We start from the raw sequence: 55,336 nt of genomic DNA on the forward strand, positions 1-55,336 counted from the left end.
ACGCCCACGCTGGCCGAGGACGAATAGGACTGGCCGTCGATGTCGAACTGTTCGGCGATGGCGGCGCGCACCTTGTCGGCCGTCGCCAGCGCCGCCACCGTCGCGTAGTCGAAGTCGTCCGACAGGCGCGGCAGCAGGATCACGAACTCGTCGCCGCCGATGCGGGCCACGGTGTCGTCCTTGCCCGCGAGCGCGGCCAGGCGCTCGGCAGCGTGGCGCAGCAGCGCGTCGCCGGTTGCGTGGCCGCGCGCATCGTTGATGTACTTGAAGCGGTCCAGGTCCACCAGCAGGATGGCGCCGAAGTGGGTGGTGGTCTGCACCGCGGCCAGCTGCGCCTCGATGCGGTCCACCAGCAGGCGCCGGTTGGGCAGGCCGGTCAGGCCGTCGTAGTACGCAAGCTGGTGGATATGGCGCTCGACCTTCTTGCGGTCGGTGACGTCGCGCCCGACCGCCACCCAGTGCGTGTTCATGCCGCCTTCGTCGGCAAACGGCACCAGCTCCAGCTCGACCCAGTACGGTTCGCCCGACTTGCTGTGGTAGAGCAGTTCGGCATCGGCTTGTTCGACCTTGGCCATCGACAGCGCGACCCGGCGCGCCTGGCGCGATTGCGGCTCGGCGCCCAGCAGCATGTCCCATTCGCGGCCGAGCAGTTCGCTGCGCTGGTAGCCCGAGCGCATTTCAAATGCGTCGTTCACGAAGATGATCGGCTGCGCGCCGCCGTGGCGGTCGGACTTGACGATGGCAACCATCTCGTTCAGCCGCGCCACTGCCGCGGCGGTCAGGCGCAGTTCATTGTTCACCGCCTGCAGCTCGTTCTTGCCTTGCTCGAGCGAGCGCGCGAACACCGCCACCCGCTCCAGCGACTTGATCAGCCCGCGCTGCAGCATGGCGCAGGTGGTGGTGATGAAGCCGCCGACAAACAGGAAGTTGAGCGCCACGATCGCGGCGGCGGCCGGCCCGGCGGCAATGGCGCTGGCGTCGAGCCGGGCGATGCCGGCGAAGCTGAGGGTGAACACCGCCAGGCTGGCGCAGGCGAGCCACCAGAGCGCAGGGCGCAGCCCGAGCAGCACGGTCGCGAGCACCGGGGCGGCCAGCAGGTACACCTGGCTGACCGGGCCGACGGTGATCATCAGCCCGACCCCGACCAGGAAGATCAGCGCAAGGAAGTTGCCGACACGGACCGCGTGGGCCGCGCCGTCGCACCACCAGATCGCCAGCAGCCAGCCGAGCGCGGCCAGGTCAACGACGACGACCGGCCACAGGTCGCGCTCCAATGCCGCCCACACGCTTGCCAGCGCGGTGAGGACGCCAAAGACCAGGACAAAATTGAGGAGTGACGAAAAGGTCCTGGCGCGCCAGTGCTCGATCGTATCGAGGGTGTCCACATTCCTTCTTTCTCAAAGAGTTGCCAGCCAAGACATGCATACATGACAATATTGCAAACGAGAAAGAGCATACCTGCGGCGCGAAGGTTTGTGGTCGTCCTTACATCACGAGTTGCAGATTCGGCACACGATTTGTCGATCTTCCCCCATGGAAGGGGTCACATCGTTTCGCGTTCCGGCGTGGCGCTGATCTTGTGGATCGACAGGTCGGCGCCATCGAACTCCTGTTCGGGGTCCAGGCGCAGGCCGAGGGTCGCCTTGATCAGGCTATACACCGCCCAACCGCCAAGCGCGGCGATGGCAATGCCGAGCAGGGTACCGGCCAGCTGCGACAGCAGCGACACGCCACCCAGGCCGCCCAGCGCGCGGCTGCCAAAGATGCCGGCGGCGATACCGCCCCACGCGCCGCACAGGCCGTGCAGCGGCCACACGCCGAGCACGTCGTCGATCTTCCACTTGTTCTGGGCCTGCGTGAACATGATGACGAAGATCGCGCCCGCGATGGCGCCCGTCACGAGCGCGCCCAGCGGGTGCATCAGGTCCGAGCCGGCGCACACCGCAACCAGCCCGGCCAGCGGGCCGTTGTAGGCGAAGCCGGGGTCGTTGCGGCCGAGGACCAGGGCGGTGAGGGTGCCGCCGACGAGCGCCATCAGCGAGTTCACGGCGACCAGGCCGTTCATCTTGTCGAGCGTCTGCGCGCTCATCACGTTAAAGCCGAACCAGCCGACGGTCAGGATCCAGGCGCCCAGCGCCAGGAACGGGATGTTCGACGGCGGGTGCGCCGCGATGCGTCCTTCCTTGGTATAGCGCCCGCGGCGCGCGCCCAGCAGCAGCACGGCGGGCAGCGCCACCCAGCCGCCGACCGCGTGCACCACCACCGAGCCGGCAAAGTCGTGGAACTCGGCGCCGAACGCCTGCTGCAGCCAGGCCTGGATGCCGAAGCGATGGTTCCACGCGATCCCTTCGAAGAACGGATACACCAGGCCGACCAGCAGCGCGGTGGCCATCAGCTGCGGGTAGAACCGGGCGCGCTCGGCGATGCCGCCCGAGATGATCGCCGGGATCGCCGCCGCAAAGGTCAGCAGGAAGAAGAACTTCACGAGCTCGTAGCCGTTTTTTGCGACCATGGTCTCGGTGCTGCCCAGGAAGTTGATGCCGTAGGCGATCGCGTAACCGACGAAGAAGTAGGCGATGGTCGAGATGGCGAAATCGGCAAGGATCTTGACCAGCGCGTTGACCTGGTTCTTCTTGCGTACGGTGCCCAGCTCGAGGAAGGCGAAGCCTGCGTGCATTGCCAGGATCATGATCCCGCCGAGCAGGATGAACAGCGCGTCTGCGCCAGTTTTGTATGCGTCCATTATTGCTGCTGCCTGATTACGGATGAGGTGCAGGAAGGGTGCAAGAAGCGTGCCATTGCGGTGCACTGCACTGGGATGAACCTGCGGCGCAGGCGGCGATGGTGCGGCTGCGTCATGCCGGTGCGTTACGCGCCCCAGTATGGTGCATCGCACGCCATCCCGGCGCACGCTGCGCGTGCATGGAAGAGACGTTGGAAGCGTGTAGGGTGGGCTCCTGAGCCCACGCGGTGCTCACGAGCCGCGTGCCAGCGGCGTGGGCTCAAGAGCCCACCCTACCTGCAACGCGGCGCCATTGCTAGCGCAGCTTGCGCAGGAAGTCGAGCAGCACCTGCCCGGCGACTTCGGCGTCGTCGGCGGTCATGGTTTCGAGCGGATTGTGGCTGATGCCGCCATTGCCGCAGCGTGTGAACAGCATGGCCACATCGGTGATCGCGGCCATCTGCATGGCGTCGTGGCCGGCGCCGGACGGCAGGTCAAAGCGCGGCAGCCCGGCGCGCTCCACTGCCACCCCCAGCTGGTCCATCAGCCGCGGTGCGCACGGCGCGGCCTCCGCTTCCAGCAGCTTGAAGACCGACAGGCCAACCTGGCGCCGCGCGCAAATGGCGCTGATCCCGGCCAGCACCTCGTCCACCGCTGCCAGCCGCACCGCGTCGTCGGCGGCGCGAATGTCGAGCGACAGCTTGCAGCGTCCCGGCACCACGTTGACCGAGCCGCCCGGCACCTCCAGCTGGCCCACCGTGCCCACCAGCGATGGCGCCTGCGCGCAGCGGCGCTCGACCAGCAGCACGATTTCGGCGGCGGCCGCGGCGGCGTCCTTGCGCATGTCCATGGGCGTGGTGCCGGCGTGGCTGGCCAGCCCGGTCAGCTCCACCAGGTAGCGCGAGCTGCCCGCAATCGCGGTCACCACGCCCAGCGGCAGGCCGCGCTCGAGCAGCACCGGGCCTTGTTCGATGTGCACCTCGACGAAGCCGAGCAGGCGCGCGGGATCGCGCGCGATGGCCGCGATCGCATCCACGTCATGGCCCGCATCGGCAAGCGCCTGGCGCATGGTGATGCCGTTGCCGTCCTGCTGGTCCAGCAGGGCGGCATTGAAGCGCCCGGCCAGCGCGCTGCTGCCCAGGAAGGTGCTCTTGAAGCGCACGCCTTCCTCCTCGGCGAAGCCCACCACCTCCAGGTGGAAGGGCAGCCGTTCGCCGCGCTCGTGCAGGTGCCGGACCACGGCGACCGGCAGCAGGATGCCAAGCCGCCCATCGTACTTGCCGGCGTTGCGCACCGTGTCGTAGTGCGAGCCGGTGATGAGCGTCTTTGCATCAGGCGTGGATGCGGCGTAGCGGCCGACCACGTTGCCGGCCGCGTCAATGTGCACCTGCATGCCGGCTTGCCGCATCCACTCGGCCAACTGGGCTGCGGTGCGGCGGTGCGCATCGGTCATGTAGGCGCAGGTGAGGGCGCCTTCGTCGTCGCTCCAGGCGCCAATGGCCTCGGCCCATTGCATCGCCTGCGGGCCGAACGCGAGCTCCACGCCGAGCAGGTCGTTCAGGCGGATCTCGGCGATCCGGTGGACCTGGCGCAGCGCCTCGGCCATCTCGTCGGCGCGCTGGTTCTGCAACCGCCGCGCGAAGGTGTCGATGATCTCGCGGCGCGTGAGCCCACGCCCGGTCGGGCCGCGCACGGCGACGATGAACGGGAAGCCGAACTTGTCGCCGTAGTCGCGGTTGAGCTGGTGCAGCGTTGCGTATTCGTCGGGACTGCACTTGTCCAGGCCCGAGCTGGCCTGCTCGCCGGTCGATTCGCGCGTGAGCGCGCCGGCGATGGCGGCCTTGCCGGCCAGTTCGGGGTGGGCGCGCAGCAGGGACAGCTGCTCGTCTTCGCTCGCATCGCGCACCACGTCCTGCAGCGCGAGCTTGAGCGCGGCCAGCGTGGTGAACGGACGCCGGGCAGCGGCGCGCTGCGCGATCCAGGGCGAGTGTTCGTAGATGCCGTGCAGCGCGTGCGCGAATTCCTCGGGGCTGCAGCTGTTCAGGTCGGGTAGCGTCGTCATGGTGGGATGATAATGCGCGACGGGGTTGTAGTTATAGCACCACCGTGATGGTCTTGTGTGGATTCGCGATATATCAAGCGGCGGTTGAACGCGTGGGCAGGGAGAGGCTGGGCAGTGCCCAGCCGAGCGCCCACCCTACGAAAGCCCTCACGCTTCCCGTAGGGTGGGCGGGTCTCCCGCCCACGCGTTCAACGCACGTTACTGGTCCCGAGCGCGCGTGCCGCCGCACTCACCTGGTCGCGCAGCCACTTGTGCTCCGCCGACTGGTGCACGCGCTCGTGCCACAGCTGGTAAAAGCGCATCGGCGGAAACTTCACCGGCACCGTGAACACCTTCAGCGGCAGCGTCTTCTCGTAAAAGCGCAGGAACTGGCGCCCGGTGGTGAGCACCAGGTCGCTCTGCGTGAGCATGTACGGGATCAGCCCGAAGTAGGGCGACTCGACCGCCACGCGGCGCTGCATGCCCTGCCGGTCGAGCCAGGAGTCGATCACGCCAAGGTACCCCGGCAGCATCTGCGACGGCGCCACATGCGGCAGGTTCAGGTAGTCTTCCAGCGTCATCGCGTCCTCGGCGGTCCTGCGCGCGTAGGGGCTGTCGGCCCGCATCGCGCACACGATCGGGTCCTCGAACAGCTTGGACATGTGCAGGTGCTGCGGCGGCTCGTCCCAGTTGGCGATCACCAGGTCCATTTCGCCGTCCGACAGCATGCGCAGGTAGTCCGTGCCCGGGCCCAGGCCGTGGATCGCAACCCGGCTGTTGGGCGCGCCGCGCCGCAGCGCCGCCACCACGCCGGGCAGGAACTGGGTGTCCAGGTAGTCGGGCGCGGCGATGTGGAAGGTGCGCTCGGCCTGCTCCGGCACGAACGGCGCCTTCTTCACGAACAGGCCCTCGGCCTCGTCCAGGATGCGCTTGGCCGGCGCACGCAGGCTTTCGCCGTGCTGCGTCGGCACCATGCCGCGCGCGCCACGCACCAGCAGCGGGTCGCCGGTCAGCTCGCGCAGCTTGCGCAGCGATGCCGAGATCGACGGCTGCGGTTGGTTCAGCTTGAGGGCGACGCGCGAGACGTTCTTCTCGACCAGCAGCAGGTACAGGATCCGGATCAGGTGCAGGTCGAGGTGCTGGGGCAGGCTGGCCATGCGAGCGTATAAGGTTTCAGATATGTCAAATATACGGCATTTCTCATGTTGTACAAATTGAAATCGGTTTATTGTCAAGCAATCCCGCAACAAGGAACCATGCATGGACGTGTTCGGATATCTCACTCCCTATGTGCTCGAGTGGCTCAACCTGCTCGTGCGCTGGCTGCACATCATCACCGGCATCGCATGGATCGGTGCGTCGTTCTATTTCGTGTGGCTGGATAACTCGATTCGCCCGCCCGCACCCGGTTCCGAGCTCGCGAACAAGGGCGTGTCCGGCGAACTGTGGGCCGTGCACGGTGGCGGCTTCTACAACCCGCAGAAGTACCTGGTCGCGCCCGCGCAGCTGCCCAAGGAGCTGCACTGGTTCAAATGGGAGGCCTACTCGACCTGGCTGTCCGGCTTTGCGCTGCTCACCATCGTGTACTACCTGAACGCGCAGGCGATGATGGTGGACCACGGCGTGGCCACACTGTCGAGTTGGCAGGCCGTCGGCATTGGCCTTGCGAGTCTGGTCGTGGGCTGGGTGGTGTACGACCTGCTGTGCAAATCGAAGCTCGGCCGGCACGACCTGGCGTTTGGCGTGGTCATGTGGCTGTTACTGGCCGGTTCGGCCTACGTGCTCACGCACCTGCTGTCCGGCCGCGCCGCGTACATCCAGGTGGGCGCGATGATCGGCACCATCATGGTCGCCAACGTGGCGATGGTGATCATTCCCGGCCAGCGCAAGATGGTGAACGCGATGATGGCGGGCCAAAAGCCCGACCCGGTGTACGGCATCCGCGGCAAGCAGCGCAGCGTCCACAACAACTACTTCACGCTGCCGGTGCTGTTCATCATGATCAGCAACCACTACGCGATGACCTACCGCAGCGAGCATGCGTGGGCGGTGCTGGCGGTGATCATGGCGGCCGGCGCGTTGATCCGCCACTTCTTCAATTTGCGCCACAAGGGCCGCATCGAATGGAAGTACCCGGCTGCGGGCGTTGCGCTGCTGCTGGCGCTGGCCGTCGTTCTGGCGCCGCGCCCGCCGGCGCCAACCAGGCCGGGCGCCGATCCGGCCGCACAGTTCGCGCAGGTGCGAACGATCCTCGACCAGCGCTGCGTCGGCTGCCACGCCGCGCACCCGACGCAGCAAGGCTTTTCGACCGCGCCCGCGGGCGTGGTGCTGGACGACCCGCATGCGATCAGCCAGAACGCGCCGCGCATCTACCAGCAAGCCGTGCAGCTGAAGGCCATGCCGCTCGGGAACCTGACCAACATGACGGATGCCGAGCGCGCGCAGGTGGCCGCTTGGTTCGAGTCGGGCGCCAAGACAGGAAACCAATGACATGGACAAGCAAGTACAAGAACAACTGGCGCGCTGGATCGACCAGCACTTCGATGAAGAGGTCGCGTTCCTGCAGCAGGTGATCCGCATCCCGACCGACACGCCGCCGGGGAACAACGCGCCGCATGCGGAGGCGGTGGCCGGCATGGTCGGGGAATACGGATGGACCGCCGAAAAGCATGCGGTGCCGCCCGAGCGCGTGCACGACTACGGCATGGAAAGCATCACCAATCTCATCATCCGGCGGCGTTACGGCGCGGGCGGGCCGACCGTGGCGCTCAATGCGCATGGCGACGTGGTGCCGCCGGGGGAGGGCTGGACCAAGCCACCCTACGGCGGCGTAATCGAGGACGGCTACATCTATGGCCGCGCAGCGGCGGTGTCCAAGTCCGACTTCGCCACCTATGTCTTTGCGGTGCGCGCGCTCGAGGCGCTGGGCGTGCCGCTCAAGGGCGCGCTCGAGCTGCACTTCACCTACGACGAGGAGTTCGGCGGCCTGCTGGGGCCGGGCTACCTGCTGGAACAGGGCCTGACCAGGCCGGATTACGTGATCGCGGCCGGCTTCAGCTACAACATCGTCACTGCCCACAACGCCTGCCTGCAGCTGGAGATCACGGTGCATGGCAAGGCCGGGCATGGCGCAATGCCGGAAACCGCCGTGGACGCGCTGCAGGCCGCCACGCGCATCCTGAACGCGATCTACGGCCAGCTGCCGGAACTCAAGAAGATCAAGTCGAAGGTGCCGGGTATCGATTCGCCGACCATGCTGGTGGGCCGCATCGACGGCGGTACCAACACCAACGTCGTGCCGGGCAAGGTGGTGCTCAAGATGGACCGCCGCATGATTCCCGATGAAGACCCGGCGCAGGTGGAGGCGCAGGTGCGCGCGTTGATCGAGGACGCGGTGCGGGACATGCCGGGCATTCGGCTGGAGATCAGGCGGCTGCTGCTGTCGCACGCGCTGCGGCCGCTGCCGGGGTCGGAAAAGCTCGTGGCCAGCCTGCAGCAGCATGGACGCGAGGTGATGGGCGAGGAGATCACCGCGCAGGGTACGCCCTTGTATGCGGACGCGCGGCTGTACGGCGAGCGCGGCATTCCGGCGGTGCTGTACGGCGCCGGCCCGCGCACGGTGCCCGAGTCGAATGCCAAGAAGGCGGATGAGAAGCTGGCGCTCGACGACCTGCGCAAGGCGACCAAGGTGGTGGCGCTGACGCTGCTCGATTTTGTGGGTGGATGACCGCTGACGTAGGGTGGGCTCTCGAGCCCACGCGGTGATACGCAGCGTGTGAACGCGTGGGCTCGAGAGCCCACCCTACCGGCGTGGCACGATGGCAAACTGTGGCGCGCTGCCGTAGTCGGGCTTGACGCTGCGCGCCATGAATTGCGCCCACGCTTTCCTTCCTGCCTCGCCGGCCACGTCCGCTGCGTAAGCGAGGGCCGGCTGCATGTTGGACGGGAAGCCCGTCGCCACCGACGAATAGCCGGCCATTTCGCCAACGCCCAGCTTGAGCGCAGCGGCCATCTCCGGTCCGCCGCAGGGCAGGGTAACGAAGTCGCTCTTGTGGCTCGCGCGGTAGGCCTGTCCAATGCTCTCGTAGATCGCGCTGCCGGCGCTGTCGCGCACTTTCATCGCGTAGATCGTGCCGTCCACCCAGCACGCGCCGGGGCCGACCATGCGGCCGATCGGGAAACGCGCCTTCCACTTCAGCAGCGGCGCGGCCTTATCGAAGCCGAGCTCCCATACATGGCCCACCGCCGCGGTGAAGAAGTCGTCCTGCCACGGCGCGAGCGCCGTCTGCTTGTCGTACACCAGCGCGTAGCCGTTGGTGATCACGCCCAGCTTGTTCGCGGATGGATTGGCTGCATAGGTTGCGTTGTACCAGTCGAGATTCGAGTCGAGAAGCTGGACGAAATGGCGCTTGAGCGGGTCGTCGTCGGGCGTGATGTAGGCCGCTTCGCCCAGCGTGCGCAAGCCCCACGCCTGGCCGCGCACCTGTTCGGGCTTGAGCAGTCCCTTCGCGTTGTCGCGGTAGCCCGGGTTGGATGCGAACACGTCGTACATCGCCCAGAACTGCAGCTCTTCCAGGTAGTAGCGATCGCCCGTGACGAGATAGGGCAGGTAGGCGAACGCGGGCTGGTGCGCAACGTCGTGCACGTACGGGCTCTTGCACGCATCCGGCGCCGCGCAGGGCGGGAAGGCCTCTTGCCGGCGTGCGGCCGGGTTGAGCGTGTCGCCCGGCTTGCCGACGATCGTCATGTACGGGTAGTCGAGCAGGCTGACGGGCCGTCCTGTGCGCTTGTCGCGGTAGTGAATCGACCAGCTCCCCGCCAGGTCGGCGGTGCCAAGCGTGACCTGTCTGGCGCGCTGGTCCATGCTCAGCAAGTACATCGCCCCCCAGGCTGGCAGAAGGCCGATATCCGGGCGGCCGCCGGTCGTGGGCATGGCCTGCGCAGCGGCGCCCACGCCCATCGGCTCCGTGCGCGGCCCGGTCCACTGCGACTGCAGCGCCGCGAGCGCCGCCTCACTGATGCTCACCGTGCGGTCGTAGTTGGGCAGGGCGCGCGTGGCGATCAGGTAGCCGGTGTCATGCCGTACGTGGACCGCCGGTGCCGCACCCCACCAGAACAGCTTGCGCCAGCGCGCGTGGTGGTAGTGGGTGAGGGCGTTCCTGGCATAGACCTCCTTGCCGCCAACCGAGACCACGGCGTCGTAGATGAAGTTGCGCGGCGACGGCTCGTAGGCCCAGTCGTTTTCAACCGTCACGTCCACCCGCGCCGCGTGCGCCGTGGGGTACCAGCGGATCGCAAAGCGTGCTGATAGATGCGGGTGGACCTGGCCGTTCGCGGTGGCCAGGGGCGCCGCCACCTCCCACTCGCTGGCGACGGGGCCGGACAGCCAGGTTGCCGGCTTTTGCGCGGCCAGCATCTTTTCAGCGGACGCGCTGTAGCGCTCACCGTCGATGACCGCGCTGACGGACGCGGTAAAGCCTTGGTCGAGCAGTTGGGCCGGGGCCGGCGGTCGGGCGGCGGCGGATGCCTGTGACGTGGCCAGCGCCATGGCGAGCGGTTCACTCGCTTCCACGCGTGGCAGCACTGCCGAGATGACCGCATGCCGCACCGAGCCGTCGGCGTGGCGTGCCTTCACGTCCACCTGCAGCCCAACCGTGCCGCCACCGGCCAGCTTGCCGGCCAGCTGCTCGCCCGGGCGCAGCGCACCGGGTGCGAAAACCTGGCCGAACGTGACGGGCACCGGTGCTTGCGTGGTGGCGCTTTCGAACGTGACGTTGGCGATGCCGCCTGCGGGTGCGGCCGCCGCCGGGCGGGCCGGAATTGATTTGGGGGAAGGGGCGGCGTAGCGCTCGGCCAGCACACGCTGGGGATTGAGCTTTGCGCCGGCAGGGAGCGTGACCTGCTGGCCCGCGCCTGCGGCATGAAGATGGACGACGGCGATTGAAATCAGGAGCAGGTGGCGCATGCTGCGGCTCATCGGTTGGCGGAGCCGTGAGCTTATCTGCTGGGCCGTTTTTGCGGCGCGCCGTTCAATCGCTTGTTGGACGCGTGGGCAGGAGGACCTGCCCACCCTACGCGTACAAAAAAGGCGCCCGCAGGCGCCTTCGTGCTTACTGCTTGAGCGTGCGCTCGAACAGTTCGAGGATGCGGCGGTACTCGTCGTACCAGCTTTCCGGCTGCACGAAGCCGTGGCGCTCCAGCGGGTAGCTGGCCAGTTCCCACTTGTCCTTCTTCAGTTCGATCAGGCGCTGCGCCATGCGCACCGAGTCCTGGTAGAACACGTTGTCGTCCACCATGCCGTGCGCGATCAGCAGGTTGCCGCGCAGGTTCTCGGCATATTCGATCGGCGACGAGACCTTGTACGCTTCGGGGTCGATGTCCGGGGTGTTGAGGATATTGGCCGTGTAGCCGTGGTTGTAGCTGGTCCAGTCGCTCACCGGGCGCAGCGCCGCGCCCGACTTGAACACCTCCGGCGCGCGCATCAGGCCCATCAGGGTCATGAAGCCACCGTAGCTGCCGCCGTAGATGCCCACGTTCTTCGCGTCGCCCTGCTGGTGGTCCACCATCCAGTGCACGCCGTCGATGTAGTCCTCCAGCTCGGGGTGGCCCATGTTGCGGTAGATCGCCGTGCGCCACTTGCTGCCGTAACCCTTGGAGCCGCGGTAGTCCATGTCCAGCACCACGTAGCCCTTTTGTACCAGCAGGTTGTGGAACATCTGCTCGCGGAAGTAGTTGGTGTAGCGACGGTCCACGTTCTGCAGGTAGCCGGCGCCGTGCACGAACATCACGATCGGGTACTTCTTGCCGGGTTCGAGCTGGGCCGGGCGGTACAGCTTGGCCCAGATCGGGTCGCCGCCGTGGGTGGACGGCACGGCCACGAACTGCGGCATGATCCACTCGCGCGCCTTGAAGTCGGCGGTGCGGGTGTCGGTCAGCTTGACCGCGGCGCCGCCGCTGGCCGGCACGGTGGCCAGCTGCGCCGGCAGGTAGGAGGAAGAGTAGCGCACCAGCAGCTTGCGCTGGTCCGGCGAGATCGCGAAGTTCTCGACACCGCCATCAAAGGCGGTCACTTCACGCGTGGCGCCGTCCTTGCCGGACACCGAGCACACCTCGTAGGTGCCGGGCTGGGCGCGGTTGCACAGGATGTACGCGGTCGAGCCGTCCGCGGACCACTTCACTTCCGAGGCTTCCCACTTGCCCTGCGTGAGCGCGCGCGCGTGGCCGTTGGCATCGCTCGTGTACAGGTGCGAATAGCCGGTTTCTTCCGACAGGTACCACAGCGTGCGGTTGTCCGGCAGCCAGCCGAATTCGCTGTTGTCATAGTTGACCCAGGCGGGATCGGTCAGGCGGTGCACCGGCTTGAGCTTCGCTTGCGCGAAATCGACGGTGGCGATCCAGCGGTCCTTGTTGTCCACCGAACGGATCATGATCGCCGCTTGTGCCCCGTCCTTGGTGAACTGGATCGGCTGCCCGAATTCGGACACCACGTGAACCGCGCGGTTGCCCTTCAGTGCCGGCTGCTTGTGCTCGGCGCGCAGCGCGGCCAGCGGGTCTTCCGCAATGCCGGGCAGGGTGTCGAACGACAGCTCCTGCACCTTGTTGGTGGTCAGGTCCACCAGCTTGATGCTTTGCGAGGCCGGCATGTTGCGGCCGACGCGGGTGCGCTCGTCCTGGAATTCCTCGTAGCCCGATTCGGTCACATAGCGCGGCAGCTTGCCGATGCGGCCCTTGTCGGCGTCTTTCGGCCCGGTCACCACCAGCAGCCAGCGGCCGCTTGGCGACAGGGCGCTGCCCTGGATCGCGATCTTGTCGCCCAGGTAGATCGGCGCCGGCGCGCGGGTGGCATCGAAGCGGCGCTCTTCCTCGGCACGCGCGCGGCTGGCGTCGCGCTCGTCCTTCTGGCGCTTCAGGGTCGCGATCAGGCGCAGCTGCATGGCGCGCAGCGCGTCGTCTTCAAGCGCATTCGGGTCCTTGGCCGCACGCGGCAGCGCCACCGGCGACACCAGGCGCTCGGCACGGTGCCAGCTGTACCAGTCGTCGCCCAGGCGGAACTGCACGCTCGTTTCGTCGCTCGAGTACTGCGGCGACGTCACCGGGGTCGCGCTCTTGACGATCTGGGTCAGCGCGCCGGTCTTCAGGTCGCGCTCGAACAGGTCGCCGTTGCGCATGATGATGGCACGGGTGTGCTCGCGGTTGAACACCATGTTCTGGCTGTCGAGCTTGGGCAGCTCGCCGTCCGCCACCACGTGCGGCTTGGGCAGCGCGGCCCAGGTGTCGCGCAGCGGCGAGCCGGCGCGCTTCTGCTTGTAGTACACCTGCTTGCCGTCCCAGCTCCACCACGCCGCTTCGGTCGGGTTGCCGATCCAGTCCGGGTTGGACATCGCCTGGTCGAGGGTGATTGGCGTGCTGGCCGCCGCGGGCAGCGCGATCAGCGCGGCGGTGATGGAAAGGAGCAGTAGTCGCATCGAGATGGTCCGAGTGAGTGAACGGGAATGCTGTCTAGAAGGAAATGCGACGAGCATTCTAGCTCAGCAACACACGGGGCGGGAGGTGGCGCAAGGCTTTTCCGCCGGGGGCGATGCGCGCATGCGTAAGTACGCGCCGCCAATGAAAAAGCCCGGCACGGGCCGGGCTCTGTCTGGAACGCTGGTTCGCGTCAGGCTTGCTTGGTCACGCTCTGCGACACGCGCGGGAAGAACAGCGCGATGCGGGCGACGGTGCCGATGACGGCGATGGCGATGGACACGTATTCGATAGCGGTCATGATTTATCCTCTCGAAGCAAAATTGCGAAGTTCGTTGGCCAGGCTGGGCGAATGCGCCTCGGCCTGGTTGGCCTGCGACAGCAGGGCGTCGCGACCCTGTTGGCGGGCGCGGGCGGCAGCCGCGTCGCGCATGGGGGCAAGCCAGCCGCCGTGGGCCGCGTACAGCTGGGCGGCGAACTCGCCAACCGTTGCCAGCAGGGCGCTGAAGTGGTGGCGCAATCCCTTGTCGTGCGCCTGGGTGATCGTTGCTGCAGACATGTGATTCTCCGATGAATTACTGCGTTATGTTGCGGTGCAGTATAGATTCCCCAGAGCTATAACGAAACTTTTGGTTTGTGATAGTCAGCATAAGCGGAACGTATACTTACGCTGCTGCAAACGGTGCCCGGCAAGGGGCGGATCAACGGAGGATTTGGCGCCCGTGGACGGGCGAAAACGGGAGGAGCGGCCGCTGTCAGCCGGCCGATTTGGTGGCCTTGAGCATGCACTGCGACAGCCGGTCGAAGTGCTGCAGCGCCGCAGGCGTGAGCTCGACCTGCTTGCGCCGGCTGTCCTCGGTGTCGGACAGCTTGATCCAGCCTTTCTCGCGCATCGACTTCAGGCGCGTGTGCACCGTGGCCGGCGCGCCCAGCTCGTGCCGGGCCATCATGTCCCGCACCGACAGGCGCTGGTGCTCCTGGCCGGCGCGCGCGACCAGCATCAGGATGCGCTCTTCGAGCGGATCGAGGTCGGGCAGCGACGGCAAGCCGCGCACCGCCTCGGCGAGCTGGAGGAAACGCAGGAAGATGTCGGCAGGACGTGTGGTTTTCATCAAGAGTAGGTTGCTGAAAGCGACTGCCTTACGTTAAGCTGCACGCCCACCGCGCACAGCCGGGGTGACATTGTAACGCAGTCATGTTTGTAAAGATGAGTCAGTTAAAATTGAACCTCTCGATGGCTGCCGCCACCGTCATCCTGTTCCTGTTGGCGCTGGCAGCGAACGAACTGCTGCTCTCGCGCCTTGAATTCGCCGTCGGCGTCAACTGGATCTACCTGCCCGCCGGCGTGCGCCTTCTGTGCACGCTGTTGTTTGCCGAAGCAGGGGCGGTTGGCCTGCTGGCCGCTTCCTGGCTGGTCTCGTTTTTCTACTTCTTCCCGCATGATCCGCTGCGTGCCTTCGTCGGCGGCATCCTCGCCACCGTGGCGCCCTACGGCGTGTACCGCATCGCCCGCCACGCCTACGGCCTGCAAGCGTCGCTCACCAACCTCACGTCGATGAACCTGCTGCAGTGCGCCCTGATGTTCTCGATCGCCAGTCCCGCACTGCACCATATGTGGTTCGCGTTCTACGAACACAAGGCCAACCTGGGCAGCAGTTTTGTCGCGATGGTCACCGGCGACCTGTCCGGCACGCTGATCGTGCTGTACGCCGCGCGCTTTGTGCTGCTGCGCGCACCGCGCGCCTAGCCGCGCCGCTGTGGCACGCCGTGCGCAGCGGCGGGCGTAGAGCGGAACTGGTCCCGCCCGTCGCCGCGCTCGCCCATACCCATCGCCAGGCACAGTCCCGCGACACAGAAGATTACGATCGCCGTGCCGTGCTCGGGCACCAGCATGGCCGGCAGGCGGCGGCGCCAGGCCAGCGCCAGCGCCAGGAGAACCAGCAACGCGCTTCCCGTGCTGGCCAGCGCATTACCGAACAGCCAGCCGCGCACCATTTCGAGGACGAACGCTCCCACCGCCGGGTTCAACACATCCTGCATCCACTGCTCCGCATATCGATATAAATTTTGTAGCAGTGTAGCGGATGGCTCGCTTCGTTGGCAACCCGGGAATCAGGCCAGTGCCGCTTTCAAGAGCATGGCCAGCGCAACGGTTCCCGCCACGACAGCGTAACCGCGCTGCATGACCGCGCCGCCCAGCTGGTGCGCAACCGCCCGCATCACGAGCATGCCAGCCAGCGCGCCGGCGCAAAAGGGCAGGGCAACCGCCCAGTTGAAGCCGCCGGACAGTGCGCTCGTGGCCACGCCGGTGGCCGACAGCAGCGCGATCACGGCAAGCGACGTCGCCACGACCGATTGCATTTCCAGCTCGGTGTAGGCACGCAGCGCCGGCACCATCACGAAGCCGCCGCCCACGCCCAGCAGCCCGGACAAGAGGCCAGCGACGGTGCCGGACAGCGCCAGCACGCGCGCGCAGGGCCGCGTCCAGATGAAGCGGCCGCTGGCAGGGTCGCGCACGCAGTGCCGCAGGCTGTGTTCAGTGCCGGGCGGCTTGCCGGCCTGGGTGAAACTGCGATAGGCAACGTAGGCAAGCACCAGTGCAAAGAGCACCGTGAGCATGCGGTTGTCGATGCGGTGGGCAAGCCACAGGCCAAGCGGCGAGAAGGCCGCGCCGGCCAGTGCGATCAGCAAAGCGGCCCGGTAGCGCACGATGCCGGCACGCAGGCCCAGCACCGCGCCGAGCGCCGCGGCCATGCCCACCGCGAGCAGGCCGATCGGCCCGGCGGTGGCCATGTCCAGGTGCGCGCCGAACACCAGCAGCGGCACCGCGAGGATGCCGCCGCCGGCGCCGGTCAGCGCAAGGATGGCGCCGGTCACCAGCCCCAGGAGCAGGTCGACCAGCATCAGCCGCCCCACAGCCGCAGCGCGGCGAGCGCGGCGCAGGCCAGGCACGCCGGGGTGGAAAACACGGCGCGCCAGGGCTGGCGCCGCGGAACGAAGCCGACACCGCGCACGAACCCGGTCGTCATGGAAGCCATGGCCAGCATGGCCGCCACATGGTCCGGGCGGCCCGCGCGCATGGCCAGCTGTGGATAGATGGTCAGCCCCAGCGCCACGATGCAGGCCAGCAGCAGCGGCAGCAGCGCCATCGGGGCGGCGGGGCGGGCCTGCGCATCACGTTCCACCGTGGCCCCCGCTGCTTGCGTCATCGTTAAAGCCGGTCCGGCGCGCCTCTTCGTGCTCGCCCCACATCGCGTTCAGGATGGCCAGCAGGACGGCAAAGCCGACCCCCAGCGCCCAGGCGAAATACCACATGACGAATCCTCCTCAATAAGCCGAATGGTCGTGCTTGCGCACATAGGCCGTCGTCACCTTGCCGGACATGACCTTGTAGGCCCAGCTGGTGTAGGCGATCACGATCGGCATGAAGATGAGCGTGGCCCAGAACATGATCCCCAGCGTCAGGTGGCTGGACGTGCTGTCCCACACCGTGAGGCTGGAGCGCGGATCGGACGACGAGGGCATCACGAACGGGAACATCGAGACGCCCGCGGTGCCGATCACGCCAGCCAGTGCCAGCGCCGAGCAGCCAAAGGCGGCCAGGGTGTAGCCGCCACGCAGCCACGCCAGCGCCGCGAGCACCGCGCAGTAGGCCATCGCCGGCACGGCCACGGTGGCCGGGTAGCGGTGGTAGTTGGCCAGCCACGCCCCGGCGGTACGGACCACTTCCTTGCCGAGCGGGTTGGGCAGGGCAGCCGGGTCCAGTGCGGAAGCGAGCACGTAGCCGGGAATGCCGCGTGCCAGCCACACGCCGGCGGCGCTGAAGGCCAGCAGCAGCACCAGGCCCGCCCAGTTGGCGGCGCGGCGCGCGCGCGCCTGGATGTGGCCTTCGGTGCGGTGCGCCAGGTACACCGCGCCGTGGAAGGTGATCATCGCCGACGACACCACGCCGCACAGCAGCGCGAACGGGTTGAGCAGGCCGAAGAAGCTGCCGGTGTAGGTCGAGCGCAGGGTATCGTCGAACTGGAAGGGCACGCCCTGCAGCAGGTTGCCGAAGGCGACGCCGAAGATCAGCGGCGGCACCGCCCCGCCGACGAACAGGCCCCAGTCCCACACCGAGCGCCAGGTGGGGTTGTCCAGTTTGCTGCGGTAGTCAAAGCCCACCGGCCGGAAGAACAGCGCCCACAGCACCGCCAGCATGGCCCAGTAAAAGCCGGAGAACGCGGTCGCGTACACCAGCGGCCAGGCAGCGAAGATGGCGCCGCCGCCGGTGATGAACCAGACCTGGTTGCCGTCCCAGTGCGGCCCCACGGTGTTGATGATGACGCGGCGCTCGACGTCGCTGCGGCCGGCGAAAGGCAGCAAGGTGCCCACGCCCATGTCGTGGCCGTCCATGATGGCGAAACCGATCAGCAGCACGCCGACCAGCACCCACCAGATCAGTTTGAGGGTCGGATAATCAAGCATGGATTTCTCCCGAGGTGGTTGCGGCGGCGTGCGCCTTCTCGCCGGCGTAGCGCCCGGTGCCCAGGCTGGCCGGGCCGATGCGGGCAAAGCGCACCATCAGGTACATTTCCACCACCAGCAGCACCGTGTAAAAGCCGACGAAGCCGGCCAGCGAGCCGTACAACGAGCCGACCGACAGCGTGGACACCGACAGGTGGGTCGGCAGCACGCCGTAGATGGTCCACGGCTGGCGGCCGTATTCGGCCACGAACCAGCCCAGTTCCGCGGCGATCCACGGCATCGGCAGCGACCACAATGCGGCCTTGAGCAGGCGCGGGCTGGCGGCGCAGCGGCCCTTGATGGTTTGCCAGGTGGCTGCCGCAAACAGCACCAGCATGGCAAAGCCGAACGCCACCATCACGCGGAAGGCCCAGAACATCGGCGCCACGCGCGGAATGGTGTCCTGCACCGCTTTCTCGATCATCTCCGGCGTGGCCTCGGCCACGTTGGCGGTGTACTTTTTCAGCAGCAGGCCAAAGCCCAGGTCGGCCTTGTGTTCTTCGAACAGCGCGGCGGCCTTTTCGTTATGCCGGTCGCGGCGCATGATCTCCAGCGCGGTCACGGCGTCGATGCCGGACACGATGCGCGCGCGGTTCTTGGCCTGGATCTCCTTGATCCCCGGGATCTCCTTGCTGATCGAGCGGGTGCCGATCAGGCCCATCACCCACGGCACCTGCAGCGCGAAGTCGTTTTTCAGTTCCGCCTGGTTGGGAAGGGCGATCACGTTGAACGGCGCCGGCGCCGGCTCGGTGTCCCACATGGCTTCGATGGCGGCCATCTTGGCCTGCTGCGCTTCGCCCACGGTGTAGCCGGATTCGTCGCCCAGCACGATCACCGAGCAGGCCGAGGCCAGGCCGAAGGCGGCGGCCACGCGGAAGCTGCGCTTGGCGAACTCCACGTCGCGTCCGCGCAGCAGGTACCACGCCGAGATCGACAGCACGAACATCGCGCCGGTCACGTAGCCGGCCGATACGGTGTGCACGAACTTGGCCTGGGCATCGGGGTTGAACAGCACGGCCCAGAAATCGACCAGCTCCATGCGCATGGTCTCCGGGCTGAACTCGGCGCCCACGGGGTTCTGCATCCAGCCGTTGGCCACCAGGATCCACAGCGCCGACAGGTTGGTGCCAACGGCCATCAGGATCGTCACCAGGAGGTGCTGGCGCCGCGAGAGCCGGTCCCAGCCAAAGAAGAACAGGCCGATGAAGGTGGACTCGAGGAAGAACGCCATCAGCCCTTCAATGGCCAGCGGCGCGCCGAAGATGTCGCCCACGTAGTGCGAGTAGTAGGCCCAGTTGGTCCCGAACTGGAATTCGAGCGTGATCCCGGTGGTCACGCCAAGGGCGAAGTTAATGCCGAACAGCTTGCCCCAGAAGCGCGTCATGTCCTTGTACACGGTCTTGCCGGTCATGACGTACACGCTTTCCATGATCACCAGCAGCCAGACCATGCCCAGGGTGAGCGGCACGAACAGGAAGTGGTACAGCGCCGTCGCCGCGAACTGCAGGCGCGACAGGTCGACCAGTTGCTCAGTTACCATGGCGCACCTCCTGCAGCACGTCGGGCTGCGTGCCCGCAGGTGCGTGCTCGTGGAAGAATGCCTGCCACAGCACGCCAAGGACGACGAGCTTGAACAGGACGGCCAGCGCCAGGTCGCGGACCAGGCGCCGGTTCAGTACAGTGGGTGAATCGTTCATCGCATTCCCCTGTTACTGCCGCGGGGCTTTGCAGGTGTTCACACCCAAGACGCTGTAGAGCGGACACCGGCCGGACAGTCCGGTGAGCAGCGGCACCAAGCCCGCCAGTGCCCACAGGCGCACATCCTCTGCCAGGACGAAGTACAACGAAAGAATGACCAGGCCGGCGCCGATGCGCAGGCCGCTGTCCAATCCGCCTACATTAACTTGCATGATGAACTCCTTGTCGATAAACGTTTCAGGTGGCTGAAGGCGTGCTCACGTCCACCAGCTCCGGGTGGACCAGCCATTCTCGTCCCTTGAGCATGCCTTCCCAGTACAGCGGGGGCAGGATGCGCTCCTTGAGCAGCCACGCCAGGCGCGACGGACGGGTGCCGTCGATCAGCCAGCTCGGGAAGCTGGGCGCGACCTTGCCGCCATAGGTGAATTCGGCCAGCACGATTTTTCCGCGCTCGACCGTGAGCGGGCACGAGCCGTAGCCGTTGTAGCGCGCCTCGCCCTTGGCCTGGCCCAGCGCGGCCAGCACGTTGTGCGCGACCACCGGCGCCTGCGTGCGCGCGGCGGCGGCGGTCTTGGCGTTGGGCGAGCTGCCGGCGTCGCCCAGCGCGTAGATGTTGGCGTAGGTCTTGTGGCGCATCGTGGCCTGGTCGATGTCGACCCAGCCGGCGGCGTCGGCCAGCGGGCTAACACGGATGAAGTCGGGCGCCTTTTGCGGCGGCACCACGTGCAGCATGTCGAACGGCTCCTTCACCAGCTGCTCCGTGCCGTCCTTCTCGACGTGCCGGAAGGTCGCCACGCGCGCCGGGCCGTCCACCGCCACCAGGTTGTGGCGGAAGTTCAGGCCGATCATGTACGAGCGCACGTACTCCATCAGGGCCGGTACGTAGTCGTTCACGCCGAACAGCACGTCACCCGCGCTGTAGAAGCGGATGTCGATCTCTTCCAGCACGCCGCTGCGGCGCCAGTGGTCGGCCGACAGGTACATGGCCTTCTGCGGCGCGCCGGCGCACTTGATCGGCATGGGCGGCTGGGTGAACAGGGCGCGGCCGCCGCGCAGCGACTGCACCAGCTGCCAGGTGTAGGGCGCCAGGTGGTACAGGTAGTTGGACGTGACGCCGTTCTGGCCCAGCGTTTCGGCCAGGCCGTCGATCGCGTGCCAGTCGAGCTTCAGGCCGGGGCAGACCACCAGCTGCTTGTACTTGACCACGCGGCAGCCGTCCAGGATGAGGGCATTGCGCTCCGGTTCGAACGCGGCCACCGCCGCCTTGATCCACTTGGCGCCTTGCGGAATGGTCGAGCCCATGGTGCGCGCGGTGCGCTCCACCTTGAACGCGCCGCCGCCCACCAGGGTCCAGCCGGGCTGGTAGTAGTGCACGTCAGCCGGGTCGATGATGGCGATGTCCAGCCCCGGGCTGCGCGCCAGCATGCTGGACGCGACGGCGATGCCTGCCGCGCCGCCGCCCACCACCACCACCTCGTGTTCGGCTTCGGCCACCTCGACCGGCGTGCGGCCGTTGTTGGCGATGCGGCGCACCACGCCTTTGAGGTCGTACCCCGCGCGCGAGGCTTTTTCGATGATCTGCGCCAGCGGCAGGGTGCCCGCCTGCGACAGCGCCCACATGGTGGTCGAGCGCATGCCGGTGCGGCAGAAGGCCAGTGCCGGCTTGGGCAGGGTGGCCAGCAGGGCGCCGAAGTCGCGGCCCTGCTGGTCGGTCACCTTGCCCGATTCGGCCGGCAGGTAGTGCGCTTCCAGCCCGGCCGCACGCGCCGCCTGCTCGATCTCGGCGAACAGTGGCTGGTCGTTGCCCTCGCCATCGGGGCGGTTGCAGATCACGGCGCGAAAGCCTTTTTGCTTGAGCGTGGCGATATCGGCCGCCTGGATCTGGGGCGCGACCGATAGCTCGGCCGTCAGGTAGTGGATGTCCATGTTGTCTCCGGTCTTGTTGGATTGTGGGTGGTGCTTACAGGGCGTTGAGCGGGATCTTCAGGTAGCGCATGCCGTTGTCTTCCGCCTCCGGCAGGTGGCCGGCGCGCATGTTCACCTGCACCGAGGGCAGGATCAGCACGGGCATGTCGAGGGTGGCGTCGCGGCGGCTGCGCATGCCCACGAACTCGTCCTCGCTGATGCCGTCGCGTACGTGGATGTTGCTGGCGCGTTCTTCCGCCACGGTGGTCACGAACTCCACCGGCCTGCCGTTGGGCTGGTAGTCGTGGCACATGTACAGCTTCGTTTCCGGCGGCAGGCTCAGCACCTTGTTGATGGAACGGAAGAGGGTGCGCGCGTCCCCGCCAGGGAAGTCGCAGCGCGCGGTGCCATAGTCGGGCATGAACAGGGTGTCGCCGACGAAGGCGGCCGTCTCCGCCCCATCCTCGACCACGTAGGTGACGCAGGCCGGCGTGTGGCCCGGCGTGTGCATCGCTTGCGCGCGCAGGGCGCCGATCGTGAAGTGCTCGCCATCCTCGAACAGGTGGTCGAACTGGCTGCCGTCACGCGCAAAGCCCGGGCCGGCGTTGAAGAGAGTACCGAATACGCCCTGCACGGTCGTGATGTGCTTGCCGATGCCGACCTTGCCGCCCAACTGCTCCTTGAGGTAGGGGGCGGCCGTCAGGTGGTCGGCGTGCACGTGGGTTTCAAGGATCCAGGTCACGTTGGCGCCCAGTTCCCTGACGCGCGCAATCACCTTGTCGGCGCTCGTGGTGGAGGTGCGGCCGGACTTGTGGTCATAGTCCAGCACGCTGTCGATGATCGCGCACTCTTTGCTCTCGCGGTCCAGAACGATGTAAGTCACGGTCCAGGTGTGCGGGTCGAAAAAGCCCTCGACCACCATTGCGTTTTGTTTTCCCATTATTGTCTCCAGTTGTGCGGCAGCCATTGCCGGTACCAGGACTTTTGCAAGCGCCATGCCAGCCCGCACTGATGTTGCGGATATTCTGCAAGTCGTTGAAATGAAAGGATTTATTTGTGGCGGGCGGGATCGGATGGGCGGCGCGCGCGGGGATTTCCGCCGGTAATGGCAGCCTGTGGCAGAAATTTGGCAGTTTATTGGCAGTTTTCTGGCAGTCGCCGGCGCTGAAGGTGCATAATGGACAGGTCATCGTTTCAGGTCGCCACCATGCCATCCGCACCGTCCGCCCCCCAGGTCCAGGCGCTCGTCTCATTCCTTGAGCACGAGTCCGAGCCAATGATTGTCCTCGACGTTGATTACAACATCCTTGCATCCAACACGGCCTACCAGCGCCAGTTCGGAATCGCCGGGCACAGCGCGGCCGGGCAGAAGTGTTACCGGGTATCGCACCACTACGACGTGCCGTGCGACCTGGCGGGCGAGCACTGCCCGATGAAGAAGGCCCAGGAAAAGCGCGGCCCCGACCGCGTGCTGCACATCCACCACACGCCGCGCGGGCCGGAACACGTGAACGTTGAATTGCGGCCGATCCTGGACGACGCGCACGAGGTCGTGGCTTATGTGGAACGGCTGGTCACGGTGCGCAATGCATCGGCGCGCACCACCAGCGATGGACTGGTCGGGCGCTCGCCCGCCTTCGTGCGCGCGCTCGAATCGCTGCAGCGGGCCGCGCCGGCCATGCTGCCGGTGCTGCTGCTGGGCGAATCGGGCAGCGGCAAGGAACTGTTCGCGCGCGCGCTGCACGAAGCCAGCGACCGCGCCGCCGGACCGTTCGTCGTGGTCGATTGTTCAGGGCTCACCGAAACGCTGTTCGAGAGCGAACTGTTTGGCTACGAAAAGGGTGCGTTCACCGGCGCGCTGGCGCGCAAGCACGGCCTGGTCGAGACGGCGCGCGGCGGCACCTTGTTCCTGGATGAGATTGGCGACGTCCCGCTGGGCATGCAGGTCAAGCTGCTGCGCCTGATCGAAAGCGGCACCTACCGTCGCGTGGGCGGGCTGGAGACGCTGCACAGCGATTTTCGCCTGGTGGCCGCGACCCACAAGCCGCTGGCGGACATGGTCGCGGACGGGCGCTTTCGGCAGGACCTGTATTACCGCATCAGCGCCTATCCGATCCACCTGCCGGCGCTGCGCGAACGCGGCGACGACATTCCGCTGCTGATCGAGTCGGTGCTGCAGCGCCTGGCCAAGATGGGGCGGCCGTACCGGGTCACGTCGGAAGCATTGGCGGCGCTGCAGTCGTATAGCTGGCCGGGCAATATCCGCGAGCTGCGCAACGTGCTCGAACGTGCGACGCTGTTTGCGGACGACCGCGTGATCGGGCTCGCGCAGTTACCGGACTTCGTGCTCCACACGCAGCCGGGCTTGCCCGCGCCGGGCGTGGCGACCCGTGCGGTGCCCACCGGCGCAAAGCTCACGGACCAGGCGCTGGCCACCTACGCGGCCGGCTTCGCGGGCACCCGCGCCGAACTCGCCCGTGCGCTCGGCATGAGCGAACGCACGCTGTACCGCCGCCTGAAAGCCTTGCAGCTGGCGTGAATGAAAAAGCCAGGCCACCTTTCGGTTGGCCTGGCTTTTATCGTGCTGGTACCCGGTAGGGTGGGCAGGTCCTCCTGCCCACGCGTTCAATTGACAGCGACGTAGCGTTGGATCATACCCTGGTTGGACGCGTGGGCGGGAAACCCGCCCACCCTACGTACGCGTTAAGCGCTGAGGTTATGCTGTTCCTTGGCTGCGATGATGACCAGCGATGCGACACGTGCAACCACGGCGGCAACGGCGATTCCGACAGTGACAAATCCAATAGCAGTCATGATTCTTCCTCTCGATTCAATGATGTCTGGTGCGGTGATTCGATGAGTTGAAGTATAGGTAGCCGCCGTGTGCGAGGTAAGTTTTCGTTCATGATGCCGGCTATCACCCTCCAAAATACTTTGCAGCCGCAAAGGTGGCCCGTTTCTTGCGTGCGTAAGCGGGCATGAAATCCGAAAGTGCTTCACCCAGGCTGCGCATCGTGGTCGTCAACCCGACCACCGCCACCGACGAGGACGGCTCCGCCGCAGCCCAGGCGCGGCGTGGCGCGGCCCTGCGCATCGGCTTGCTCGAATCGGGCTACGACATCGTCGCCTCGCTGCCTGCCGATATCTTCCTGCCCGAGCGCATCGCCCAGCTGCAGCCCGACCTCATCATCGCCGACAGCGAATCGGACGCGCGCGACGTGCTCGAACACATCGTGCTGGCCACGCGCGCGGCGCCGCGGCCGATCGTGCTGTTCACCGACGACCAGGACGAGTCCAGCGTGGAAGCGGCGATGGCCGCGGGCGTGACGGCCTACATCGTGGCCGGGCTGCAGCCCGAGCGCGTCAAGCCGGTGCTCGACGTGGCGCTGGCACGCTTCCGGCGCGAGCGCAAGCTGCTCGACGAGTTGTCCGAGACGCGCCAGAAGCTGGCCGAGCGCAAGGTGGTCGAGCGCGCCAAGGGACTGCTGATGGCGCGCCACGCTCTGTCGGAAGAGCAGGCCTACCAGAAGCTGCGCAGCATGGCGATGAACAAGAACCTGAAACTGGCCGAGATCGCCCAGCGTATCCTCGATGTCGAGGACCTGCTGGGTTGAGCGTGGCATTTAAAAGAGGAATCGTATGACTGGCCTGCAAGGCAAGGGCGCGTTCGTCGCCGGATCGGATAAACCAGAGCGCAGCACGGTGCGGGTCGGCTTCATGCCGCTGACCGATTGTGCTTCCCTCGTCATGGCGTCGGTGCTGGGCCTGGACGAAAAATACGGCATCCGGATCGTGCTCAGCCGCGAGCAGTCGTGGTCGGGCATGCGCGACCGGCTGGTGCGGGGCGAACTCGATTGCGCCCAGCTGCTGTACGCCATGGTGTATGCGGTCGAACTCGGGGTCGGCACCGCGCAGAAGAGCATGGCGCTGCTGATGAACCTGAACCAGAACGGCCAGGCGATCACCCTGTCGCGCGCGCTGGCCGCACGCGGCGCAGTGGACGGAGCAGGGCTCGCCGCGCTGATGGCGAACGAAGCGCGGCGCTTCACGTTTGCGCACACTTTCCCGACCGGGAACCATGCGATGTGGTTGTATTACTGGCTGGCGGCGGCGGGCATCGATCCCATGACCGCCTGCCACGTGGCCACCGTGCCGCCGAACCAGATGGCGGCAAACCTTGCGGCCGGCCACATGGATGGCTTCTGTGCCGGCGAGCCGTGGGGCGAGCGCGCCGTGCGCGAAGGCGTGGGCGTGACCGTCGCCACCAGCCAGCAGGTCTGGCCCGACCATCCGGGCAAGGCGCTGGCGGCGTGCGCCGACTTCGCGCAGCACCATCCCAACACCTGCCGGGCGCTGGTCTCAGCGGTGCTGGAGGCCGGCCGCTGGATCGACGCTTCGGCGGCCAACCGCGAAGCGGCATCCGAGGCCATTGCGAGCCCCGCCTTTGTGAACGTGCCACGCGAACTGATTCGCGAGCGGATGCTGGGCTGCTACAACGATGGCCTGGGCCACCGATGGCACGACCCGCACCGGCTGCGTTTCTACGGCGACGGCGCCGCCACTTTTCCCTACCTGTCCGACGCCATGTGGTTCATGACCCAGCACCGCCGCTGGGGCCTGCTCGCCTATGACCCGGACTACCGCGCCGTGGCCGAGCGCGTCAACCGGCTGGACCTGTATCGCGAGGCCGCAGCCGCCACCAACACGCCGCTGCCGTCGACCGTGACGCGCAGCTCGCGGCTCATCGACGGCCGTACCTGGAACGGGCGCGACCCAGCGCTGTACGCGGCATCGTTCGTGGCGCCCAGCCACGCCTGAGCCAGTCCCGCCGCTGGTGCGGCGTGCCGCATCATTTTCGCGCAGGCTGCACCGCCATGAAGCGCAGCCTGTCCCGCCCGGCGCCCGCTTCCCTGTACGCGTTGGCTGGCACGCCTCTTGCAACTACTGCTGTCGGATCAACGGCGATCCCTTACATTTCACAGCCGGTCCAACGGCGGACTGGCACAGGACAACGGCGTCCGCATTCCCCGGCCAATCCCTGGCCCTGGCATGCGGACGCCTTTTTGTTTTTCCGAAGGGATGACACATGGCCAGCAAAGCAAACCGCATCGCGCTCTTTTCGTTCAGTACGCCACAGATGCGTGCCTTCCACCTCTCGTGGGTTGCATTTTTCGTCTGCTTCTTTGCCTGGTTCGCCTGCGCACCGCTCATGCCGGTGATTAAAGGCGAACTCGCGCTCTCGCCCGACCAGGTGGCGAACATCAATATCGCGGCGGTCGCGATCACCATCCTGGTGCGGCTCGCGATTGGCCCGTTGTGCGACCGTTACGGCCCGCGCAAAGCCTACACCGCGCTGCTGCTGCTCGGCGCGATTCCCGTGTTCGGTGTCGCGCTGGCGCAGAGCTACGAGAGCTTCCTGCTGTTCAGGCTCGGCATCGGCGCCATCGGCGCGAGCTTCGTGATCACGCAGTACCACACCTCGGTGATGTTCGCGCCCAAGGTGGTCGGCACCGCCAACGCGGCCAGCGCGGGCTGGGGCAACAGCGGCGGCGGCACCACGCAAGCCGTGATGCCGCTGCTGTTCAGCGCACTGGTGATGCTGGGCGTGAGCGAGAGCATGGGTTGGCGCCTGGCGCTGCTGGTGCCGGGCGTGATGCTGCTGCTGACGGCCGCGGCCTACTGGCGCTTCACCCAGGATTGCCCGGACGGTAACTACGATGCGCTGCGCGCGGCCGGCGTTCCGATCGAATCCGGCGGCAAGGGCGGCTGGGCGAGCTTCAAGGCGGCCTGCGCCAACCATCGTGCGTGGCTGCTGTTCGTCACCTATGGCGCGTGCTTCGGCATTGAACTGTTCATCCACAACATCGCGGCCACGTACTACGTCGAACACTATGGCCTGTCGCTGAAATCGGCCGGCCTGGCGGTCGGCGCATTCGGCCTGCTGGCGCTGTTTGCGCGCGCCCTGGGTGGCTGGGTATCGGACAAGGCGGCCGCCAGCCGCGACCTGAACAGCCGGGTCACGGTGCTGTTCGCGCTGATGGTCGGCGAAGGGCTTGGCCTGCTGTGGTTCGCCAATGCCGGCGCGGTGGACGCAGCCGTCGCGGCGATGCTGTTCTTTGGCTTGTTCACCCACATGGCCTGCGGCGCGACTTACGCGCTGGTGCCCTTCGTCGAGCCCAAGGCGCTGGGCGGGGTGGCCGGCATCGTCGGCGCCGGCGGCAACGTCGGCGCGGTGCTGGCCGGTTTCCTGATGAAAGGGACGGGCGACCTGCACCGCACGCTGCTGGTGCTGGGTGCGCTGGTGCTGGCGTCCAGCCTGTGCGCGCTGGCCGCCCGCTTTTCCATCCGTGCCGGCGACGCCGCCGGCGCGCCTTCCACGGCAGTCTAGGAGGCCAGCCATGAAAGTCATCGTCATCGGCCACGGCATGGTTGGCCACAAATTCGTCGAAACGCTGGCATCAAGCATGCCGGCCGCGCAGCTGACCGTGCTGTGCGAGGAACCGCGTCCCGCCTACGATCGCGTGCACCTGTCGGAATATTTTGCGGGCAGGTCGGCGGACGAGCTGACGCTGGTCGCGCCGGGATTTTTCGAACGCCACAATATCGCGCTCAAGCTCAATGCACGGGCTGCAGCCATTGATCGTGTGGCCAAGACGGTGCGGCTTGCCAGCGGCGCGGTGCTCGGCTACGACAAGCTGGTGCTGGCGACCGGCTCATCGCCCTTTGTTCCGCCGATCCCGGGGCGCGAGCGTGCCGATTGCTTCGTCTACCGGACCATCGAAGACCTGGAGGCGATGCAGGAGTGCGGCGCTCGCTCGCGCTCAGGCGTGGTGGTGGGCGGCGGGCTGCTCGGGCTGGAATGCGCCAAGGCGCTGCGCGACATGGGCTTGAGCGCGCACGTGGTCGAATTTGCGCCGCGCCTGATGGCCGTGCAGGTGGACGATCCCGGCGCGAGGGTGCTGCGCGGTCGTATCGAAGAGCTGGGCGTGACTGTCCACACGCACAAGAACACGCAAGAGATCGTCGACGGCGACCAGGCGCGGCACCGGATGCGGTTCGCGGACGGCACCCACCTGGAAACGGACATGATCGTTTTCTCGGCCGGCATTCGCCCGCGCGACGAGCTGGCGCGGGCCGCCGGGCTGGCGACAGGGCCGCGGGGCGGGGTGGCAATCGACGACCGCTGCCTGACGTCCGACACGGACATCTACGCCATCGGCGAATGCGCCGCCTGGAACGGCCAGCTCTTCGGGCTGGTGGCGCCCGGCTACGACATGGCGCGCACCGCCGCGCGCCATTTGGCCGGACAGGCAGCCGCCTTCACCGGGGCGGGCCTGTCAACCAAACTCAAGCTCTTGGGCGTGGACGTGGCCAGCATCGGCGACGCGCATGGCAGCACGCCGGACAGCCGCAGCTACCAGTTCCTCGACGAGCGCAAGCAGGTGTACAAGAAGATCGTGGTGTCCGGCTGCGGCAAGCGGCTGCTGGGCGCGGTGCTGGTGGGCGACGCGGGCGAGTACGGCACGCTGCTGCAGGCCATGCTGAACCAGACCGAGCTGCCGGAGTCGCCTGAGTTCATGATCCTGCCGCAGGCGGACGGCAAGTCCCGGCCGGCGCTCGGCGTGGCGGCCCTGCCGGCGACGGCGCAGGTCTGCTCGTGCAACGATGTCTCGAAGGGGGCACTGTGCGCGGCGGTGGCGGACGGCGCGACGACGCTGGCCGCGCTCAAGGCCGCCACCTGCGCCGGCACCACTTGCGGTGGCTGCGTGCCGCTGGTGACCCAGGTGCTCAACGCCGAGCTGGAAAAGCAGGGCGTGGCCGTGTCCAATCACATCTGCGAGCACTTCCCGTACTCGCGGCAGGAACTGTTCCACCTGGTCCGTGTCGGCCGCATCCGCACCTTCGCCGAGCTGCTGTCCAGGCACGGGAATGGCCTGGGCTGCGAGATCTGCAAGCCGACTGCCGCCAACATCCTGGCCTCGACCTGGAACGACTTCGTGCTCAAGCCCGAGCACGCGAGCCTGCAGGACACGAACGACTACTTCCTTGGGAACATCCAGAAGGACGGGACGTATTCGGTGGTGCCGCGCATGCCGGGCGGCGAGGTCACGGCCGACGGACTGATCGCAGTGGGCCAGGTCGCCCGCAAGTACGGGCTGTACACCAAGATCACCGGCGGCCAGCGCATCGACCTGTTCGGCGCGCGGCTCGAGCAGTTGCCGCAGATCTGGGAAGAGCTGATCGCGGCCGGGTTCGAGTCCGGCCACGCCTATGGCAAGGCGCTGCGCACGGTGAAGTCGTGCGTGGGCTCGACCTGGTGCCGCTACGGCGTGGGCGACAGCGTGGGCTTTGCGATCGCGCTGGAGAACCGCTACAAGGGCCTGCGCACGCCGCACAAGGTGAAGTTCGGCGTGTCCGGCTGCACCCGCGAGTGCGCCGAGGCGCAAGGCAAGGACGTCGGCCTGATTGCCACCGACAAGGGCTGGAACCTGTACGTGTGCGGTAACGGCGGCATGAAGCCACGCCATGCCGAGCTGCTGGCTTCCAACCTCACCGAGGATCAGGTCGTGCAGCTGGTGGACCGCTTCCTGATGTTCTACGTGCGCACCGCCGACCGCCTGCAGCGCACCAGCACCTGGCGCGAGAACCTGGAGGGCGGGCTGGACTACCTGAAGCAGGTGGTGGTCGAGGACAAGCTGGGGATCGCGGCGGAGCTCGAAGCGGACATGCAGCACGTCGTCGATACCTATGTGTGCGAATGGAAGCACGCCGTGACCGATCCGGCCACGCGCAAGCGCTTCCGGCACTTCGTCAACAGCGATGCGGCGGACGCCAACGTGGTGTTCATGCCGGAGCGCGGGCAGGTGCGCCCGGCCACGCCGGAGGAACGCCAGCGCCGCATCATCCCTATCGCCGCACGCTCGGCCTGACTATTTTCGCAAAGGAGAACAGCAATGCATCGCGATCTTCAACTAAACCAATGGACCCCCGTCTGCCCGCTCGACGACATCGTTCCCGATACCGGCGTGTGCGCACTGCTCAATGGCGAGCAGGTCGCCGTCTTTCGTGTCGGGCGCGGCGAGCCGGGCGTTTTTGCGATCGCCAATTACGACCCGAACGCGCATGCGGCGGTGCTCTCGCGCGGGATCGTCGGCAGCCTGGGCGAGCGCGTGGTGGTGGCCTCGCCGATCTACAAGCAGCACTTCGACCTGCGCACTGGGGAATGCCTGGAGGCGCCCGAGCGCTCCGTCGCCTGCTATCCGGCACGCGTGGCGGACGGAATGGTCTGGGTAGCGGCATGAAGCCGGCGCTGGTGGTTGTCGGTAACGGCATGGCCGGCATGCGCACGGTCGAGGAACTGCTCAAGATTGCGCCGGATGCCTACGACATCACCGTGTTCGGCGCCGAGCCGCACGGGAATTACAACCGCATCCTGTTGTCGCCCGTGCTGTCCGGGGAAAAGACGGTGGACGACATCATGCTGCACCGGCGCGAGTGGTACCGCCAGCATGGCATCACCCTGTTTGCCGGCGACCCGGTGGTGCGGATCGACCGCGGCAATCGCACGGTGCACGCGGCATCGGGCCTGGTGGTGCGCTACGACAGGCTGCTGCTGGCAACCGGTTCCACGCCCTTCATCGTGCCGGTGCCCGGGCATGCGCTCGAAGGCGTCATCGGCTTTCGCGACCTGGGCGACGTGGACACGATGCTCGCTGCCGCCAGCCAGGGAGGGCAGGCGGTGGTGATCGGCGGCGGGCTGCTGGGGCTGGAGGCTGCCAGCGGACTGGCGCGGCGCGGCATGCAGGTGACCGTGCTCCACGTGACCGACAGCCTGATGAACCAGCAGCTGGACCGCCAGGCCGGCGCGCTGCTCAAGACGGCACTGGAGCGTAAGGGCATTCGCATCCTGCTCGGCGCGCAGACAGCCGCGATCGTGGGCGAGGAACGCGCGCAGGCGGTGCGCCTGGCCGACGGCAGCGAAATTGCGGCCGACCTGGTGGTCATGGCCGCCGGCGTACGGCCGAACATCGGGCTTGCGCGCGACGCCCGCCTGTACTGCGAGCGCGCGATCGTGGTGGACGACACCATGCAGACCTACGACCCGCGCATCTACGCCGTTGGCGAATGCGTGCAGCACCGGCGCGCGACCTTTGGCCTGGTGGCGCCGATCTGGGACCAGGCGCGCGTGTGCGCGGCGCACCTGGCCGGAGCGGGCCACCGCCGCTACGTGCAACAGCCGACTGCAACGCGGCTCAAGGTGACCGGCGTCGAACTGTTTTCGGCAGGCGACATCGTGGGCGGCGAAGGCAGCGAGGACCTGGTGCTGCGCGACCGCGGCGCGGGCGTGTACAAGCGCCTCGTTCTCAGCGGCGGCCGGCTTGCCGGCGCCGTGCTGTACGGCGACGTGCAGGACGGCCCGTGGTATTTCGACCTGATCCAGCAGCGCGCTGATGTTTCATCGATGCGCGACACGTTGTTGTTCGGCCGTGCGCTGTGCGCCGCCTGACGAGGAGCCCATCTTGAAGTTGTCGACCATTCCGCTGGCGGTGCGCACCACCTGTCCCTATTGTGGCGTTGGCTGCGGCGTGACCGCAACGGCGCAGCCGGACGGCTCGCTCGCCATCGCCGGCGATGAGAAGCACGAGGCCAACCGCGGCCGGCTCTGCGTGAAGGGTGCGGCGCTGGGCGAAACGCTGGGGCTGGACGGGCGCCTGCTGCAGCCTGCGCTGCGCGAACGCGGCCAGTTGCGCGATGCGAGCTGGGACGAGGCGCTGGACCGTGTGGCCGCCGGCTTTGCGCGCGCGGTCGCGCAGCACGGGCCTGATTCGGTGGCGCTGTACGTGTCGGGCCAGATGCTGACCGAGGACTACTACGTCGCCAATAAACTGATGAAGGGCTACATCGGCAGCGCCAACATCGATACCAACTCGCGCCTGTGCATGTCGTCCAGCGTGGCCGGGCACAAGCGCGCGTTCGGCGAGGACATCGTCCCCGGCTGCTACGAGGATTTCGAACTGGCCGACATGGTCGTGCTGGCCGGGTCGAACGCGGCCTGGTGCCACCCGACGCTGTTCCAGCGCCTGGTGCGTGCGCGTGAATTGCGGCCGCAGATGAAAATCGTGGTGATCGATCCGCGCCGCACCGCGACGGTCGAACTGGCCGACATGCACCTGCCGATCAAGCCCGGCAGCGACGCCTGGCTGTTCAATGGCCTGCTGTGCCACCTGGCGCGGCAGGGAAGGGCGGACCGGGACTTCATCGCCGCGCACACCGAAGGGCTGGACGAGGCGCTGGCGGCGGCCCAGGACACCTGCGGCGACCTGCACGCGGTCGCGCGCGCATGCCGCGTCGATCCTGCCCTGCTGCTTGCCTTCTACGATGCCTTTGCCGCGACGGCCAAGGTGGTCACCGCATACTCGCAGGGCATCAACCAGTCGTCTTCCGGCACCGACAAGGTCAACAGCATCATCAACTGCCACCTGCTGACTGGTCGCATCGGCAAGCCTGGCATGGGCCCGTTCTCGCTGACCGGGCAGCCGAACGCCATGGGCGGGCGCGAGGTGGGCGGCCTGGCCAACATGCTGGCGGCGCACATGGAGCTGGAGGACCCAACGCAGCGCGCGGCGGTACAGGCGTTCTGGGATTCCCCGCGCATCGCGCATCAGCCGGGGCTGAAGGCGGTGGACCTGTTCCGCGCGGTGGAAGAGGGCCGGATCAAGGCGTTATGGATCATCGCCACCAACCCGGTGGTGAGCCTGCCCGACGCCGACCAGGCCAGGCGCGCGCTGGCCAAATGCGAGCTGGTGGTTGTCTCGGACATCGTTGCCGGCACCGACACCAACGCTTATGCCGACGTGCTGCTGCCTGCGCTCGGCTGGGGCGAGAAGGACGGCACCGTCACCAATTCGGAGCGCCGCATTTCGCGCCAGCGTTCCTTCCTCCCCGCGCCCGGCGCGGCGCGCGCCGACTGGCAGGTGCTGTGCCAGGTGGCGCAGCGCATGGGCTTCGGCGGCCTCGATTACCAGTCCGTGCACGAGATCTTCGACGAGCACGCGCGGCTGTCTGCGTGGCGCAATGAAGGCGCCACTGCGCGCGTGTTCCGACTCGACGGGCTGGCTGGCATGAGCCGGCGCGACTACGACGAGCTCGAGCCGATCCAGTGGCCGGTCACGCACGGTGAAGATGGCAAGCCGCGTGGCGCCGCGCGCCTGTTCGGCGACGGCCGCTTTGCCCGACCGTCTGGCCGCGCACGCCTCGTGCCGGTGACGCCGCGTGGCCCGGCCAACCTGCCAGGCGGGGACTATCCGCTGGTGCTCAATACCGGGCGCGTGCGCGACCAGTGGCACACGATGACGCGCACCGGCAAGTCTCCGCGCCTGGCCGGCCATGTTCCGGAGCCGTTCATCGACATGCACCCACAGGACGCGCTGCTGTGCGGCGTGCGCGAAGGAGAGCTGGCGCGCGTGATGAGCGACTGGGGCGAGATGGTGGCGCGGGTCGCGCATGGCGGCGGCATCGCGCGCGGCAGCCTGTTCGTGCCGATCCACTGGAGCGGCCAGACGGCCGCGGACGCACGCGTGGGCGCAGTGGTGAATCCGGTGGTGGACCCGCTGTCGGGCGAGCCCGAGTTCAAGCACACGCCCGTGCGAGTGGAGCCGTTCGGCGTCGCATGGCACGGCTTCATCCTGAGCCGGCGCGGGCGTGCGCTCGAGCGCGCCGCCAACTGGACCCGTATCGAGGGACAGGGCCTGCGCCGCTACGAGCTGGCCGGGCGCGAGCCGATCGCGCTTGCACCCGGCTGGGCGCGCGAGCTGCTCGACGTGTGCGACGAGGATGCCGACTGGCTCGAGTACGAAGACCAGGGCGCGGGCCTGTACCGTGCCGCGCATCTGGTCGATGGGCGGATCGAGGCCTGCCTGTTCGTGTCGCGCCTGCCTGCGCTGCCGTCGCGCGCATGGCTGGCCGCCCTGTTCGAACAGGAGCGCCTGTCGGCGCAGGACCGCGCGGACCTGCTGGCGGGGCGCGCGCGCGCAGGCGGCAGCGATGCCGGCCCAACCGTGTGCTCGTGCTTCGGCGTGGGCCGGGCCACGATCTGCAACGCGATCCGCGAACACAAGCTGATGGATGTGGCTGGCGTGACCGCCTGCGTCAAGGCAGGCGGCAATTGCGGCTCGTGCGTGCCGGAGATCCGGCAGTTGCTGGCTGATGTCGAGGCTGCGGAATAGACAAGAAAAAAGCCAGATCACCTTGCGTTTGATCTGGCCTTTTAAATTCGGTGGTCGGGGTGAGAGGATTCGAACTTCACCGAATCAGTGACTTACGTCGCAGGTGGTGTTACACATGGAAAGCTGTAGTGTAACAGGCTGTAAGTCGGTTCGCTAGCTGGGGCCGCTCGATTAACAAACCGGAATTATCAGTGAGGTAATCCGGCGCATCCGACGCTGCGTAAAGGACTTTCGCGCCGGTATTCAAGAGCACGCTGATCGAGCGCCACCTTGTCCGTTTTAACTGCCATGTTAGGCATCGCCTTCCCCACCTTCAGCTTTTCGATTCGTCATGCTTTCGAGTCGACGAGCGAGCTTCTCCTTCAGGTCTCTTAAATTGGCATACTCTGGGCAGTTGTAGCCAGCGAGGTCAAAGTGGAGGCCGGTGCCTGCCTTTCGATAAAGTAGGACTCGGCGGCCCAGCGCGTGCGCGAAGCCGACCTCATAGTAGACGTTTGGGCGAGCACCCGTTAGGTCTGCGAAGAGAAACTCGCTGGTTCTGAGCTCATTAAGAACTCGCTGCGTGATCTGGCCATCGTGTTCTATGTCGTCTGCTCTTACTGCGTTGACACCGAACCGCTGGAAAGTCTCCTTTACAGCGTCGCAAATGTCGGTGAGCTCCGGGTGCGCTGGATCCATCCACATCATTACAAATGCCGTGCCTGGACGATACCGCGGAGCATCGATACTGTTGGCAGGAGCGCCGGCACCCGGAGGGGAGAGATCCTCGGAAGCCTCGACGAAAGCTAAGATTCGTAGAATGGTTGATGTGTTGTCGTGGAACACGACCTGAGCCTCCAATGGCGGCAGTGGCTCATCGTCGCTCTGCATTGCGGGGCGCACCCCCAGAATGCGATCTTCGTCGTTCAACACCTCGATTTCTTCGAATCGGTATCTACGTAGCTGAATCGAGGCGCGCATGGCCTTTGTCGCGTGCCTCAGGTCTGCTAAATCTTCTCCTCCCACCAGTGGCGCTGCTCGCATAGCTTCTGCAACTTGCGCGCTGTATCTCACCGCCCGCTGGACAATACTTCGCGCAGTTTGGAGGGAATCGTCAGATACCTGCTGCCAGTAGTGATCGGGCGACAGTCGAGGTCGCCAAGACTCACCAGGTTCTTCTTTGACGTATCTAGCGATTTCACGGAAGTAGTCGCCAGCGTCGTTTCGTAGCGTCTCGATCAGTAGCCGAAGATCGGACTTGGGTACTTCACTCATGATTCTTCTCCTTCCGGACGCATTGCGCGTGTAACTCAATCGCCACAGGATTTCCTAGATGACACCCTTGAACTGTTGAAAATAAATACCAGTCGCTATTTTTCCACTACTTGACGTTACTCGTCGGGCTACCCCCACGCCACCCGACAGGCGAGGTAGTTGCTCAAAACTATCTTTACCCAGTCACCGCAGGACTGGCCCACCGCGTACTGGTACCTGTGCTGCTGGACGACTTGCCATTGATCGTAGGCGGTCGGCTTTCCAGACAGGAAATTTATGAAGGCCCGGCTTCCTATTTCGGGATACAGACTGCCAACTTCATCTTCTAGGGAGAAGAACAACCTTAGCTGTTCCTCGGACATGCATGGAATAGGTGTTATTTCAATAGCCTCGGGCTCTTCGATGTGCTGAAGGCCAAGCTCGTATGAAATGTGGCCACGGGCAAGCTTAAGTACAACTTCTTCAACCCTTTCTGCTTCGGGAACCCAATGCATCTTGTTGTTCTCATCGGGGCGCTTGGAGCGTTCTATCCTTTGCCTGATCGATGGTCGAGCTTTAAGGGTTTCCACTACTTTTGGCCTGAAGTTGTCGTTGGAGGTAGTTGTGCCTTGAATGACGCACTCGATGAAACATGCAAGATACTCTTCTGACAAGGAGAAGCCTTTGTTGCATTGGACGCATGACTCTGCAACGGGGAGGTTGTTCGGGTAGGGTTCGTCCAAGAGAATCCGCGAAGGGACGTGGTCGCGTGAGTCTCCAATCCCGCCGCAGTAGGCACAGACACCCCTAAACCGATCATCCAAAAACAATTTCTTAGGATCCATACTCAGTTCAACGAGTTAAGCAAATCGCCCACAGAGGCGTCCAGTACGTGCCACGAGGTCTTGCATGTTGCTTGGTCGAAGTTTGCGCGGGTCATAACCGCCTGCCAGGGATGGACCACGTTGCGCGAGTCCCGTAGCGCATGGCTGAACTTGCCTCGATCAGTCTTGAGCCACCCAATGTCAGCCGCAACGTCGATGAGCGTGCTGAGGTTCCAGTCGTGGATGGCCGGACTCTTGCCCGTTTTGTCGCGTGGTGCTCTCCCTGACTGGTACGCCGTTGAGGCGGATAGTTGGGCTCTCGCGAGAAGCAATCCTTCGAGGACGCTTCCCATCATGATTACCGCTGCGGTGTACGCCTCAACGTGAATACACCTTTGTGCTTCACGCCATCGCTTCTCCAACTCATCGTTGAGACCGGGCACGGAACTCGTTAAGCGCGAGAAGTCCGGTGGCGCATGAATGATCTTCTTCGGCTTCTCAAACGCGCCAGTGTCAACAAACTTGAGGGCACTACGAATGTATCGCGCAAGGGTTTCAAGGCGGATGCGGCGGCTGTTTGCCTGAAAGTCGATGTCTTCCGCCATGCCCGATACCAAGGTCGGTGGAAGCCCGTCGAGTCCATCAAGGATCATCCGCACCTCCCGTATCTTGCCGTCTACATCCCGGAGACCACTAAACCGCTCAGTGGCGGCGGAGCCATCTGGCAGTGCTATCTCGCCGAGGGTGCCCTGTAGAAACTTCACTGCCTGTAGCTTGTCCATGAAGCCTTGCCGGTAGTTGTTATCCATTCATCAGTGTATCACCCACCTTGCTCGGCAAACACATGGCCACCCACACAAACTCTGGTGTTATCTAGGGAAGGGATGCTTGCTCCAGCGCCGGCGGTGATGTCGGTTCTGGCAAATCTAAGTAAGGGAACAGGCCGCGACCTCTTTCTGCTCCGGATTTTTGCGGGGGTACCAGCGCGGGTTTGCGCGGCCCACCGGCCCCCATGCGGCCCCGGCCCGAAACGTCCCGTGGCGGCCCTTCAGCCGGGGAGGCGCGCTCGTCCGTCGCTTGCCGTTCGGCTCGACATCATCCAGCACGCCGGCTCCCTGATCTGCGCCGACTGATCCCGGCTCGACGCCATCGGCCAGCGCCCGGCCCTCACTGGGATTTTCGTCTGTTCGCTTCGCACGGCCACCGATCCCGCACGCCAAGCTCAGGCTATCAGCTCAATAGGGCATACCACAGCGAGTCAGCCGGTTGAGCCTATTTGACTAGCTCATTAGGGTTGACTGTCATTGAGCCACCTCACAGTATTGAGCCATTGACCATTTGAGCTAGGTAAGCCATGAAGCAGCACATCGTTTACTACGGACGGATCAGCACCACGGACGGCCAGACAGCCGCCACTCAGCACGAGGAGGCCGCGAAGCTGGGCATCAAGTCGAACCTCGTGTTCATTGATGAGGGCGTGTCCGGGTATCACGTCGCACCCGAGGACCGGCCAGAATGGGTTAAGTGCTTTCTGGCTATACGCGACGGTGATGTGCTGGTGGTGCGCTGGCTGGACCGTATCTCACGCCGGTACGATGAACTGGCCCGAGTGATGCGAGCACTCATGGAGAAGGGCGTAATCGTGCGCTGCACGCTGAACGGCATGGAGTTCGACGGTAGCACCACGGACCCGCTCAAGAAGGCCACTCGGGACGCCCTGTTAGCGTTCATCCAGGCTCAAGGCGAGGTGGATTACCTGAACCGGAAAGAAATGCAGCGGCGCGGTATCGACCGGGCCATGCGTGAGGAACCCGAGAAGTACCGGGGACGGGCAAGGGCTGCGGATGCTGCGACCGTGGAGGCGTGGCGACAGGAACGGAAGGCGAGTATCGAAGCGACAGCGGCCGAGTTCGGTATCAGCCCGGCCACGGTGAAGCGGTACAGGGCCGAGGTTCAGGGCGCAGCTAGCAAGCCAACCAAGGCGGCTGAGACGGGTCGTGGCGAGGCGAACGCAGGTGCCTGAGCCGAACATCCCCGGCGATGCTTGGGCGGCTCTAAGGGCCGCTGGATCGGTCTTAGCAGTTGTCCCGGCTACGGCGATTTTGGTTCACTCTACGACACGCAAGCCGCGCTACGCTGGTAGTTCGGCATCAAATCAATTTCGGCACCCTATACGACACACGCCGCACCAGCCGTTCAAGGCGGGGGTGATTACGTCCTGCTATACGACACAACAGGCCCGGTTCATCCGGCCTCGTGCTGGCCCACGATAAAAGGCAAGTCACCACACGGGCGATGCGAGAGCATCGGGTGACAGGCTGCTCTGCCATTGATCCGAAGTCCGACCGCCGTCAGGTAATCAGGGAGGGTTCGATGTTCAGCTTCTTTCGTGCTTGCCAGATAACGTTTATCTGTTGCCAAGCCACGGGGCGGCAGATGCATTGAAACCGAGTCCTTCCTATGTCAGGTGACTGCAGTCAGCGAAGCGCAGCGGAGGACTGCCAGCGGCTGCAGTTGCGCCAACGCTCGTTGATGGGACCCCGACGCGAATGAGCTGTGGCCAAGCACCTCAATCAGTTAATCGAGCCATCGATTGCCGCCCTAAGTGATCGGCCATACAAACTGCAAGGTTAAGAGAAAAATCAATCTCGTATTAGGAAGTCACCGACTTGAACACCTGCCAGTTCTTTCGGTCGGACTTCACCCGGTCGAATGGTTTCTGTAACAGTGTTTTGTCCACCTGCACTGAGAATGCCGCCAGCTATTAACCCACTTATCCCACTTGGCCGAGACAAGACCTTTGTAATCTCTTTCGTTTCGGGCTCGCGCTCCAGTTCCACGGAACTAAGCGTAGCGATTTTTGACTGCACGTGCGTTACCTGCGCCTTACCTCTTACGATTTCAAGTTGTTCCAGTGGTTCGCCTGTGTCAGGGTCGTTTATGGTCTCACCAAGACCAACAATAAGGAATCTTTGGCCCAGCTTAACACCGGCGTCTAGCCCGACATTCACCACTATCGTGTACCGGTCTTGCACCTTTACTACTTTTCCGAAATAGCGATCACTCATTTCTACTCTCCTGGCATCAACGCTTCCAGCGCCGTTACTGGGACTACTGGGCGTACGATAATCATCTTTAACTCGTCAACTGATGTCGGCACGGAAGTGAGCACTCCCAAATTCGTGTGAACCTTGATCTGGATGACCTTGTCCTGCACCAGATGAACGACGCCCAAGAAAGCCAACTTGTCGACTTCCTCGCGTTGTAGATAACAACCGACGATAATGTTGTTCAGGAAATTATCGTTTCGTCTGATGACAAAAATGTTGTCCTCGGCAATGTATCTAAACGGATGCTCGAAGGGGGGCGGTGGTTTCGTCTCGCCCGTAACGTCATAGATGATCTTCAAGAGGATCATCATCAAAGACGTGGATACCAAAATAACGAATAGCAACCATTTGACTGATACCGAGGCCGTGACATCAATGAACATGGTAACCAGTGCAGACAAGAAGCCTGCCGCACCGATCATTACGGAGGCACCAGCGAAACTAAAAATACCGCTAACTACTCGATCTTTCATCTTTACGGACGCAGGACAGGGTCTCTAGAAAGTCGCAACGGTTGCCATAATGCATCGTTATTTCATTTTTGGCAAGCGCGAACGATTTCTCTGATTTGCGCCGTGTGCGTGCGCCCTATCTGTTTTCCTTTTACCTTCGCTACTGGTCGCCTGAGGCCTGCCTCGACGGTAGGATCGTCAACCGGATCGTTGTTCGGGATGTTCACGTCCGGTGAAATGAGGGCCGCTGCCTCGATCTGGCTGCGAAGCGGTTCAGGGATGATGCTCATGATTCCTCCAGCGGCGATGATGACGGATAGGTACTATGCGCTTACGTGCGGTTCCTCGGGCGCTCCGTCATTCCATAGCCGGGCGCGATTATACGCTGCCCGTGAAGTCAAAGCGTCAGCCCGTTGGCGGCTTCGGTGGCACAATTGTTCGTGTTGACCGGAGTCTGCCCCGATTCCAGCAGCTTATCCTTGAACTGAACCACATGGCGGCGCGTGATCTGCTCGATCTTCATGTCGCCCATGTGTTCCACGTACCTACCGATGACCTTTTTGGCCTGACCGACGGTACGCGGGATCAGGCTGCGTTCCTTGACCCACTTGTCCGCAATCTCTGCCATCGTGTGGCCGCCGATGATAGCGGGCTGTGTGGCTTTTACCGGCGAATCAAGCTGGGCTGGCTGTGCCAGTAATACGGGCTGTGCGGCCTGCGCTGGCTGCGCATGGCCAATGTGCTCAGGTAGCTCCCTTACGCTGCCATCCCCCGTCAGGAAGGAGCGCAATGCGTTTCGGTGGCCCTCGTGCTTGGAGAGCGGATGCAGCGGTTCCAGTTCGCCGCGCAACATGGCTTCAGCGTCCTCAAGGTTGAACTGCTGCCGTTCGAGGAACGCGCTCAGCGCCTCATAGCCCTGTGCAGCAGCACTGTCCCGCCGCTGTCGGAGCAGGCCGAGCGTGCGCGACGCAACCTCATCCGCGTTCACCCGAATGGACGCAGTAGCGGGTGCGGGGACGGTTGCAGGCGTGTCCTGAGCTGCAGCGGAAGCGGCAAGCGCGGCCCGAACGCTCGCGAACTCCTCATCGAGCTTGGCTCCAGCGATACGGCAAAGCTGTTCAGCTTCGCGACGGTCGCTCGTGCCGAGCGCGTTCACGACTTCAACGCGACCGTAATGGCTCTGCAAGTCAACGGGGGATTTTGCGGCGAATGGAATAGCGATTGCTACGCTTGATAAGATGGGTACACACAGCTTGCTCCTCAGCTGGTGTAACACTCACTTGCGACATTGAGACTGTAAGTCCTTGAGAACCAAGGAAGATCGTTGAGAATCAACGAGATGAAATGGTCGGGGTGAGAGGATTCGAACCTCCGGCCTCTACGTCCCGAACGTAGCGCTCTACCGGGCTAAGCTACACCCCGACTGGTTTGAGATTTCGGCGTTGCCTCAATCTCGGGAAGGCATAACTATAAGGGCTCTAGTGGTTCCTGTCAACTGCAAAACTGCAGAGCTGCAAGAGACTTTGCTTGAATTCGCTCTCGGGCAGGTCGGCGATTGCGTTGGCTGCGCGTTCGGCGGCAACAATCGCTTCGCGGCGCGTGTAGTCCAGCGCACCGCTCGAGGTCACCGCCGCCAGCACGGCGTCGAAGTGCTGCTCGTCGCCGTTCTCGATGCAGCTGCGAACCAGTTCGCGCTGCTCCGGCGTGCCATACTCCATCAGGTAGATCAGCGGCAGCGTCGGCTTGCCTTCGCGCAGGTCGTCGCCGACGTTCTTGCCGATCTCGGCAGCGTCGCCGGCGTAGTCGAGCACGTCGTCGATCAGCTGGAACGCGGTGCCCAGGGAACGGCCGTATTCACCGGCTGCCTCGATCTGTGCGTCGTTCGCGCCCGCCACCAGCGCGCCCAACTGGGCCGCGGCCTCGAACAGCTTGGCGGTCTTGGAGCGGATCACCGTCAGGTAGCTTTCCTGGGTCACGTCCGGGTCGTGCATGTTCAGCAGTTGCAGCACTTCGCCTTCCGCGATCACGTTGGTGGCGTCGGACAGGATCTGCATCACGCGCATGTTGTTCAGGCTGACCATCATCTGGAACGAGCGCGAATACAGGAAGTCGCCCACCAGCACCGAGGCGGCGTTGCCGAACATGGCGTTGGCGGTCTGGCGCCCGCGCCGCATCGACGACTCGTCCACCACGTCGTCGTGCAGCAGGGTTGCGGTGTGGATGAATTCGACCACCGCGGCCAGCTCGTGGTGGGCGGTGCCCCGGTAGCCGTAGGCGTTGGCCAGCAGCAGCACCAGCACCGGCCGGATGCGCTTGCCGCCGGCACTGATGATGTACTCGGCGATCTGGTTCACCAGGCTCACTTCGGAGTGCAGCCGCAGGCGGATCACCCGGTTGACGGCCTCCATGTCCGAAGCGATGGCGCGGGCGATGTTATTCTGTTGGGCGGTGGGGGTAGCGGCGGACAAGGCGGAAACCTGCAATGGTCGTTAAGCGGTCAAGTGCGCGATTATACGACATGCAAGCTGAAATCGTCCGGTCCAGCATGCCGGCTGGATGGGACAAAGCGTCCCAGGTCCGTTGCCACCAAACCACGTCCCCGGCGGCTTGAACCGGCCTTTTGACCCGGCGGGCCGTTCCATGTATAATCGTGTGTTCTCCCGGCTGTACCCACGCTCGACGAGGATGTCGCCGAGGGGATTCTTTTAAACAATTGATGAGGTTTCAAATCATGTACGCGGTCATAAAAACCGGTGGCAAGCAATACAAAGTTGTCGCTGGCGAAAAACTCAAAGTAGAACAGATACCGGCAGACATTGGTTCCGAAATCACTATCGACCAGGTTCTCGCAGTAGGCGAGGGCGAGAGCATCAAATTCGGTGCTCCGCTGGTGGAAGGTGCTTCGGTTCGCGTGACTGTGGTGTCGCACGGTCGTCACGACAAAGTGCGTATCTTCAAGATGCGTCGTCGTAAGCACTACCAAAAGCGTCAGGGCCATCGCCAGAACTACACCGAAATCCAAGTGGTAGCGATCAACGGCTAATTGCCGCCGGTCCCCAAAGTCATTCAAAGGAGCATCTAAATGGCACACAAAAAAGGCGGCGGTACTACTCGCAACGGCCGTGACTCAGAAAGCAAACGCCTTGGCGTGAAAGTCTACGGCGGCCAGGCGATCAACGCCGGCAGCATCATCGTGCGTCAGCGCGGCACCACCGTGCGTCCGGGCACCAACGTCGGCATGGGCAAGGATCACACCCTGTTCGCGCTGACCGACGGCACCGTGAAATTCGTCAAGCAAGGCGTGGGCTCGAAGCAGTACGTCACCGTCGTTGCAAGCGAAGCGGTAGCAGCGTAATTCACGCACGCGCTGCCCAGCAGCGCAAGTTGTAAGGCGCAAGCCTTTCAATCCAAGGCTCTGCCCCCCGGTAGGGCCTTTTGTTTTTTTGGCGGTCACAACATGAAGTTTATTGACGAAGCAAGAATTGAAGTCATTGCTGGAGACGGCGGCAACGGCTGCGCGTCGTTCCGGCGCGAGAAGTTCCGGCCGTTTGGCGGTCCGGACGGCGGCGACGGCGGCAAGGGCGGCTCGATCTATGTTGTGGCCGACCGCAACATCAACACCCTGGTCGATTTCCGCTTTGCCAAGACCCACCTGGCCCGCAATGGCGAGTCCGGCCGCGGCTCGGACTGCTATGGCAAGGGCGCGGAAGACGTGTACCTGCGCATGCCGGTCGGCACCCTGATCGTGGATAACCTCAACGGCGAGATCATCGCCGACCTGACCCAGCACGGCCAGACCGAACTGCTGGCCAAGGGCGGTGAGGGCGGCTGGGGCAACATCCACTTCAAGACCTCGACCAACCGCGCGCCGCGCCAGAAGACCGACGGCAAGCCGGGCGAACGCCGCGAGCTGCGCCTGGAGCTGAAGGTGCTGGCCGACGTGGGCCTGCTCGGTATGCCGAACGCGGGCAAGTCGACCTTCATCACGGCCGTGTCCAACGCGCGCCCGAAGATCGCCGACTACCCGTTCACCACGCTGCACCCGAACCTGGGCGTGGTGCGCGTGTCGCACGAGAAGAGCTTCGTGATTGCGGACATCCCGGGCCTGATCGAAGGCGCGGCCGAGGGCGCCGGCCTGGGACACCAGTTCCTGCGCCACCTGTCGCGCACGGGCCTGTTGCTGCACATCGTCGACCTGGCCCCGTTCGAGCCGACCGTGGACCCGGTCAAGGAAGCGAAGGCGCTGGTCAAGGAGCTGGAAAAATACGACCAGGAGCTGGTGGACAAGCCGCGCTGGCTGGTGCTCAACAAGCTGGACATGGTGCCGGCCGAGGAGCGCGCCAAGCGCGTGAAGGACTTCGTCAAGCGCATGGCGTGGAAGGGCCCCGTGTTCGAGATTTCGGCGCTCAACCGCGAAGGCTGCCAGGACCTGGTCAACGCGATCTACAAGTACCTGGAAGAGAAGCGCGCGCTCGAGCACCGCGCTGAAGAGACGCAGATGACCGAGGAGGCGCAGGGCATCCTGTCGATCGACCCGGACGACCCGCGCTTCAAGATCCTCGAAGAGTAAGTGGCGGCGGCGATCATCACCCGTTGGTCGCTGCGCAGCCAGCTCCTGAAGCTGGTTGCCACCGCAAGCTCGCTGGCCGCGCTCATGGCCATGCTCGACCCTGACCGGGTCGCTGCAAGCATGGGCCTGTTCCTCGTTGGCGTGAACGGCTACAGCCAGTTCTACGCCATCTACGTCGGTATGCGACTGGCTACCGCGTATCTCGCACTGCAGGCATCCAAACCAGACGCCCCCTCGGTGCTCGGCGACGTTACCGCGTTGTTCCTCCTCGCTCAACCTGTGGGGCGCTTCGTCGCGGCTTTCGCGATCGGGCTGCCTACCGGGTTATTATTAGCCGTATGCGGAGTCGAACTGCTGGCGGGACTTTCCCTGTTGGCGTTGCGCCCGCGTGGGAAAGTGCCGTCTCCATGAAATCCGTCATCCAGCAATCCTCCCGTATCATCGTCAAGGTCGGTTCCTCGCTCGTCACCAACGAGGGCAGGGGCCTGGACCATTCCGCCATCGCGCGCTGGGCCGCGCAAATCGCCGCGCTGCGCGCATTGGGCAAGGAAGTCGTGCTGGTCTCGTCCGGCGCCATTGCCGAGGGCATGCTGCGCCTGCAGTTCGGCGCGCGCCCGACCGACATCCACGAGCTGCAGGCCTGCGCCGCGGTGGGCCAGATGGGCCTTGCGCAGATCTACGAAACCAGCTTTCGCGCGCACGACATCGGCACCGCGCAGGTGCTGCTCACGCACGCCGACCTGGCCGACCGCGAGCGCTACCTGAACGCGCGTTCCACGCTCACCACCTTGCTGCGGCTGGGCGTGGTCCCAATCATCAACGAGAACGACACCGTGGTCACGGACGAGATCAAGTTCGGCGACAACGACACGCTTGGCGCGCTGGTGGCCAACCTGATCGAGGCCGACGCGTTGGTGATCCTGACCGACCAGCGCGGTTTGTACTCCAGCGATCCGCGCAAGGACCCGAACGCCTTCCTGATCAAGGAAGCGCAGGCCGGCGACGAGTCGCTGGAAGCGATGGCGGGCGGCGCGGGCAGCAGCATCGGGCGGGGCGGCATGCTGACCAAGGTGCTGGCGGCCAAGCGCGCGGCACGCTCCGGCGCCCATACCGTGATCGCGTGGGGGCGTGAGGAAGAGGTGCTGGTGCGGCTGGCCTGCGGGGAGGCGATCGGCACCCAGCTGACCGCGCCCACCGCACGCCTGACCGCGCGCCGCCAGTGGATGATCGACCACCTGCACACCTCGGGCGAAGTGGTGCTGGACGCGGGTGCGGTGCAAAAGCTCACGCAGGAGGGCAAGTCGCTGCTGCCGATCGGCGTGATCGCGGTGCACGGCCAGTTCCGCCGCGGCGAGGTGATCACCTGCGTCGACGAGAACGGCAGGGCGGTCGCGCGCGGGCTCACCAACTACACCGGCAGCGAGGTGCGCCGCATCATGCGCCATGCGTCCAGCGAGATCGAGGCGATCCTCGGCTACGTGGAGGGGCCGGAGCTGATCCACCGCGATAACCTGGTTTTGTTATAAACCGTTTAGCTGGTTTCCGGACGACGGATAAGTTCCGCTCGACCTTCTGCGCCCTGTCGAAGCGGCCGCAGCGGGTGGCGCTACACTTGGTCCATCAGTCTTTTTTCCATGGATCCAGCTATGAGCGTCGAAACGAACCCGGAGTGTGCGCTTGACGAGCGGAAGATTCTCGCGAAAATTGCCGAGGCCGAAGGCCGGCTTCGGGCCGAGATCGTTCAAGCGGAAACGAGGCTGAGCTCGCAGATCACCGCCGCCGATTGTCAGTGCAGGATTGAGATTGCCGAGGCCACGAGCAGACTCATCATGCGTGGAGGCCTGGCCCTGATCCTCCTTGAACAAGCCGTGCTGTATCTTCTGAAAGTCTGAAGACTTAGTCGGCGATTTCGTCCAGCCGCAGCACCATGTGCTCTTCGTCGTAAAAGCGGTCCCCAACGCGCATCGCGCGCGGCTCGATGCCGAAAGACTGGAAGCCGAGTGAACGGTACAAGGCCCGCGCGGCCGGGTTCTCGGTGGCGACCGCGAGCTGGATCTGCAGCAGGCCTTCGTCGCGCGCGTGGGTGACCAGGCGCTGCAAGACTTTCCTCCCGATGCCTTCCTTGCGCCGCTGCGGATCGACCGCGACGCCCCACACCGTGCCCCGGTGCGCAATCTGTTCGAGTTTTTCACGCCGCAGGCCCGCGATGCCGACCAGCCGTCCGCCGTCGAAGGCGCCAAACACGATCTGGTGCGGGCCGGGCTCGATGCGCGCCTGCACCTGCTCGGCGGTCAGCGCTTCCTCTTCGGCACGGGTCGGCCACAGCGCGAACGGCGCGCTTTCGATGGCCTTGATGCGCAAAGCCTTGAATTGAGCCCAGTTTTCCCTGCCCAGCGTGCAAATCCCCAGTGCGCCCATCGGTGTCGTCTTTCCGTAGAAATAGCGGCCAATGTTTCTGATCGTACATGAACCCGGCAGGCTGCGCCAGAGGCCGGCAGGCGGCTCAGGCTTGGGTGTCAGGCACCAATCCCGGTGGGGGCGGGGTTTTTTGCTTGTACTCGCACAGGTCGGCGATGAGACAGTTCCAGCACTTGGGCTTGCGCGCGACACAGGTGTAGCGGCCATGCAAAATCAGCCAGTGGTGCGCGTCGTGCAGGAACTCCTTGGGTACCACCTTGAGCAGCTTTTGCTCGACCTCGTCCACGTCCTTGCCGGGCGCGATCCTGGTGCGGTTGGAAACCCGGAAAATGTGCGTGTCCACGGCAATGGTCGGGTCGCCGAATGCCGTGTTGAGCACCACGTTGGCGGTCTTGCGACCCACGCCGGGCAGCGACTCGAGCGCCTCGCGCGAGTGCGGCACCTCGCCGCCGTACTGGTCCACCAGGATCTGGCACGTGGCGATCACGTTCTTCGCTTTGTTGTTGTACAGCCCGATGGTCGAGATGTAGCTCTTCAGCTCGTCCAGCCCCAGGTCGAGGATCTGTTGCGGCGTGTTTGCCACCGCGTACAGCCGGCGCGTGGCCTTGTTCACGCCCACGTCGGTGGACTGGGCGGACAGCAGCACCGCGATCAGGAGCTCGAACGGCGTCGTGTATTCCAGCTCGGTGGTCGGCTTGGGGTTGGCTTCGCGGAAGCGGCGGAAGATCTCGAGGCGCTTGGCTGGGTTCATCTGCTTTGTCGTGGTGCGAAGATCAGTCTTTTTTCTCGGGCGGCGGCGCGTTGCCGGCGGCACGCAGGCGCGCGCGTTCCATGGCGGCGGCGATGATCGCGCGCTTGCGCTCCTTCTCCGCCAGTTCCTCTGCCGTGTTGGTCGGCTCGGCCGTCACGGCGCGCATCTTCTCGATCGCTTTTGCGGCGAGGCGGGCATCGTTCTCCTCGCGCTCGCGCTGCAGCCGCGCGTTGCGGAAATCGTGACGGGCGCGCGCGGCGTCGGCCTGTTCCTGCGTCCACGCGGCCCAACCGGTCAGTTCACCCGTCACCGGGATCATGCTGATGCAGTCCACCGGGCAGGGCGCCACGCACAGGTCGCAGCCGGTGCACAGGCTCGGCAAAATGGTGTGCATCTGCTTGGCCGCGCCAATGATCGCGTCCACCGGGCAGGCCTGGATGCACAGCGTGCAGCCGATGCACAGCGACTCGTCGATGAAGGCGACAGGACGCGCTCGCTCGACGCCGTTGGCCGGGTTGATCGGAATCACCGGGCGGCCCGTGAGCGCCGACAGCCGCCGCACCCCTTCGATGCCGCCGGGCGGGCACTGGTTGATCCCGGCGTCGCCGCGCGCGATGGCCTCCGCGTACGGACGGCAGGCCGGATAGCCGCATTTGGTGCACTGGGTTTGCGGCAGCAGGTCTTCGATCTGGTCGGCGAGAGTCTTGGTCACGATGGTCGGCGATGCGGTAAAGCGGTCATTATATTAGACGTGCAAGCTGCTGGCCCGCGGCAGCGCCTTTCTGAAGGTAAGTGTCCCATCGAACAGAGGTAGTTGTTGAACGGTGGTCTACTCGAAGCGTGTATGACGCTTGCCGATGAAGGGAGGACAGCATGAGCAAGAAATTTTTCGTGCCGGCGCTGGTCGCCGCAATGCTTTCAAGCAGCGTTTCGGTCATGGCCCAGGAGCGCGGCTATCACAACGAGCGCGACAACAGCTGGCAGCAGCGCGACGAGCGCTACCAGCGCAATGATGAGCGTTACGAGCGCAACGACCAGCGCTACCGGCGCGACGACGATCGCTACCGGCGTGACGAGCGCATGCAAGGCGATCGCCGCGACGACCGCCACGACGGCGCGCGCGGCGGGTGGGGCCGGACAGAAAGCTTCAGTTCGGGTTACGACGGCTACGGGCCGGACCACAACCTGCACCGTGGCGAGCGGCTGCCGAGCCGTTATCGCACCCACCAGTACGTCGTGGACAACTGGCGCGCACATCGCCTGACGCCGCCGCCGCGCGGACATCGCTGGGTGCAGGTTGGCGCCGACTACGTGCTGGTCGCCGCGGCGACCGGCCTGATCGTGTCGGCGGTCAGCGGACAGTAAAACGAATGGCCCGGAGCACCAGAGGTGCCGGCCGGGCCCCGTGCCGTCAGTTGACAACCGGCTTGCCAGCGGCGGCAGTGTCGGGGCCGTGTTCGCGCGGCACCCGCAGGACCGGACGGCAACCCTGGTCGCGGCAGGCGCGCGCCAGGAATCAACATTTTGGGCGAAAAAAATGCCGCAGGAAGCTGCGGCATTTTTCGGTCCACGATTGCGGATCAGGAGTATTTCTTGATGAACTCGCCAATCTTGGGCGCCACCTGTTCGCGCCAGCGGCGGCCCGAGAAGATGCCGTAGTGGCCGCACTTGGGCGCGACGAAGTCGTACTGCATGTCGGCCGGAATGCCGGTGCACAGCTCGTGCGCGGCCTGGGTCTGGCCGGCGCCGGAGATGTCGTCCAGCTCGCCCTCGACGGTGAACAGCGCGACCGTCTTGATATCTTGCGGGCGCACCAGCTGGCCGCCGACCTTCCACGTCCCCTTGGGAAGGCGGTGCTCCTGGAACACGGTCTTGATGGTGTCCAGGTAGTATTCGGCCGGCATGTCCAGCACCGCGTTGTACTCGTCGTAGAACTGGCGGTGGCTTTCGGCCGAGCTGTCGTCACCGCGGATCAGGTGCTGGTAGAACTCGCGATGGCTCTGCGCGTGGCGGCCCGGGTTCATGGCGATGAAGCCGGCGTGCTGCAGGAAGCCCGGGTACACCTTGCGGCCAAAGCCCGGGTAGTTGCCCGGCACCGAGTAGATCACCGTGTTCTCGAACCACGAGAACGGCTTTTCCACGGCCAGGTCGTTGACGGCGGTGGGCGACTTGCGCGGGTCGATCGGGCCACCCATCATGGTCATGGTTTTGGGCAGCTTGGGGTCGTTGTTGGTTGCCATCAGCGAGATGGCGGCCAGCACCGGCACCGTCGGCTGGCAGACCGAGATGACGTGCAGGTTCGGCGCCAGCAGGCGCATGAAGTCTTGCACGTAGTAGATGTAATCGTCCAGGTGGAACGGCCCCTCGGACAGGGGCACCATGCGCGCGTCGGTCCAGTCCGTGATGTACACGTCGTGGTCGGGCAGCAGGCCGCGCACCGTGTCACGCAGCAGCGTGGCGTGGTGGCCCGACAGCGGGGCGACCAGCAGCACCTTCGGCTGCTTGAGCGCTTCGATCTTGCGGTCGTTCAGGTCTTTCTTGAAATGCAAAAGCTTGCAGAACGGTTTGGTGACAACGGTCCGCTCCATGATGCCGACCTTCTCGCCATTGACCAGGGTCGAGTCGATGCCGAACGCGGGCTTGGTGTACTCCTTGCCGAGCCGGTACATCAGTTCATAGCCGGCGGCGATCCTTTGGGAGAACGGCGTGTGCGCGAAAGGTGAGACCGGGTGCGAAAAAAGTTTCGACGAGGCATCGGCCCAGTGCATCAACGGCGTCAGGAAGGAGCGTTGCATCTCGTGCAGTTGGTAAAGCATAAAAAATCCTTCATGTGGTACTGCGCGCGTCGCAGCGTTTGCGCAACTAATCTAGATCAATTATAGGTTATTTGCCTTGACGTTGGGAAAGAGCCTCCGGCAGCCCACGGGAAACGATCGATGCTTCGTTACACCTGTTGTATCACCTTTGGCATGGCGCCGTTGGTGCTCTGCTCCACACATGGAAGAAAATGCCCCGGTTGGCCGGGCAGCGTGGCGCGCGGGTTACGGAACGGATGAGTCGGCGGCAGCATCGTGCGTGCGCGCCGGCATGTTTGCTAACCGGGTCGCTGAAAAGAAAATGCCCCGCGGTGCGGGGCATTGTGGCGTACAGCTTACGGAACGGCTTAGTCGAACACCGGCGTCTCGACGCCGAGGATCTTGTGCAGCTTCGGCGAGGTCGTCGTGTACTGCATGTGGATCTTCTTGTCCGGGAAGATGTACGGCGCGGCGCCGAACGCGGCCAGCGCGGCTTCGTGGAAGCCCGACAGGATCAGCTTCTTCTTGCCCGGGTAGGTGTTGATGTCGCCCACGGCGAAGATGCCCGGCACGTTGGTCTCGAACTTTTCGGTGTCCATGACCTTGAGCTGGCGCCTTTCGATGTCCAGGCCCCACTCGGCGATCGGGCCGAGCTTGGGCGACAGGCCAAAGAACACCAGCAGCATGTCCAGCGGCACGCGGCGGGTGACGCCGTCGGCGCCGGTGACCTTCACTTCGGTCAGCTTGCCGTCCTTCTCGTCAAAACCGGTCACCTGGCCGGTGATCAGCTGCATTTCGTATTCGTCGCACAGGGCCTTCATCTTAGCCACCGATGCGGGCGCAGCGCGGAAGTCGTCGCGGCGGTGCACCAGCACGACCGACTCGGCCTTGCCGACGAAGTTCAGGGTCCAGTCCAGGGCCGAGTCGCCGCCGCCGCAGATGACCAGGTTCTTGCCTTCGAACAGTGCGGGATCCTTGACGCGGTAGAACAGCTGGCTGCCTTCGAATTTCTCGATGCCGTCCACCTTGATCGTGCGCGCCTGGAACGAGCCGACGCCGGCGGCGATGAAGATGGTCTTGGTGATGAAGCGGGTGCCAATCGAGGTCTCGACGTTGAAGCGGCCGTCTTCGCGGCGCTGCACGACGGTCACTTCCTGGCCCAGGTGGAAGGTCGGCGAGAACGGTTCGATCTGCTTGAGCAGGTTGTCGGTCAGTTCCTGGCCGGTGCACACCGGCACGGCCGGGATGTCGTAGATCGGCTTGTCCGGGTACAGCTCGACGCACTGGCCGCCGACCGCCGGCAGGGAATCGATCACGTGGGCCTTGATTTCGAGAAGGCCGAGTTCGAACACCTGGAACAGGCCGACCGGGCCGGCGCCAATGATGACGGCATCGGCGTCGATGGCGCCCGCGAACGAACTGTTGGGAGCGATGCTGCCCGCATCGTGGGTGGCACTGATAGTCATGCTCTTACTTCCTGTTGATTTTGAAATGGATGCACTGCGCTGGCCGCGCCGCGGCGCCAAGGCGCGCGCACGGGCGCGGCTGCGGCAGGCAGCCGGCACCCGGTGGCAAGGATCAGCGCTTGAGCTGGTCGAGCTTGTTCTTGACGTCTTTCCACTCTTCCGCGTCGGGCAGGGCCGCCTTGGTCTTGGTGATCGACGGCCACGCGCGCGCCAGTTCAACGTTCAGCTTGATGAATTGCTGCTGGTCCGACGGCACGTCTTCCTCGGCAAAGATGGCGTTCACCGGGCATTCGGCAACGCACACGGCGCAATCGATGCACTCGTCCGGGTCAATTGCGAGGAAATTGGGGCCTTCCCGGAAACAATCTACCGGGCATACATCGACGCAGTCAGTGTAACGGCAGCGGATGCACGATTCGGTGACAACGTGGGTCATAACAGTCCTATCTGAGGTGAGGTGCCGCGGGCGTCTTGAAGACCAGGCTGGCCCGCCGATCAATCTATGGCAAAGCACTGTATTTTAGGGCAATTCGACCGTTCTCACAAATCAGTCTTATACACAATCCACATAAGCAAATGTGATGATCTTTGATTTATTAATGGCGAAATATCAGGTTTATTGCGGGATTTCCTTGATGTGGATCGGGCTTTTTTGAAATTCAGTTTGGAGCGGTAGGGTGGGTAGGGTGGGCTCTCGAGCCCACGCGTCAGCACGCAGCGCGTGATGGCAGCGTGGGCACAAGTGCCCGCCCTACGCGGTATTGCGCAGGTGTTCGAGCAGCGATTGCCATCCAGGCCCGCCCGAGGCGCCGTCCTCCCATACGGTGACGGTGCGCTGGCGCGGCCCGTCGTCCACCGTGATTTCCCAGCGCCGGATGTCGGCCCCGGCCCCGCAAGCCGGTTCGGCGCCGAAAAAGTCGATCCGGTGCAGCAGGTCCTCGACCGACTTGCCGTTGGCGCTGCGGTCGGTGTCCAGTTCGTAGCTGTCGGTGCGGCCGGCGATGCCGCCGCAGGCTTTGGCGCGGATCTTCATGGCTGCACCTGCGCCTGCGAACCACCGCCCACCGGGCCCGGATCGGCCCCGGGCTGCTCGCCGGCCGGCGCATTGCGCCCGTGCTCGGCGCACCAGCGCGCCAGCGCCTGGGCCTCGGCGTCCAGCACGTTTTCGATGTGGTAGTACTCGGCCAGGTTCATGGTGCCGCAGCAGGTGCGGCGGTCCTGCACGGCGCCTGGCAGGTCGCGCACCTTGGGCGCCAGGCGCAGGGCCGGTTCGTGGTCCTCGGTGAGCGGCACCGGCGATTCGATCACTTCGCGCAGCGCGAACCGGTTGCGGATGAAGTTGGCGTAGTCGATCGGCTTGCCGTCCTGGGTGACGATGCGCAGCATCTCGTTGACCACGTCGGCATAGGTGGCGGCATTGTCGGGGGCGGCGATCAGGCCGCGCAGCACCAGCCCGCGCAGGTAGGCGGCCACCCGGTGCAGCAGTGCAGCGTCATCCTCCAGCCCGGGGTTGCGCTCGAACGCGAACAGGTCGGCCAGGATGTCGTACACGGCGCCCGTGAACACCTGCGAGATCGCGTGCACCTCGGTGCCGGCATCGGACAGGGTGAGGTCGTTGTCGGCGTTGCGCAGCCCCGTGGTGCTGCCCAGTGCCAGGCCGAACTGTTCGGCGATGTCGGACAGGAAGGTCTTGTCGTGCAGGTGCGCCTTGGTCTGGGCGATGACCGCCTCGCACTGGTCCAGCTGCGACAGCGCCAGGAAAATGGCGGTCAGGTCGCCGAACGACTCGTGCAGGCCGCCGGTCTGGGGCGGGTTGTCGGCCTGCAGCCACTGCGGCTTCAGGCCGTCGAGCACGGCGTGGCCGGTTTCGTGCGAGACGATGTCGAACGAGCGGCAGGTATAGATGCGCTCGGACTGCCCGCTGGGCACGAAGTCGCCGAACTTGAGGCAGCTTTGCGCGCGGCTGTAGAAGGCATTCATCACGTTCGGCAGGCCGTAGGGGAACACCTGCAGCGGCGCGGTGTCCACACTGCTGTTCCACTGCCAGGGCAGGGGCATCTCGGCGCCGGCGGAGGACAGGGCGCGCTGGTACATGGTGAGCGTCTGGCGCACCACGGCAAAGGTATGGACGGCATCGAATTGTGGCGTATCGGGCTGGGTGACGAAGTCGCCGAAGGCATTCGGGCTGACCGGGGTGATGCCCGGCTCGCCGGAGACGATGCGCGCATCGCGCGGGCCGGCCAGCACGATGCCCGGCAGGAAGGCCTTGCGGGTGCCGATTTCGGTCACCGACGGGTCTTGCTTCCACATCAGCACGCGCGCGCCGAACGCGTAGGGCAGCGGCACCTGCTGCGGCTCGGGCTGCGGCGTCCCGGCCGGCACCGGCGGGCCGGGCTCGTCGAGCAGCTGCGCTGTCTTGCGGTGCTTGCGGTAAGAGGCGCTGGGCGTGGGGACGTAGCCCACCGGGGGCTGTGCGTGCTGGGTGGCGGCGTCATCGTGCGGCGGCTTGGCGCGAGGTTCCATGTTCCGTATCTCCCGTCGTTGTCGAGTGGCTTGAACGGAAATACTCCGCCGCCGCGCAAAGTCGGCATTGACGCTCGTCAATAGCCAGCGCTCGGGGCCGTGCCGGCGACAGAGGCTGGCATTGGACGCTCCCGGCTGGCATGATGGCGGTTTTTGGTTAATGGAACAGGAAGGAAAGCCCGATGGCGGACATCAACATCGTCCAGGAACACAGTCTGAGCAATGAGGCCGCGCGGGCGGCGGCACAGAAGGTGGCCGACCGGCTGGCCGGCGAGTACGGGCTGGCGTGCCGCTGGGACGGCGACGTGCTGCGCTTTGCCAGGAGCGGCGTGGAGGGCGCGCTGACGCTGGGCGAGCAGCGCGCGGCAATGCGCATCAAGCTGGGATTGTTCGCCAGCGCGTTCGCCCCGACGATCGAGGCGAAGGTGGCGGAGAGCATGCGCAAGGTGTTCGCTTAGCCCTTCAGCTCTTCGATCAGGTCGATGTACTGCTGCATCGCCTCGTCTTGCGACATGCCCTTGAGCTGGTCCCAGGCGTCGTACTTGGCGCGGCCGATCATGTCGGTAAAGCCGGGACGTTCGCCGGTCACGTCGCCGCTCGAGCCCTGCTTGTACAGCGCGTAGATCTTCAGCA

General features: G+C 65.1%; 55 protein-coding genes, 1 tRNA gene and 1 pseudogene (2 of these 57 running past the window's edge). 20 read left to right on the forward strand and 37 right to left on the reverse strand.

Annotated elements, in window-relative coordinates; translation table 11 throughout:
• The 4 genes from NX774_RS19755 to NX774_RS19770 all read right to left on the reverse strand — a co-directional run.
• On the reverse strand, window positions 1-1,385 hold the 5' portion of the coding sequence (locus NX774_RS19755) for an EAL domain-containing protein (RefSeq protein ID WP_258823987.1). It extends 952 nt beyond the left edge of the window; the window shows 1,385 of its 2,337 coding nt (coding positions 1-1,385); the start codon lies at window positions 1,383-1,385; the stop codon falls past the left edge of the window.
• A gap of 158 nt (window positions 1,386-1,543) precedes the next feature.
• Window positions 1,544-2,743 carry an ammonium transporter gene (locus NX774_RS19760; protein WP_258823988.1) on the reverse strand — a complete coding sequence of 400 codons (1,200 nt, stop codon included), beginning with the start codon at window positions 2,741-2,743 and terminating at the stop codon, window positions 1,544-1,546.
• 295 nt (window positions 2,744-3,038) lie between these two features.
• Entirely contained in the window at window positions 3,039-4,784 is a 1,746-nt protein-coding gene (locus NX774_RS19765; protein WP_258823989.1) for an allantoate amidohydrolase, read from the reverse strand.
• Window positions 4,785-4,972: 188 nt separating this feature from the next.
• A complete protein-coding gene (locus tag NX774_RS19770) occupies window positions 4,973-5,920 on the reverse strand; it encodes a LysR substrate-binding domain-containing protein (RefSeq protein WP_258823990.1) in 948 nt (315 codons plus the stop codon).
• 103 nt (window positions 5,921-6,023) lie between these two features.
• On the opposite strand from NX774_RS19770, the gene NX774_RS19775 reads away from it, so the two are divergent.
• Both NX774_RS19775 and NX774_RS19780 read left to right on the forward strand, forming a co-directional pair.
• Entirely contained in the window at window positions 6,024-7,253 is a 1,230-nt protein-coding gene (locus NX774_RS19775; RefSeq protein WP_258823991.1) for a urate hydroxylase PuuD, read from the forward strand.
• A gap of 1 nt (window position 7,254) precedes the next feature.
• Complete coding sequence (locus tag NX774_RS19780; protein ID WP_258823992.1) at window positions 7,255-8,490, forward strand: ArgE/DapE family deacylase; 1,236 nt, start codon at window positions 7,255-7,257, stop codon at window positions 8,488-8,490.
• A gap of 75 nt (window positions 8,491-8,565) precedes the next feature.
• Here the strand turns inward: NX774_RS19780 and NX774_RS19785 are convergent, their stop codons facing one another.
• The 4 genes from NX774_RS19785 to NX774_RS19800 form a co-directional block, all read right to left on the reverse strand.
• Entirely contained in the window at window positions 8,566-10,728 is a 2,163-nt protein-coding gene (locus NX774_RS19785; RefSeq protein ID WP_258823993.1) for a hypothetical protein, read from the reverse strand.
• 145 nt (window positions 10,729-10,873) lie between these two features.
• Window positions 10,874-13,228: a S9 family peptidase gene (locus tag NX774_RS19790; RefSeq protein ID WP_258823994.1), complete on the reverse strand. Its 2,355-nt coding sequence runs from the start codon at window positions 13,226-13,228 to the stop codon at window positions 10,874-10,876.
• 302 nt (window positions 13,229-13,530) lie between these two features.
• Window positions 13,531-13,785 carry a hypothetical protein gene (locus tag NX774_RS19795; protein ID WP_258823995.1) on the reverse strand — a complete coding sequence of 85 codons (255 nt, stop codon included), beginning with the start codon at window positions 13,783-13,785 and terminating at the stop codon, window positions 13,531-13,533.
• A 196-nt stretch (window positions 13,786-13,981) separates the two neighbouring features.
• On the reverse strand, window positions 13,982-14,338 hold the full coding sequence (locus NX774_RS19800) for a winged helix DNA-binding protein (protein ID WP_258823996.1): 357 nt from the start codon (window positions 14,336-14,338) through the stop codon (window positions 13,982-13,984).
• A 95-nt stretch (window positions 14,339-14,433) separates the two neighbouring features.
• Between NX774_RS19800 and NX774_RS19805 the strand changes: the two genes are divergently transcribed.
• Complete coding sequence (locus NX774_RS19805) at window positions 14,434-14,973, forward strand: hypothetical protein (protein ID WP_258823997.1); 540 nt, start codon at window positions 14,434-14,436, stop codon at window positions 14,971-14,973.
• Here the strand turns inward: NX774_RS19805 and NX774_RS19810 are convergent.
• The 10 genes from NX774_RS19810 to NX774_RS19855 form a co-directional block, all read right to left on the reverse strand.
• Window positions 14,970-15,266: a hypothetical protein gene (locus NX774_RS19810; RefSeq protein ID WP_258823998.1), complete on the reverse strand. Its 297-nt coding sequence runs from the start codon at window positions 15,264-15,266 to the stop codon at window positions 14,970-14,972. The genes NX774_RS19805 and NX774_RS19810 overlap by 4 nt on opposite strands.
• Window positions 15,267-15,338: 72 nt before the next feature.
• Window positions 15,339-16,130, reverse strand: coding sequence for a sulfite exporter TauE/SafE family protein (locus NX774_RS19815; protein ID WP_258823999.1), 792 nt, complete (start codon window positions 16,128-16,130; stop codon window positions 15,339-15,341).
• Entirely contained in the window at window positions 16,130-16,411 is a 282-nt protein-coding gene (locus NX774_RS19820) for a cyd operon YbgE family protein (RefSeq protein WP_258824000.1), read from the reverse strand. Before NX774_RS19820 ends, NX774_RS19815 begins: the two co-directional genes overlap by 1 nt.
• Window positions 16,401-16,541, reverse strand: coding sequence for a cytochrome bd-I oxidase subunit CydX (gene cydX, locus NX774_RS19825; protein WP_258824001.1), 141 nt, complete (start codon window positions 16,539-16,541; stop codon window positions 16,401-16,403). The genes NX774_RS19820 and cydX overlap by 11 nt, the downstream gene beginning before the upstream one ends.
• Window positions 16,542-16,553: 12 nt before the next feature.
• Complete coding sequence (gene cydB / locus NX774_RS19830) at window positions 16,554-17,693, reverse strand: cytochrome d ubiquinol oxidase subunit II (RefSeq protein ID WP_258824002.1); 1,140 nt, start codon at window positions 17,691-17,693, stop codon at window positions 16,554-16,556.
• Window positions 17,686-19,272: a cytochrome ubiquinol oxidase subunit I gene (locus NX774_RS19835; protein ID WP_258824003.1), complete on the reverse strand. Its 1,587-nt coding sequence runs from the start codon at window positions 19,270-19,272 to the stop codon at window positions 17,686-17,688. The genes cydB and NX774_RS19835 overlap by 8 nt, the downstream gene beginning before the upstream one ends.
• Window positions 19,262-19,429 carry a cytochrome oxidase putative small subunit CydP gene (cydP, locus tag NX774_RS19840; RefSeq protein ID WP_258824004.1) on the reverse strand — a complete coding sequence of 56 codons (168 nt, stop codon included), beginning with the start codon at window positions 19,427-19,429 and terminating at the stop codon, window positions 19,262-19,264. Before cydP ends, NX774_RS19835 begins: the two co-directional genes overlap by 11 nt.
• 12 nt (window positions 19,430-19,441) lie before the next feature.
• The gene (locus NX774_RS19845) at window positions 19,442-19,642 is read right to left on the reverse strand and encodes a YgaP family membrane protein (protein WP_258824005.1); all 201 of its coding nucleotides are present in this window, start codon (window positions 19,640-19,642) and stop codon (window positions 19,442-19,444) included.
• A gap of 25 nt (window positions 19,643-19,667) precedes the next feature.
• Window positions 19,668-21,356 (reverse strand): bifunctional protein tyrosine phosphatase family protein/NAD(P)/FAD-dependent oxidoreductase, encoded by a 1,689-nt coding sequence (locus tag NX774_RS19850; protein WP_258824006.1) that lies wholly within the window; start codon window positions 21,354-21,356, stop codon window positions 19,668-19,670.
• Between the two features lie 34 nt (window positions 21,357-21,390).
• Window positions 21,391-22,275, reverse strand: coding sequence for an MBL fold metallo-hydrolase (locus NX774_RS19855; protein ID WP_258824007.1), 885 nt, complete (start codon window positions 22,273-22,275; stop codon window positions 21,391-21,393).
• 267 nt (window positions 22,276-22,542) lie between these two features.
• On the opposite strand from NX774_RS19855, the gene NX774_RS19860 reads away from it, so the two are divergent.
• From NX774_RS19860 to NX774_RS19895, 8 genes are all read left to right on the forward strand, one after another.
• The gene (locus NX774_RS19860) at window positions 22,543-23,874 is read left to right on the forward strand and encodes a sigma-54 interaction domain-containing protein (RefSeq protein WP_258824008.1); all 1,332 of its coding nucleotides are present in this window, start codon (window positions 22,543-22,545) and stop codon (window positions 23,872-23,874) included.
• A gap of 439 nt (window positions 23,875-24,313) precedes the next feature.
• Window positions 24,314-24,949, forward strand: coding sequence for an ANTAR domain-containing response regulator (locus tag NX774_RS19865; protein ID WP_258824009.1), 636 nt, complete (start codon window positions 24,314-24,316; stop codon window positions 24,947-24,949).
• Window positions 24,950-24,974: 25 nt separating this feature from the next.
• A complete protein-coding gene (locus tag NX774_RS19870; protein WP_258824010.1) occupies window positions 24,975-26,153 on the forward strand; it encodes a CmpA/NrtA family ABC transporter substrate-binding protein in 1,179 nt (392 codons plus the stop codon).
• 268 nt (window positions 26,154-26,421) lie between these two features.
• Window positions 26,422-27,723 carry an MFS transporter gene (locus NX774_RS19875; protein ID WP_258824011.1) on the forward strand — a complete coding sequence of 434 codons (1,302 nt, stop codon included), beginning with the start codon at window positions 26,422-26,424 and terminating at the stop codon, window positions 27,721-27,723.
• A 10-nt stretch (window positions 27,724-27,733) separates the two neighbouring features.
• The gene (nirB, locus tag NX774_RS19880) at window positions 27,734-30,265 is read left to right on the forward strand and encodes a nitrite reductase large subunit NirB (protein WP_258824012.1); all 2,532 of its coding nucleotides are present in this window, start codon (window positions 27,734-27,736) and stop codon (window positions 30,263-30,265) included.
• Window positions 30,266-30,289: 24 nt separating this feature from the next.
• Complete coding sequence (gene nirD / locus NX774_RS19885; protein ID WP_258824013.1) at window positions 30,290-30,637, forward strand: nitrite reductase small subunit NirD; 348 nt, start codon at window positions 30,290-30,292, stop codon at window positions 30,635-30,637.
• Window positions 30,634-31,842, forward strand: coding sequence for an NAD(P)/FAD-dependent oxidoreductase (locus tag NX774_RS19890; protein ID WP_258824014.1), 1,209 nt, complete (start codon window positions 30,634-30,636; stop codon window positions 31,840-31,842). Before nirD ends, NX774_RS19890 begins: the two co-directional genes overlap by 4 nt.
• A gap of 13 nt (window positions 31,843-31,855) precedes the next feature.
• A complete protein-coding gene (locus NX774_RS19895; protein ID WP_258824015.1) occupies window positions 31,856-34,561 on the forward strand; it encodes a nitrate reductase in 2,706 nt (901 codons plus the stop codon).
• Between the two features lie 109 nt (window positions 34,562-34,670).
• Here NX774_RS19895 and NX774_RS23550 read toward each other — a convergent pair.
• The 4 genes and pseudogenes from NX774_RS23550 to NX774_RS19910 all read right to left on the reverse strand — a co-directional run.
• Window positions 34,671-34,835 (reverse strand): annotated as a pseudogene (locus NX774_RS23550) (DUF1780 domain-containing protein); the annotation flags it as partial.
• 17 nt (window positions 34,836-34,852) lie between these two features.
• A complete protein-coding gene (locus tag NX774_RS19900; protein ID WP_258824016.1) occupies window positions 34,853-35,815 on the reverse strand; it encodes a TIR domain-containing protein in 963 nt (320 codons plus the stop codon).
• A 128-nt stretch (window positions 35,816-35,943) separates the two neighbouring features.
• On the reverse strand, window positions 35,944-36,639 hold the full coding sequence (locus NX774_RS19905; protein ID WP_258824017.1) for a hypothetical protein: 696 nt from the start codon (window positions 36,637-36,639) through the stop codon (window positions 35,944-35,946).
• A 2-nt stretch (window positions 36,640-36,641) separates the two neighbouring features.
• A complete protein-coding gene (locus NX774_RS19910; RefSeq protein ID WP_258824018.1) occupies window positions 36,642-37,427 on the reverse strand; it encodes a hypothetical protein in 786 nt (261 codons plus the stop codon).
• Window positions 37,428-37,972: 545 nt separating this feature from the next.
• Here NX774_RS19910 and NX774_RS19915 point away from each other — a divergent pair.
• Entirely contained in the window at window positions 37,973-38,641 is a 669-nt protein-coding gene (locus NX774_RS19915) for a recombinase family protein (protein WP_258824019.1), read from the forward strand.
• Window positions 38,642-39,260: 619 nt separating this feature from the next.
• Here the strand turns inward: NX774_RS19915 and NX774_RS19920 are convergent.
• From NX774_RS19920 to ispB, 6 genes are all read right to left on the reverse strand, one after another.
• Window positions 39,261-39,686, reverse strand: a complete 426-nt coding sequence (locus tag NX774_RS19920; protein ID WP_258824020.1) for a hypothetical protein — start codon at window positions 39,684-39,686, stop codon at window positions 39,261-39,263.
• 2 nt (window positions 39,687-39,688) lie between these two features.
• The gene (locus NX774_RS19925) at window positions 39,689-40,201 is read right to left on the reverse strand and encodes a hypothetical protein (RefSeq protein ID WP_258824021.1); all 513 of its coding nucleotides are present in this window, start codon (window positions 40,199-40,201) and stop codon (window positions 39,689-39,691) included.
• Between the two features lie 62 nt (window positions 40,202-40,263).
• A complete protein-coding gene (locus NX774_RS19930; protein WP_258824022.1) occupies window positions 40,264-40,470 on the reverse strand; it encodes a hypothetical protein in 207 nt (68 codons plus the stop codon).
• Window positions 40,471-40,577: 107 nt separating this feature from the next.
• Entirely contained in the window at window positions 40,578-41,456 is an 879-nt protein-coding gene (locus NX774_RS19935) for a DUF6538 domain-containing protein (protein WP_370660455.1), read from the reverse strand.
• Window positions 41,457-41,525: 69 nt separating this feature from the next.
• Window positions 41,526-41,602 (reverse strand) — tRNA-Pro (locus tag NX774_RS19940).
• 56 nt (window positions 41,603-41,658) lie between these two features.
• Window positions 41,659-42,648, reverse strand: coding sequence for an octaprenyl diphosphate synthase (ispB, locus tag NX774_RS19945; protein WP_307731370.1), 990 nt, complete (start codon window positions 42,646-42,648; stop codon window positions 41,659-41,661).
• Window positions 42,649-42,911: 263 nt separating this feature from the next.
• Between ispB and rplU the strand changes: the two genes are divergently transcribed.
• The 6 genes from rplU to NX774_RS19975 all read left to right on the forward strand — a co-directional run bounded on the left by rplU (window position 42,912) and on the right by NX774_RS19975 (window position 46,642).
• Window positions 42,912-43,223: a 50S ribosomal protein L21 gene (rplU, locus tag NX774_RS19950; protein ID WP_258824024.1), complete on the forward strand. Its 312-nt coding sequence runs from the start codon at window positions 42,912-42,914 to the stop codon at window positions 43,221-43,223.
• A 39-nt stretch (window positions 43,224-43,262) separates the two neighbouring features.
• Complete coding sequence (gene rpmA / locus NX774_RS19955) at window positions 43,263-43,535, forward strand: 50S ribosomal protein L27 (RefSeq protein ID WP_258824025.1); 273 nt, start codon at window positions 43,263-43,265, stop codon at window positions 43,533-43,535.
• Window positions 43,536-43,637: 102 nt separating this feature from the next.
• Complete coding sequence (gene cgtA / locus NX774_RS19960) at window positions 43,638-44,750, forward strand: Obg family GTPase CgtA (RefSeq protein WP_258824026.1); 1,113 nt, start codon at window positions 43,638-43,640, stop codon at window positions 44,748-44,750.
• Complete coding sequence (locus NX774_RS19965) at window positions 44,751-45,161, forward strand: hypothetical protein (protein WP_258824027.1); 411 nt, start codon at window positions 44,751-44,753, stop codon at window positions 45,159-45,161.
• Window positions 45,158-46,276: a glutamate 5-kinase gene (proB, locus tag NX774_RS19970; protein WP_258824028.1), complete on the forward strand. Its 1,119-nt coding sequence runs from the start codon at window positions 45,158-45,160 to the stop codon at window positions 46,274-46,276. Before NX774_RS19965 ends, proB begins: the two co-directional genes overlap by 4 nt.
• A gap of 120 nt (window positions 46,277-46,396) precedes the next feature.
• Window positions 46,397-46,642: a hypothetical protein gene (locus NX774_RS19975; RefSeq protein ID WP_258824029.1), complete on the forward strand. Its 246-nt coding sequence runs from the start codon at window positions 46,397-46,399 to the stop codon at window positions 46,640-46,642.
• A 4-nt stretch (window positions 46,643-46,646) separates the two neighbouring features.
• On the opposite strand, the gene NX774_RS19980 is transcribed toward NX774_RS19975, so the two are convergent.
• From NX774_RS19980 to rsxB, 3 genes are all read right to left on the reverse strand, one after another.
• A complete protein-coding gene (locus NX774_RS19980; protein ID WP_258824030.1) occupies window positions 46,647-47,168 on the reverse strand; it encodes a GNAT family N-acetyltransferase in 522 nt (173 codons plus the stop codon).
• Between the two features lie 85 nt (window positions 47,169-47,253).
• Entirely contained in the window at window positions 47,254-47,919 is a 666-nt protein-coding gene (nth, locus tag NX774_RS19985) for an endonuclease III (RefSeq protein WP_258824031.1), read from the reverse strand.
• 22 nt (window positions 47,920-47,941) lie between these two features.
• Entirely contained in the window at window positions 47,942-48,631 is a 690-nt protein-coding gene (rsxB, locus tag NX774_RS19990; protein ID WP_258824032.1) for an electron transport complex subunit RsxB, read from the reverse strand.
• Between the two features lie 161 nt (window positions 48,632-48,792).
• Here rsxB and NX774_RS19995 point away from each other — a divergent pair, with 161 nt between their 5' ends.
• Entirely contained in the window at window positions 48,793-49,284 is a 492-nt protein-coding gene (locus NX774_RS19995; RefSeq protein ID WP_258824033.1) for an RcnB family protein, read from the forward strand.
• Window positions 49,285-49,499: 215 nt separating this feature from the next.
• Here the strand turns inward: NX774_RS19995 and NX774_RS20000 are convergent, their stop codons facing one another.
• From NX774_RS20000 to NX774_RS20020, 5 genes are all read right to left on the reverse strand, one after another.
• Complete coding sequence (locus NX774_RS20000; protein WP_258824034.1) at window positions 49,500-50,735, reverse strand: polyhydroxyalkanoate depolymerase; 1,236 nt, start codon at window positions 50,733-50,735, stop codon at window positions 49,500-49,502.
• Window positions 50,736-51,082: 347 nt separating this feature from the next.
• Entirely contained in the window at window positions 51,083-52,180 is a 1,098-nt protein-coding gene (locus tag NX774_RS20005; RefSeq protein ID WP_258824035.1) for an NAD(P)/FAD-dependent oxidoreductase, read from the reverse strand.
• 112 nt (window positions 52,181-52,292) lie between these two features.
• The gene (gene fdxA / locus NX774_RS20010) at window positions 52,293-52,616 is read right to left on the reverse strand and encodes a ferredoxin FdxA (RefSeq protein ID WP_258824036.1); all 324 of its coding nucleotides are present in this window, start codon (window positions 52,614-52,616) and stop codon (window positions 52,293-52,295) included.
• A gap of 315 nt (window positions 52,617-52,931) precedes the next feature.
• On the reverse strand, window positions 52,932-53,213 hold the full coding sequence (locus tag NX774_RS20015; protein WP_258824037.1) for a protealysin inhibitor emfourin: 282 nt from the start codon (window positions 53,211-53,213) through the stop codon (window positions 52,932-52,934).
• Complete coding sequence (locus tag NX774_RS20020) at window positions 53,210-54,703, reverse strand: gluzincin family metallopeptidase (protein WP_258824038.1); 1,494 nt, start codon at window positions 54,701-54,703, stop codon at window positions 53,210-53,212. Before NX774_RS20020 ends, NX774_RS20015 begins: the two co-directional genes overlap by 4 nt.
• 182 nt (window positions 54,704-54,885) lie before the next feature.
• Here NX774_RS20020 and NX774_RS20025 point away from each other — a divergent pair, with 182 nt between their 5' ends.
• A complete protein-coding gene (locus NX774_RS20025; protein ID WP_258824039.1) occupies window positions 54,886-55,161 on the forward strand; it encodes a polyhydroxyalkanoic acid system family protein in 276 nt (91 codons plus the stop codon).
• On the opposite strand, the gene NX774_RS20030 is transcribed toward NX774_RS20025, so the two are convergent.
• A protein-coding gene (locus NX774_RS20030) for an acyl-CoA-binding protein (RefSeq protein WP_258824040.1) crosses the window boundary here: on the reverse strand, window positions 55,158-55,336 show its 3' portion. It continues 76 nt past the right edge of the window; 179 of the gene's 255 nt are visible here — the last part of the coding sequence; its start codon lies beyond the right edge, outside the window; it ends in the stop codon at window positions 55,158-55,160. The genes NX774_RS20025 and NX774_RS20030 overlap by 4 nt on opposite strands.

This window comes from Massilia agilis (assembly GCF_024756255.1).
Classification (GTDB): Bacteria; Pseudomonadota; Gammaproteobacteria; order Burkholderiales; family Burkholderiaceae_D; genus Telluria; species Telluria agilis.

Coding starts and splice junctions, on each gene's coding strand:
- NX774_RS19860 (WP_258824008.1), top strand. CDS start 22,543: ATGCCATCCGCACCGTCCGCCCCCCAGGTCCAGGCGCTCGTCTCATTC.
- NX774_RS19760 (WP_258823988.1), bottom strand. CDS start 2,743: ATGGACGCATACAAAACTGGCGCAGACGCGCTGTTCATCCTGCTCGGC.
- NX774_RS19875 (WP_258824011.1), top strand. CDS start 26,422: ATGGCCAGCAAAGCAAACCGCATCGCGCTCTTTTCGTTCAGTACGCCA.
- NX774_RS19925 (WP_258824021.1), bottom strand. CDS start 40,201: ATGAAAGATCGAGTAGTTAGCGGTATTTTTAGTTTCGCTGGTGCCTCC.
- nirB (WP_258824012.1), top strand. CDS start 27,734: ATGAAAGTCATCGTCATCGGCCACGGCATGGTTGGCCACAAATTCGTC.
- NX774_RS19930 (WP_258824022.1), bottom strand. CDS start 40,470: ATGAGCATCATCCCTGAACCGCTTCGCAGCCAGATCGAGGCAGCGGCC.
- NX774_RS19780 (WP_258823992.1), top strand. CDS start 7,255: ATGGACAAGCAAGTACAAGAACAACTGGCGCGCTGGATCGACCAGCAC.
- NX774_RS19775 (WP_258823991.1), top strand. CDS start 6,024: ATGGACGTGTTCGGATATCTCACTCCCTATGTGCTCGAGTGGCTCAAC.
- NX774_RS19995 (WP_258824033.1), top strand. CDS start 48,793: ATGAGCAAGAAATTTTTCGTGCCGGCGCTGGTCGCCGCAATGCTTTCA.
- NX774_RS20015 (WP_258824037.1), bottom strand. CDS start 53,213: ATGAAGATCCGCGCCAAAGCCTGCGGCGGCATCGCCGGCCGCACCGAC.
- NX774_RS19910 (WP_258824018.1), bottom strand. CDS start 37,427: ATGGATAACAACTACCGGCAAGGCTTCATGGACAAGCTACAGGCAGTG.
- NX774_RS19900 (WP_258824016.1), bottom strand. CDS start 35,815: ATGAGTGAAGTACCCAAGTCCGATCTTCGGCTACTGATCGAGACGCTA.
- NX774_RS19905 (WP_258824017.1), bottom strand. CDS start 36,639: ATGGATCCTAAGAAATTGTTTTTGGATGATCGGTTTAGGGGTGTCTGT.
- NX774_RS19975 (WP_258824029.1), top strand. CDS start 46,397: ATGAGCGTCGAAACGAACCCGGAGTGTGCGCTTGACGAGCGGAAGATT.
- NX774_RS19865 (WP_258824009.1), top strand. CDS start 24,314: ATGAAATCCGAAAGTGCTTCACCCAGGCTGCGCATCGTGGTCGTCAAC.
- NX774_RS20025 (WP_258824039.1), top strand. CDS start 54,886: ATGGCGGACATCAACATCGTCCAGGAACACAGTCTGAGCAATGAGGCC.
- NX774_RS19795 (WP_258823995.1), bottom strand. CDS start 13,785: ATGTCTGCAGCAACGATCACCCAGGCGCACGACAAGGGATTGCGCCAC.
- NX774_RS19765 (WP_258823989.1), bottom strand. CDS start 4,784: ATGACGACGCTACCCGACCTGAACAGCTGCAGCCCCGAGGAATTCGCG.
- NX774_RS19845 (WP_258824005.1), bottom strand. CDS start 19,642: ATGCAAGTTAATGTAGGCGGATTGGACAGCGGCCTGCGCATCGGCGCC.
- cydP (WP_258824004.1), bottom strand. CDS start 19,429: ATGAACGATTCACCCACTGTACTGAACCGGCGCCTGGTCCGCGACCTG.
- NX774_RS20000 (WP_258824034.1), bottom strand. CDS start 50,735: ATGCTTTACCAACTGCACGAGATGCAACGCTCCTTCCTGACGCCGTTG.
- NX774_RS19835 (WP_258824003.1), bottom strand. CDS start 19,272: ATGGTAACTGAGCAACTGGTCGACCTGTCGCGCCTGCAGTTCGCGGCG.
- NX774_RS19790 (WP_258823994.1), bottom strand. CDS start 13,228: ATGCGACTACTGCTCCTTTCCATCACCGCCGCGCTGATCGCGCTGCCC.
- rplU (WP_258824024.1), top strand. CDS start 42,912: ATGTACGCGGTCATAAAAACCGGTGGCAAGCAATACAAAGTTGTCGCT.
- NX774_RS19810 (WP_258823998.1), bottom strand. CDS start 15,266: ATGCAGGATGTGTTGAACCCGGCGGTGGGAGCGTTCGTCCTCGAAATG.
- NX774_RS19770 (WP_258823990.1), bottom strand. CDS start 5,920: ATGGCCAGCCTGCCCCAGCACCTCGACCTGCACCTGATCCGGATCCTG.
- NX774_RS19815 (WP_258823999.1), bottom strand. CDS start 16,130: ATGCTGGTCGACCTGCTCCTGGGGCTGGTGACCGGCGCCATCCTTGCG.
- NX774_RS20020 (WP_258824038.1), bottom strand. CDS start 54,703: ATGGAACCTCGCGCCAAGCCGCCGCACGATGACGCCGCCACCCAGCAC.
- rpmA (WP_258824025.1), top strand. CDS start 43,263: ATGGCACACAAAAAAGGCGGCGGTACTACTCGCAACGGCCGTGACTCA.
- cgtA (WP_258824026.1), top strand. CDS start 43,638: ATGAAGTTTATTGACGAAGCAAGAATTGAAGTCATTGCTGGAGACGGC.
- proB (WP_258824028.1), top strand. CDS start 45,158: ATGAAATCCGTCATCCAGCAATCCTCCCGTATCATCGTCAAGGTCGGT.
- NX774_RS19920 (WP_258824020.1), bottom strand. CDS start 39,686: ATGAGTGATCGCTATTTCGGAAAAGTAGTAAAGGTGCAAGACCGGTAC.
- NX774_RS19805 (WP_258823997.1), top strand. CDS start 14,434: ATGAGTCAGTTAAAATTGAACCTCTCGATGGCTGCCGCCACCGTCATC.
- NX774_RS19800 (WP_258823996.1), bottom strand. CDS start 14,338: ATGAAAACCACACGTCCTGCCGACATCTTCCTGCGTTTCCTCCAGCTC.
- NX774_RS19855 (WP_258824007.1), bottom strand. CDS start 22,275: ATGGGAAAACAAAACGCAATGGTGGTCGAGGGCTTTTTCGACCCGCAC.
- NX774_RS19915 (WP_258824019.1), top strand. CDS start 37,973: ATGAAGCAGCACATCGTTTACTACGGACGGATCAGCACCACGGACGGC.
- NX774_RS19890 (WP_258824014.1), top strand. CDS start 30,634: ATGAAGCCGGCGCTGGTGGTTGTCGGTAACGGCATGGCCGGCATGCGC.
- nirD (WP_258824013.1), top strand. CDS start 30,290: ATGCATCGCGATCTTCAACTAAACCAATGGACCCCCGTCTGCCCGCTC.
- NX774_RS19870 (WP_258824010.1), top strand. CDS start 24,975: ATGACTGGCCTGCAAGGCAAGGGCGCGTTCGTCGCCGGATCGGATAAA.
- cydB (WP_258824002.1), bottom strand. CDS start 17,693: ATGCTTGATTATCCGACCCTCAAACTGATCTGGTGGGTGCTGGTCGGC.
- fdxA (WP_258824036.1), bottom strand. CDS start 52,616: ATGACCCACGTTGTCACCGAATCGTGCATCCGCTGCCGTTACACTGAC.
- NX774_RS19850 (WP_258824006.1), bottom strand. CDS start 21,356: ATGGACATCCACTACCTGACGGCCGAGCTATCGGTCGCGCCCCAGATC.
- nth (WP_258824031.1), bottom strand. CDS start 47,919: ATGAACCCAGCCAAGCGCCTCGAGATCTTCCGCCGCTTCCGCGAAGCC.
- NX774_RS19980 (WP_258824030.1), bottom strand. CDS start 47,168: ATGGGCGCACTGGGGATTTGCACGCTGGGCAGGGAAAACTGGGCTCAA.
- NX774_RS19785 (WP_258823993.1), bottom strand. CDS start 10,728: ATGCGCCACCTGCTCCTGATTTCAATCGCCGTCGTCCATCTTCATGCC.
- cydX (WP_258824001.1), bottom strand. CDS start 16,541: ATGTGGTATTTCGCCTGGGCGCTGGGGGTCGGCTTTGCCGTCCTGCTG.
- NX774_RS20005 (WP_258824035.1), bottom strand. CDS start 52,180: ATGACTATCAGTGCCACCCACGATGCGGGCAGCATCGCTCCCAACAGT.